The organism is Arthrobacter sp. HS15c (genome assembly GCF_040812005.1).
In the GTDB taxonomy this organism is placed as follows: domain Bacteria; phylum Actinomycetota; class Actinomycetes; order Actinomycetales; family Micrococcaceae; genus Arthrobacter.
On the sequence record NZ_JBFOHM010000016.1, the window covers coordinates 1 to 56,925 of the forward strand.

The 56,925-nt window shown below is 66.8% G+C and carries 51 protein-coding genes and 1 pseudogene (1 of these 52 only partly in view); 26 read left to right on the top strand and 26 right to left on the bottom strand.

The features are described from left to right. Positions 1-277: 277 nt before the first annotated feature. Positions 278-955 carry a Crp/Fnr family transcriptional regulator gene (locus ABV518_RS21825; protein WP_131135058.1) on the bottom strand — a complete coding sequence of 226 codons (678 nt, stop codon included), beginning with the start codon at positions 953-955 and terminating at the stop codon, positions 278-280. 276 nt (positions 956-1,231) lie between these two features. Between ABV518_RS21825 and ABV518_RS21830 the strand changes: the two genes are divergently transcribed. Then, a complete protein-coding gene (locus ABV518_RS21830) occupies positions 1,232-2,416 on the top strand; it encodes a MarP family serine protease (protein ID WP_367771590.1) in 1,185 nt (394 codons plus the stop codon). A 49-nt stretch (positions 2,417-2,465) separates the two neighbouring features. On the opposite strand, the gene ABV518_RS21835 is transcribed toward ABV518_RS21830, so the two are convergent. The 8 genes and pseudogenes from ABV518_RS21835 to ABV518_RS21870 all read right to left on the bottom strand — a co-directional run bounded on the left by ABV518_RS21835 (position 2,466) and on the right by ABV518_RS21870 (position 11,443). After that, entirely contained in the window at positions 2,466-3,530 is a 1,065-nt protein-coding gene (locus ABV518_RS21835; protein ID WP_367771593.1) for a DUF2332 domain-containing protein, read from the bottom strand. A 2-nt stretch (positions 3,531-3,532) separates the two neighbouring features. Beyond that, positions 3,533-3,991, bottom strand: a complete 459-nt coding sequence (gene aroQ / locus ABV518_RS21840; protein ID WP_131135061.1) for a type II 3-dehydroquinate dehydratase — start codon at positions 3,989-3,991, stop codon at positions 3,533-3,535. Between the two features lie 470 nt (positions 3,992-4,461). Then, positions 4,462-4,680, bottom strand: a pseudogene (locus tag ABV518_RS21845) (LacI family DNA-binding transcriptional regulator); the annotation flags it as partial. Positions 4,681-4,699: 19 nt separating this feature from the next. Further along, positions 4,700-5,713, bottom strand: coding sequence for a UDP-glucose 4-epimerase GalE (galE, locus tag ABV518_RS21850; protein ID WP_367771597.1), 1,014 nt, complete (start codon positions 5,711-5,713; stop codon positions 4,700-4,702). A gap of 87 nt (positions 5,714-5,800) precedes the next feature. Continuing rightward, complete coding sequence (locus ABV518_RS21855; RefSeq protein WP_367771600.1) at positions 5,801-7,984, bottom strand: alpha-galactosidase; 2,184 nt, start codon at positions 7,982-7,984, stop codon at positions 5,801-5,803. A 139-nt stretch (positions 7,985-8,123) separates the two neighbouring features. Beyond that, positions 8,124-9,467 carry a sugar ABC transporter substrate-binding protein gene (locus tag ABV518_RS21860; protein ID WP_367771603.1) on the bottom strand — a complete coding sequence of 448 codons (1,344 nt, stop codon included), beginning with the start codon at positions 9,465-9,467 and terminating at the stop codon, positions 8,124-8,126. A 50-nt stretch (positions 9,468-9,517) separates the two neighbouring features. Further along, a complete protein-coding gene (locus ABV518_RS21865; RefSeq protein ID WP_367771607.1) occupies positions 9,518-10,465 on the bottom strand; it encodes a carbohydrate ABC transporter permease in 948 nt (315 codons plus the stop codon). A 12-nt stretch (positions 10,466-10,477) separates the two neighbouring features. Further along, the gene (locus tag ABV518_RS21870) at positions 10,478-11,443 is read right to left on the bottom strand and encodes a carbohydrate ABC transporter permease (protein ID WP_367771727.1); all 966 of its coding nucleotides are present in this window, start codon (positions 11,441-11,443) and stop codon (positions 10,478-10,480) included. 213 nt (positions 11,444-11,656) lie between these two features. Here ABV518_RS21870 and ABV518_RS21875 point away from each other — a divergent pair, with 213 nt between their 5' ends. Both ABV518_RS21875 and ABV518_RS21880 read left to right on the top strand, forming a co-directional pair. After that, entirely contained in the window at positions 11,657-12,859 is a 1,203-nt protein-coding gene (locus tag ABV518_RS21875) for a Gfo/Idh/MocA family protein (RefSeq protein ID WP_367771609.1), read from the top strand. 14 nt (positions 12,860-12,873) lie between these two features. Next, a complete protein-coding gene (locus ABV518_RS21880) occupies positions 12,874-13,893 on the top strand; it encodes a LacI family DNA-binding transcriptional regulator (protein ID WP_367771611.1) in 1,020 nt (339 codons plus the stop codon). On the opposite strand, the gene ABV518_RS21885 is transcribed toward ABV518_RS21880, so the two are convergent. The 5 genes from ABV518_RS21885 to acs all read right to left on the bottom strand — a co-directional run bounded on the left by ABV518_RS21885 (position 13,890) and on the right by acs (position 20,281). Further along, on the bottom strand, positions 13,890-14,678 hold the full coding sequence (locus ABV518_RS21885; protein WP_367771614.1) for a DeoR/GlpR family DNA-binding transcription regulator: 789 nt from the start codon (positions 14,676-14,678) through the stop codon (positions 13,890-13,892). The two genes, ABV518_RS21880 and ABV518_RS21885, sit on opposite strands and share 4 nt — an antisense overlap. Before the next feature lie 57 nt (positions 14,679-14,735). Beyond that, on the bottom strand, positions 14,736-15,650 hold the full coding sequence (locus ABV518_RS21890; protein WP_367771617.1) for a carbohydrate ABC transporter permease: 915 nt from the start codon (positions 15,648-15,650) through the stop codon (positions 14,736-14,738). Then, on the bottom strand, positions 15,647-16,618 hold the full coding sequence (locus ABV518_RS21895; RefSeq protein WP_367771620.1) for a carbohydrate ABC transporter permease: 972 nt from the start codon (positions 16,616-16,618) through the stop codon (positions 15,647-15,649). Before ABV518_RS21895 ends, ABV518_RS21890 begins: the two co-directional genes overlap by 4 nt. A gap of 132 nt (positions 16,619-16,750) precedes the next feature. Beyond that, positions 16,751-18,061: an ABC transporter substrate-binding protein gene (locus ABV518_RS21900; protein WP_367771622.1), complete on the bottom strand. Its 1,311-nt coding sequence runs from the start codon at positions 18,059-18,061 to the stop codon at positions 16,751-16,753. A 207-nt stretch (positions 18,062-18,268) separates the two neighbouring features. Continuing rightward, positions 18,269-20,281 (bottom strand): acetate--CoA ligase, encoded by a 2,013-nt coding sequence (gene acs, locus ABV518_RS21905; RefSeq protein WP_367771730.1) that lies wholly within the window; start codon positions 20,279-20,281, stop codon positions 18,269-18,271. A gap of 419 nt (positions 20,282-20,700) precedes the next feature. Between acs and ABV518_RS21910 the strand changes: the two genes are divergently transcribed. The 3 genes from ABV518_RS21910 to ABV518_RS21920 all read left to right on the top strand — a co-directional run bounded on the left by ABV518_RS21910 (position 20,701) and on the right by ABV518_RS21920 (position 23,674). After that, positions 20,701-22,101 (top strand): hypothetical protein, encoded by a 1,401-nt coding sequence (locus ABV518_RS21910; protein WP_367771625.1) that lies wholly within the window; start codon positions 20,701-20,703, stop codon positions 22,099-22,101. A 128-nt stretch (positions 22,102-22,229) separates the two neighbouring features. Beyond that, positions 22,230-23,000: an endonuclease III gene (nth, locus tag ABV518_RS21915; RefSeq protein ID WP_367771732.1), complete on the top strand. Its 771-nt coding sequence runs from the start codon at positions 22,230-22,232 to the stop codon at positions 22,998-23,000. Then, positions 22,997-23,674: a CoA pyrophosphatase gene (locus ABV518_RS21920; RefSeq protein ID WP_367771627.1), complete on the top strand. Its 678-nt coding sequence runs from the start codon at positions 22,997-22,999 to the stop codon at positions 23,672-23,674. Before nth ends, ABV518_RS21920 begins: the two co-directional genes overlap by 4 nt. A gap of 41 nt (positions 23,675-23,715) precedes the next feature. On the opposite strand, the gene ABV518_RS21925 is transcribed toward ABV518_RS21920, so the two are convergent. Both ABV518_RS21925 and ABV518_RS21930 read right to left on the bottom strand, forming a co-directional pair. Next, positions 23,716-23,910 (bottom strand): YegP family protein, encoded by a 195-nt coding sequence (locus tag ABV518_RS21925; RefSeq protein WP_367771629.1) that lies wholly within the window; start codon positions 23,908-23,910, stop codon positions 23,716-23,718. A 191-nt stretch (positions 23,911-24,101) separates the two neighbouring features. Beyond that, on the bottom strand, positions 24,102-25,820 hold the full coding sequence (locus ABV518_RS21930) for a bifunctional 3'-5' exonuclease/DNA polymerase (protein WP_367771632.1): 1,719 nt from the start codon (positions 25,818-25,820) through the stop codon (positions 24,102-24,104). A gap of 186 nt (positions 25,821-26,006) precedes the next feature. Between ABV518_RS21930 and ssd the strand changes: the two genes are divergently transcribed. The 7 genes from ssd (at position 26,007) to ABV518_RS21965 (ending at position 31,470) form a co-directional block, all read left to right on the top strand. Continuing rightward, positions 26,007-27,209, top strand: coding sequence for a septum site-determining protein Ssd (gene ssd / locus ABV518_RS21935; protein ID WP_367771635.1), 1,203 nt, complete (start codon positions 26,007-26,009; stop codon positions 27,207-27,209). A gap of 71 nt (positions 27,210-27,280) precedes the next feature. After that, positions 27,281-28,474, top strand: a complete 1,194-nt coding sequence (locus tag ABV518_RS21940; RefSeq protein WP_367771734.1) for a TadA family conjugal transfer-associated ATPase — start codon at positions 27,281-27,283, stop codon at positions 28,472-28,474. Further along, complete coding sequence (locus tag ABV518_RS21945) at positions 28,471-29,331, top strand: type II secretion system F family protein (RefSeq protein WP_367771637.1); 861 nt, start codon at positions 28,471-28,473, stop codon at positions 29,329-29,331. The genes ABV518_RS21940 and ABV518_RS21945 overlap by 4 nt, the downstream gene beginning before the upstream one ends. Next, positions 29,328-29,939, top strand: coding sequence for a type II secretion system F family protein (locus ABV518_RS21950; protein ID WP_367771639.1), 612 nt, complete (start codon positions 29,328-29,330; stop codon positions 29,937-29,939). The genes ABV518_RS21945 and ABV518_RS21950 overlap by 4 nt, the downstream gene beginning before the upstream one ends. 291 nt (positions 29,940-30,230) lie before the next feature. Next, the gene (locus ABV518_RS21955) at positions 30,231-30,566 is read left to right on the top strand and encodes a DUF4244 domain-containing protein (RefSeq protein WP_367771642.1); all 336 of its coding nucleotides are present in this window, start codon (positions 30,231-30,233) and stop codon (positions 30,564-30,566) included. Positions 30,567-30,652: 86 nt separating this feature from the next. Next, positions 30,653-31,114 carry a TadE family type IV pilus minor pilin gene (locus ABV518_RS21960; protein WP_367771645.1) on the top strand — a complete coding sequence of 154 codons (462 nt, stop codon included), beginning with the start codon at positions 30,653-30,655 and terminating at the stop codon, positions 31,112-31,114. After that, positions 31,111-31,470, top strand: a complete 360-nt coding sequence (locus tag ABV518_RS21965; RefSeq protein WP_367771648.1) for an Rv3654c family TadE-like protein — start codon at positions 31,111-31,113, stop codon at positions 31,468-31,470. The genes ABV518_RS21960 and ABV518_RS21965 overlap by 4 nt, the downstream gene beginning before the upstream one ends. A 74-nt stretch (positions 31,471-31,544) precedes the next feature. Here the strand turns inward: ABV518_RS21965 and ABV518_RS21970 are convergent, their stop codons facing one another. Together ABV518_RS21970 and ABV518_RS21975 are read right to left on the bottom strand one after the other, a co-directional pair. Then, positions 31,545-33,908 carry a DEAD/DEAH box helicase gene (locus ABV518_RS21970; protein ID WP_367771652.1) on the bottom strand — a complete coding sequence of 788 codons (2,364 nt, stop codon included), beginning with the start codon at positions 33,906-33,908 and terminating at the stop codon, positions 31,545-31,547. A gap of 27 nt (positions 33,909-33,935) precedes the next feature. Beyond that, on the bottom strand, positions 33,936-34,628 hold the full coding sequence (locus ABV518_RS21975) for a GNAT family N-acetyltransferase (RefSeq protein ID WP_367771656.1): 693 nt from the start codon (positions 34,626-34,628) through the stop codon (positions 33,936-33,938). A 95-nt stretch (positions 34,629-34,723) separates the two neighbouring features. On the opposite strand from ABV518_RS21975, the gene ABV518_RS21980 reads away from it, so the two are divergent. Next, positions 34,724-35,191, top strand: coding sequence for a hypothetical protein (locus tag ABV518_RS21980; protein ID WP_367771659.1), 468 nt, complete (start codon positions 34,724-34,726; stop codon positions 35,189-35,191). A 45-nt stretch (positions 35,192-35,236) separates the two neighbouring features. After that, complete coding sequence (locus ABV518_RS21985) at positions 35,237-36,130, top strand: rhodanese-related sulfurtransferase (protein ID WP_367771662.1); 894 nt, start codon at positions 35,237-35,239, stop codon at positions 36,128-36,130. 54 nt (positions 36,131-36,184) lie between these two features. Here ABV518_RS21985 and ABV518_RS21990 read toward each other — a convergent pair whose 3' ends face one another. The 3 genes from ABV518_RS21990 to ABV518_RS22000 all read right to left on the bottom strand — a co-directional run bounded on the left by ABV518_RS21990 (position 36,185) and on the right by ABV518_RS22000 (position 38,478). Then, entirely contained in the window at positions 36,185-36,700 is a 516-nt protein-coding gene (locus ABV518_RS21990; protein ID WP_367771666.1) for a hypothetical protein, read from the bottom strand. Between the two features lie 150 nt (positions 36,701-36,850). Continuing rightward, positions 36,851-37,288, bottom strand: coding sequence for a hypothetical protein (locus ABV518_RS21995; RefSeq protein ID WP_367771669.1), 438 nt, complete (start codon positions 37,286-37,288; stop codon positions 36,851-36,853). A gap of 32 nt (positions 37,289-37,320) precedes the next feature. Next, the gene (locus tag ABV518_RS22000; protein ID WP_367771671.1) at positions 37,321-38,478 is read right to left on the bottom strand and encodes a hypothetical protein; all 1,158 of its coding nucleotides are present in this window, start codon (positions 38,476-38,478) and stop codon (positions 37,321-37,323) included. A 255-nt stretch (positions 38,479-38,733) separates the two neighbouring features. Here ABV518_RS22000 and ABV518_RS22005 point away from each other — a divergent pair, with 255 nt between their 5' ends. The 7 genes from ABV518_RS22005 (at position 38,734) to proC (ending at position 47,479) form a co-directional block, all read left to right on the top strand. After that, complete coding sequence (locus tag ABV518_RS22005; protein ID WP_367771673.1) at positions 38,734-39,513, top strand: MerR family transcriptional regulator; 780 nt, start codon at positions 38,734-38,736, stop codon at positions 39,511-39,513. A 38-nt stretch (positions 39,514-39,551) separates the two neighbouring features. Beyond that, positions 39,552-41,228, top strand: a complete 1,677-nt coding sequence (locus ABV518_RS22010; protein ID WP_367771675.1) for a methyltransferase — start codon at positions 39,552-39,554, stop codon at positions 41,226-41,228. Positions 41,229-41,276: 48 nt separating this feature from the next. After that, positions 41,277-41,915, top strand: coding sequence for an ArsR/SmtB family transcription factor (locus tag ABV518_RS22015; protein ID WP_367771677.1), 639 nt, complete (start codon positions 41,277-41,279; stop codon positions 41,913-41,915). Between the two features lie 131 nt (positions 41,916-42,046). Next, positions 42,047-44,776: a type I DNA topoisomerase gene (topA, locus tag ABV518_RS22020; RefSeq protein WP_367771680.1), complete on the top strand. Its 2,730-nt coding sequence runs from the start codon at positions 42,047-42,049 to the stop codon at positions 44,774-44,776. Positions 44,777-44,822: 46 nt separating this feature from the next. Next, the gene (locus tag ABV518_RS22025; RefSeq protein WP_367771683.1) at positions 44,823-45,275 is read left to right on the top strand and encodes an SseB family protein; all 453 of its coding nucleotides are present in this window, start codon (positions 44,823-44,825) and stop codon (positions 45,273-45,275) included. Between the two features lie 53 nt (positions 45,276-45,328). After that, positions 45,329-46,345, top strand: a complete 1,017-nt coding sequence (locus ABV518_RS22030; protein WP_367771686.1) for a Ppx/GppA phosphatase family protein — start codon at positions 45,329-45,331, stop codon at positions 46,343-46,345. A gap of 300 nt (positions 46,346-46,645) precedes the next feature. Next, complete coding sequence (gene proC / locus ABV518_RS22035; protein ID WP_367771690.1) at positions 46,646-47,479, top strand: pyrroline-5-carboxylate reductase; 834 nt, start codon at positions 46,646-46,648, stop codon at positions 47,477-47,479. Positions 47,480-47,492: 13 nt separating this feature from the next. Here proC and ABV518_RS22040 read toward each other — a convergent pair whose 3' ends face one another. After that, a complete protein-coding gene (locus ABV518_RS22040; protein WP_131135094.1) occupies positions 47,493-48,179 on the bottom strand; it encodes a TrkA family potassium uptake protein in 687 nt (228 codons plus the stop codon). Next, entirely contained in the window at positions 48,172-49,605 is a 1,434-nt protein-coding gene (locus ABV518_RS22045; protein ID WP_131135095.1) for a TrkH family potassium uptake protein, read from the bottom strand. The genes ABV518_RS22040 and ABV518_RS22045 overlap by 8 nt, the downstream gene beginning before the upstream one ends. Positions 49,606-49,710: 105 nt before the next feature. On the opposite strand from ABV518_RS22045, the gene ABV518_RS22050 reads away from it, so the two are divergent. Further along, on the top strand, positions 49,711-50,922 hold the full coding sequence (locus ABV518_RS22050; protein WP_367771695.1) for an acetoin utilization protein AcuC: 1,212 nt from the start codon (positions 49,711-49,713) through the stop codon (positions 50,920-50,922). A gap of 13 nt (positions 50,923-50,935) precedes the next feature. Here ABV518_RS22050 and ABV518_RS22055 read toward each other — a convergent pair whose 3' ends face one another. Further along, the gene (locus ABV518_RS22055; RefSeq protein ID WP_367771698.1) at positions 50,936-51,439 is read right to left on the bottom strand and encodes a hypothetical protein; all 504 of its coding nucleotides are present in this window, start codon (positions 51,437-51,439) and stop codon (positions 50,936-50,938) included. 154 nt (positions 51,440-51,593) lie between these two features. Here ABV518_RS22055 and ABV518_RS22060 point away from each other — a divergent pair, with 154 nt between their 5' ends. After that, positions 51,594-52,139 carry an ArsR/SmtB family transcription factor gene (locus tag ABV518_RS22060; RefSeq protein ID WP_367771701.1) on the top strand — a complete coding sequence of 182 codons (546 nt, stop codon included), beginning with the start codon at positions 51,594-51,596 and terminating at the stop codon, positions 52,137-52,139. Between the two features lie 66 nt (positions 52,140-52,205). On the opposite strand, the gene ABV518_RS22065 is transcribed toward ABV518_RS22060, so the two are convergent. After that, the gene (locus tag ABV518_RS22065; RefSeq protein ID WP_367771705.1) at positions 52,206-53,546 is read right to left on the bottom strand and encodes an alpha-hydroxy-acid oxidizing protein; all 1,341 of its coding nucleotides are present in this window, start codon (positions 53,544-53,546) and stop codon (positions 52,206-52,208) included. 114 nt (positions 53,547-53,660) lie between these two features. Here ABV518_RS22065 and ABV518_RS22070 point away from each other — a divergent pair, with 114 nt between their 5' ends. Next, positions 53,661-54,353 carry a FadR/GntR family transcriptional regulator gene (locus ABV518_RS22070; protein WP_367771708.1) on the top strand — a complete coding sequence of 231 codons (693 nt, stop codon included), beginning with the start codon at positions 53,661-53,663 and terminating at the stop codon, positions 54,351-54,353. A gap of 9 nt (positions 54,354-54,362) precedes the next feature. Here the strand turns inward: ABV518_RS22070 and ABV518_RS22075 are convergent, their stop codons facing one another. Beyond that, positions 54,363-55,397 carry a LacI family DNA-binding transcriptional regulator gene (locus ABV518_RS22075; protein WP_367771711.1) on the bottom strand — a complete coding sequence of 345 codons (1,035 nt, stop codon included), beginning with the start codon at positions 55,395-55,397 and terminating at the stop codon, positions 54,363-54,365. Between the two features lie 342 nt (positions 55,398-55,739). Between ABV518_RS22075 and ABV518_RS22080 the strand changes: the two genes are divergently transcribed. Next, positions 55,740-56,925, top strand: the 5' portion of a protein-coding gene (locus tag ABV518_RS22080; RefSeq protein WP_367771714.1) for a Gfo/Idh/MocA family protein. It continues 263 nt past the right edge of the window; the window shows 1,186 of its 1,449 coding nt (coding positions 1-1,186); it begins with the start codon at positions 55,740-55,742; the stop codon falls past the right edge of the window.

The window sequence follows — 56,925 nt, forward strand, 5'->3', positions numbered from 1 at the left end:
ATCATCGCCCTCGCCCGACGCCGCTGCGACACCCTTTTCGCCATGCTCCGCGATGGCAGCCTCTACCACCCCAAAAAACCCCAAACCCCTTGACGAACAACATAGGGACACTCTCACTTTCTGCAGGTTTTTGGGCAATGCTCTCTCACTTTCCTTAAGAAAGTGAGAGAGCGTGTGTGGAAAAGCTGCAGAATGTGAGAGAGCGTTTGCAGGTGGTTAACGCAGAAGGCCGGACCGATTCTTCGGGCCGGCCTACTGCTTGCTTCTAAAATGCGGTCTAGCGGGAGCGCTGGCGGAGGCGCTGCATGTCCAGGATCACCACGGCGCGGGCTTCGAGACGGAGCCAGCCACGCTGGACGAACTCGGCCAGGGCCTTGTTGACGGTCTCGCGGGAGGCGCCCACCAGCTGTGCCAGTTCTTCCTGGGTGAGCTCGTGTGCCACCAGGACACCGTCCGTGGCCGGGCGGCCGAAGCGGTCTGCCAGGTCCAGGAGCGCTTTGGCCACGCGGCCGGGGACGTCCGAGAACACGAGGTCCGAGAGGGAATCGTTGGTCCGGCGCAGGCGGCGCGCCAGGGCCTGCAGCAGCTGGGCCGAAACCTCGGGGCGGGTGCGGAGCAGAGTGTTGAGGCTCTCGTTCTTCAGCCCGGCCAGACGGGTTTCGGAGACGGCCGTGGCAGTTGCCGTACGCGGGCTCGGGTCGAAGAGGGCCATTTCGCCGAAGAGCTCGCCCGGGCCGAGGATGGCCAGGAGGGATTCCCTGCCGTCCGGGGACGTGCGTCCCAGCTTCACCTTGCCGGAGACGATGAAGTAGAGCTGGTCACCCTGGTCGCCCTCGCGGAAAACCGAAGCCCCGCGGGAAAGGTCCACCTCGGTCAGCTCGTCCGTCAGCAGACGGAATGCCTCGTCGTCGAGCGTGGCGAAAAGGGGTGCTCGGCGCAGTACCTCGATGTCCATAAAATCTCCTGAATAAAAAGTGTCGGCTGTGGCGCTTGTGCCATTGTTTCAGAATTTTCAAGGTTCTGTGACGTACTTGGCAGCTGAAACACCCTGAAGCACCCGCTCGAAAGCCCGTTTGGGCCGTGCAGGGCAACCTTGGAAGCATTCCTCCGGACCGTGTCCGGACAGTGCTCCACCAAGTGCGGGTCCGGAATCCGAGGCCGTGGAGGCCCCACAGAATAATGTCAGCCGGCGCCATTAGAATTGGGTTTCAACTGTTTATAAGGAGCCTTGGTGTTTGGCTTGACTGTTCTGGACCTGGTACTGATCCTTGTCCTGCTGTCGTACCTGGGCTATGGCCTGCGTAACGGGTTCCTGGTGACACTGGGCGGAATTGCCGGTTTCGCTGCCGGCGCCGTGGCCGCCTTTTTTGCGGTGCCCTTCGTCAGCGGCTTCGTAGATGATTCGGGCTGGAGGCTGACCGCCATTGTGGCGGCCGCCGTCGTCCTGATGGCTGTGGGGCACGGGGCCGGCACCATGATCGGCCGCAAAATCCGCGGCGCCGTGCGGATCAGGCCGCTGCGCGCCGTGGACCGGCTGGTGGGCGGTGCAGTGAACGTCGCGGTCTCAGCGCTGGTCATGTCCATGCTCGCCTTCAGCGTCAGTTCCCTCGGTGTCCCGCTGGTGTCCCAGCAGTTGGCCGAATCGAGGGTGATCCGGTTCATCGACGGGCTGACGCCCACGCCGGTGAAGGCCACCATGGCCCAGCTGCGTTCCACGGTGATCGGCAACGGCATCCCCACCCTCCTGGAAGGCCTCGACCAGGGGCAGCCGGTGGCGGTTCCCAACGCCAGCACTGACACGCCTGCCCTGAACCGCGCCGCCGAATCAGTGCTGAAAATCGCCGGCACCGCCTTTGAATGCGGCCAGAACCAGACCGGAACAGGCTTCGTCGTGTCACCCGGCCGGGTTGTGACGAATGCCCACGTTGTGGCGGGCGTGTCGCAGCCTGTTGTGGAGGTTCCAGGCGGCAGCGCCATGCCGGGACGCGTGGTCTACTTTGACACCCGGCACGACCTCGCCGTCCTGGCCGTGGACGGACTGCCCGCCGAACCGCTTGCCCTGAGCCCTGACCTGCCCAACGGCAGCCCGGCTGCTTTCGCCGGCTATCCGCACGGCGGTCCGTTCCAGTCCAAACCGGCCACCGTGCAGGACATCACCACCGTCCTGGTTCCCGACATCTACGGAAACAGCCCGGCGCCCGAGGAGATCTACCGCCTCGCCGGCGACATCCAGCCCGGCAACTCGGGCGGGCCGCTGCTGACCACCGACGGCCTGGTGGCCGGTGTGATCTTTGCCAAGGCAACATCTGACGCCGAACTGGGCTTCGCCATCACCATGGACGACCTCAGCCCGGTCGCATCCCAGGCGCCGGGGCTCAGCGCGCCCGTATCGTCCGGGCAGTGCATCCAGAAGTAGCCAGGCGACCGGACGAAGCCCCGGCCCGTTTTGGCCTGCGGCCGCTGGCTCACAGCCATTCGAGGCTTTGGCCGTGGGGTCCGGTGATGGCCACAGGGGTGCCGTTGTGCGTGAGCAGGAACCTGCCCATGATCCGCTGCGGGTCCACTTCCGGGACCACGCTTGAGCCGTCCTCCTGGTAGATGACCATGTGCCCCTCGTTGCTGAGCCAATGGACGCCCCTGGCAGCTGCGAGCTGCAGCATGGTCTGCCGGAATTCGGCACGGCCACTGGCCGTCAGGTAGCCCATCACGGCGCTGTGAAACACTACCAGCGCAGTGTCAGCCGGTGCCCGGGCAGCAAGGTCCAGGAGATGCTTGTTCAGGTCCCCGGCCACCAGCAGCGGCGGATCCTGCCGGGCAATGGCCACGGCCTGCCGGAGCCGCGCACTCCGGAACTCCTGCTCCGGCCACACGAGCGCTTCCAGCCACGCGACGTCCTCGGGATCAGCCACGTCCAGCGGGTTCAGGTCGATCCCCGCCCGCCACACCACCGGCGGTAGCGCCGCCGGCACCGGCACTGAACCGCTGATGGCGCACTTCAGCACCGGGGCCGCGGCGGCCCCGTCCGGACCGGGAGACAGCCTCGTGACGGTTGTGCCGTCGTCGTACTCGTAGCCGTACCGGTCCGGGTACAGCACCAGGCCCGCCGAGGCACCCACCTCCAGCAGCGCCAGCGGCTTGCCCTCGGCCACGGAGATGGCCGCCAGCGAGGGCAGCAGCGTGGCGCAGCGGCCGGCCTCGTTGGTCTGCGTGGACCGGGAGAGGACAATCCTGCTGACGTCGTCCCAGCGGGCCTCAAGGAAGTTGCGGAACTGCGCATAAGGACCCGGCTGCGCGCCGAGGAACCGCGCGGCGGCCAGCAGAAGGTTGGGTTGGCGCTTATGGTGCGGCCACCGGTCAATGCGGGCGATCAGCTGGGGGTCTCCCGCGATGCCGAGCGTCCACTCGGCGTAGCAGGGCGACGAGCCGGGCGCTTCCACGCTGCCAAAGTGCCGGTACCACACGGCAGTGCGGGACTCAGCCGGGGGAGCCGCCCCCTCAGGTGCGGGCTGCGGGTCCTGCCCGGCCGCCATGGCTACAGCGCTTCGGCCAGGTAGTCGATGGCGAGCTTGTAGCCGAACACTCCGGCGCCCACGATCACCGCGGCGCAGACAGGTGACAGGAAGGAATGGTGCCGGAATTCCTCGCGCTGGTGCACGTTGGTGATGTGGACCTCGACGGCGGGCAGCTGCACCGCTGCCAGGGCGTCGCGCAGGGCAACAGAGGTGTGGGTGAAGGCGCCGGCGTTCAGCACAATTCCGACGGCGGTGCCGCGGGCTGCGTGGATGGCGTCCAGGAGCACACCCTCATGGTTGGACTGGACACATTCCACGGTGAAGCCGTGGGCCTCGGCAGCGGTGGCGGCCAGCTGCTCGACGTCGGCGAGGGTGGACGTGCCATATTTCTCCGGCTCGCGGGTCCCCAGCAGGTTAAGGTTGGGGCCGTTCATTACGAGGATCGTGCCGCGTCCGGCAGCGGTGGTGGCTTCAGTCATGGATGCAAATCTAGCGCCTGGGAGGGCGCGGTGGCGCATTCTTACGGAACGGGGATGCCGCTCCCGGCCAGGTATTCGACGGCAAGTTTGTAGCCAAGATTGCCCGCGCCCGAGATCACAACGTTACAGGCGGAAGAATGCTCCAGGCAGGGGCTCATGCCACGACGGATTTCAACCGACGGAACCATCGTGGAAGCCAGGGCATCGTGGAGTCCTACGGCGGCCGGGCGTTCGAGTCCGTCGGAGGTGACGATGATTCCGGCTGCCGAGGCTGCGGCCGCCCGGACAGCCCCGACCGTTCCGGCGTTGTCGCAGGTTTCGAGGGACACGCTGAACCCATGTGTCCACGCAACAGACTGGACGAGTTGTTCGATATCGGACGCTGAATTGCCTGTCTGCTCGGGCTGGCCGGCCGCCGGCCCCAGGACAACGAGGATTGTCCCGCGCGGGACATTTGCCTCCTGGCTGCCCCGTCCCCGGGCCAGCTCCGATGCCGCGGCGGAGGCAACATAGCCGAGACTGTTGGCAGCGGACATGACTTTCTGCCGGGTGGCAGCGGAGACTCGCGGAAGCCCACGCAGGGCACGGGAGACTGTGGCTGTCGAGACATTTGCGGCGGCCGCTACTTCCCTGATCCCCGCGGTGTGAAGTGACCTTACCGCTTGGCTGCCGTGGTCGGGACGGGACATGAGCGGCTCCGTCCCAGACCTAGGAGTTGTAGCCATTCGGGTTGTTCTTTTGCCAGCGCCAGTGGTCTTCGCACATCTGGTCGACGGTTTTGGTGGTGGACCAGCTGAGGTCGGCCAGGGCGGAGGTGGCGTCGGCCCAGAAGGCGGGCAGGTCCCCGGCGCGGCGGCCGGTGATCTCGTAGGGGATGGGCTGGCCTACGGCTTTTTCGAAGGAGCGCAGGACTTCCAGGACGGAGGAGCCTTTGCCGGAGCCGAGGTTCCAGCGGAACACTCCGGTGCGGTCGGCGACGTGGTTCAGGGCTGCGACGTGGCCTTCGGCGAGGTCCACGACGTGGATGTAGTCGCGCAGGCAGGTGCCGTCCGGGGTGTCGTAGTCGCCGCCGAAGACCATGAGCTTTTCGCGGCGCCCGACGGCGACCTGCGCGATGAAGGGGACGAGGTTGTTGGGGATGCCCTGGGGGTCCTCGCCGATGCGGCCGGAGGGGTGTGCGCCGACGGGGTTGAAGTAGCGGAGAACGGCGATGTGCCAGCGCGGGTCGGCGTCGCCGAGGTCGGAGAGGATGTCCTCGATCTGTTCCTTGGTCCGGCCGTAGGGGTTGTTGGCGCCGATTTCCATCTTCTCCACATATGGGATGGGGTTGTGCTCGCCGTAGACGGTGGCGGAGGAGCTGAAGACGAGGGAGCGGACGTTGTGCCGGTCCATGACCCGGATGAGGTGCAGTGTGCCCACGAGGTTGTTGTAGTAGTACTTCAGCGGTTCGCGGACCGATTCCCCGACCGCCTTGAGGCCGGCGAAGTGGATGACGGCGTCGATCCCGCTGTTGGCGAACACCCCGTCCACTGCGGCCTCGTCCACCAGGTCCACGTAGTGGAACTCCACGGCCTTGCCGCTCATTTCGGCAACCCGCCACAGGGATTCCTCGCCGGAATTGACCAGGTTGTCGATCACCACCACGTCATGGCCGGCTTCCTGCAGGGACAGAACAGTGTGGGAGCCGATGTACCCGGTGCCACCAGTGACCAGAATTCGCATGGATGTCCTTTTATCTTGAGCGGAGGGCGGCCCGGCCGTTCCCCCGCTGCGGAGAGCGGGGGAACGGCAGGGCAGGCCTTCCAGTTGCTACTGGGCGGTCAACCTCAGCACGATGGCGTGTTCCGGGTTGAGGATGGGCATCGCCAATCCCACTTCGGCAAGGAAACGGCCGCCGGCAACGGCGCCGTCCGCGAGCCAGGCCGGGGGACGGACCTGCGTAAACGTGTGCGCGTAATCGGGGTCGCCGGGTGCCGGGAAGATGGCCTCCACCCGGTAGGTCCGGTCCGGTTCCAGCCCGGGGATGGTGATCCGGCCGGGCTGTTCAGCGAACGCGGTGCGCGTGCTGACCAGGGCGAACAGTGCCGCCGTTGTGCCCTCAGCAGTGCCTGCGGGGGCCACCACGCCGTGCAGCATCAGGGAGCCGTCGGCAACGTCCGCACGCACCATCCGCCCGGAGTGGATGAGGTTCCGGTGTTCCTTGTAGAGACCGATGAAGCGCTTGAGCTGCTCCCGTTCGGCGCCTTGGACTTCGCGGACGTCCCATTCCATGCCGAAGTGGCCGAACAGTGCTGTGATGGCTCGGAACGACAGGTCGTGCGTGCGGGCGGTGGTGTGCGAGGTCGTGGGGCCGATGTGTCCGCCGACCAGTTCCGGCGGGACCACCAGCCCGGTCCAGCGCTGGATGGTCTGCCGCTCCAGGGCATCGTTGCAGTCCGAGGCCCAGATCCGGTCGGTCCGTTCCAGAATGCCCAGGTCCACGCGGGCGCCGCCGGAGGAGCAGCTTTCAATCTCGACGCCGGGGTGGGCCTTCTTGAGCTCGTCAAAGAGTCGGTAGGCGGCCAGGGTTTGCTCGTGCACCGAGGAGCGGCCGGCGTGGCCGTGCTCGACAAGGTCGCGGTTCTGGTCCCACTTGAGGTAGCTGATGTTGTTCCCTCGCAGGAGTGCGTCCACGCGGTCGAAAATGTACTGCCATGCTTCGGGGTTTACGAGGTCGATCACGTGCTGGTTGCGCCACTCGATGGGCAGGCGGCCCCCGTCCTTGTGGGAGAGGGAAGCTGGACCCACGATCCATTCGGGGTGGGCGCGGGCGATGTCGGAGTCCAGATTGACCATTTCCGGTTCCACCCAGAGGCCGAATTCCATTCCGCGGGAGGTGACGGCGTCGATCAGGGGCGTGAGCCCGTTGGGCCACAGTGATTCGTCGACGTACCAGTCGCCGAGTCCGGCGTTGTCGTCGCGGCGGCCGCGGAACCAGCCGTCGTCGAGCACAAAACGCTCGACGCCGAGCTCGGCGGCGGAGTCAGACAGTTCGATCAGGGTGGGCAGGTTGTGGTCGAAGTAGACCGCTTCCCAGGTGTTGAGGACCACGGGACGGGGCTTGCCGCCGCCGGACGAGGGGAGAACGTGGTGGGGCCGGGACCGGAACCAGCTGTAGAACGCTTCGCTGATGCCGTCCAGGCCGCGGTCCGAGTATGCGGCGAACAGCGCAGGGGTGGTGTAGCTGGCGCCCGGGGCGAGGATCACTTCGGCCGGGCCGAGGAGCTCCGAGCCGCCGATCATGGTGCGGCCGTCGCCGATGCTGTCCGCGAACTGTTCGTGGTTGCCGCTCCAGGCCAGGTGGGTGGCCCAGACTTTGCCGTGGCGGTTGCCGAAGCCGGCGGTGCCGGCGGCAAACAGGAGTGAGGAGTCGTGTCCGGTGCGGCCGTGCCGGCCGGAGCGGACCCAGGTGCCCTGCTGGATGGGGCGGCGCTGCGGGTGCCGTTCGCGGCACCAGCGCCCGGTCAGGTCCAGGAGTTCGACGGCGTCCGGCGCCACCGGGAGGACGGTCGCCAGTTCGTCGAGCTGGTAGGAGGTGCTGCCGTCGTTGGTGACGGTGTGCCGGAGCTCCAGCAGGCCGCCGTCGTGCAGTGTCAGGGTGGAGGTGACGGTCAGGCCGGCGTCGGGATCGGCCTGGACGATAACCGCGGAATTGCCCTCGGCGCTGGCTGTGACGACGCGGAGGCGGGCTGAGAAATCAAGGCCGGAGACGCCGTCGGCGATGCGGTGGCCGCGGAGGGCGGGACGGCCACGCCAGCTGGACGAAGCCTGCGGCAGGAGGCCTGCGGGGACGGTGGCATCGATGGCGGAGTGCGGGATCGGTTCGCCCAGGATGGCGAGGTCCGGCAGGGGGACGCCGCCTAAATCGGTGCCCCAATGGATAATCTCGGCCTCCCCGCTGTTGAAGCTGATCACCAGGCTGGTGCCGGCGGTACGGAGGTGGAGCGGATCCATAGGTATGTCTCTTTCAGTCATCATGTTGGTGGGTGTTGGAGTGTGGGTGCCCGGATGCCGCCGTCGCGAGGAGGGAACGGCGGCATCCGGAGCGGGTGACTGCGGCCACACCCGCAGTCACGTTTTGGCTGGAACAGGCCTACTTGAAGAGGGCGTTGACCTGTTCGTTGGCCTCGGTCAGGGAGCTGGCAGGCTTCTTCCCGGAGAGGACTGCGTCCATGGCGGGCTTCATGATGCCCTCGACCTTCGCAGCCTTGTCCGCGATCGGCAGGAGGAAGGTCGTGTCGTCCTTGACGTGGGTAGTGAAGGCGCTGACGTCGACGCCCTTGGCCTCAAACGCCTTGGCGGCGAGCTCGGAAGAGGTGGTGATGGCCGGGAACACGACTGCCTTTGATGCAACTACGTCCTGGCATTTGGCCGAGGCCAGGTATTCCACCCATTTGACGGAAGCTGCCGGGTTCTTGGTGCCGGCCCAGATGGAGTCTGCCAGGCCGTTGAACATGGACGCGCGCTTGCCGTCCGGTCCCTTGGGCGTGGGGGCTATGCCTGTTTCCACTCCCTTGTAGCTGGTGTACTGGCCGATCATCCAGGAGCCGTTGGTGTTGATGGCGGCCTTGCCGGCACCGAAGTTATCCGTCACGCTGGCGCCCACCGTGGTTTCGAGCTTGGGCATGTAGCCCTTGTCCACGAGTCCGGTCCACCAGGCGATGGTTTCCTGGAATTTGGGATCGTCGTAATTGAATTCCTTGCCCCACGGGTTCTTATCCGTGTGGGTCCAGCCCATGGTGGCGGACAGGAAGCTCCACTGCGTCTGGCCCGTGCCTGCGCCGGAGTTTTCCAGGCCCAGGCCGTAAACGGCGACGTTGTTCTTGTCGAAGCCTGCCTCGTCGCCGCGTACACCGTTCTTGTCAACGGTCAGGTGCGCGATGGCCTTCTCGTAGCTGCCGCCGTCCTTCGGATTCCAGTCCAGGCCCTTGAGCTGCTCTTCGGTGTAGCCGGCATCAGCCACGAGTTTTTTGTTGTAGAACATCGCGACGGTGTCCCAGTCCTTGGGCATGCCGTAACGCTTGCCATCTTCGGTGACCCACAGATCGCTCAGTCCCTTGTTGTAGATGTCCAGGTCGAGCTTGTCGTTCTTGACGGCGTCGTCGAGGGCGAGGAGCTGCTTCTTGGAGGCGAACTCGGGGTACTTGGCCAGGTGGTCGGTGAAGACGTCCGGGGCGGTTCCGGCGACGAAGCCGTTGGTGAGGGTGGTCCAGTAGTCGTCCCAGCCGCGCTGGGTGATCTTGACCTTGATGTCCGGGTTGGCCTTGGTGAAGTCGTCAGCGCACTGCTGGTAGGCCGGGAGCTGGTTTGAGTCCCAGAGCCAGTAATTGATTTCCCCCTTGGCCTCTGTGGACGTGGTGGTGCTCCCGCCGCCGCAGGCGGAAAGTGACAGGGCGATGGCGGCGGCGACAGCTGCGGCGCCGATGGTTTTCTTCATGGTGGACCTTTCGAGGGTGTTGCAGGGGAGGGGTGAAGCAGTGCGGGAAATCATTTGATGCCGGAGAAGCCGATGGAGTTCACGACTCTTTTGCCGAAGGCGATGAAGAGCAGCAGGACGGGCAGGGCGGCGATCAGGGTTGCGGCCATTAGGCCGGACCAGTCGGGGGCGCCTTGGGGGGACTGGGATCTGAAGACGCCCAGGCCGACGGTGAGGACGCGGACGGATTCGTCCTGGCCGACGAGCAGTGGCCAGAAGTATTCGTTCCAGGTCCCGATGAAGGTCAGCAAGGCCAGGGTGGCCATGGGGGCTGCGGCGTTGGGGAGCACAATCTTGAAGTAGATGCGGAACTTGCTGGCGCCGTCGAGCATGGCCGCTTCCTCGACTTCCCGGGACATGGAGAGGAAGAACTGGCGCAGGAAGAAGATCGCGAAGGGTGTCATGAACAGGAAGGGCAGGATGATGCCCGCGTAGGTGTTCAGGAGGCCGAGGTTCTTGATCATCAGGAAGTTGGGCAAGGCGGTGAAGATCGGCGGGACCATCATGGTGGCCAGGAAGAGGGCGAACACTTTCTCCCGGCCCGGCCAGCGCAGGCGGGAGAAGGCATAGGCGGCCATGGAGCTGAAGAACACCTGTCCAACGGTGATCAGGGTGGAGACGATGATGGAGCTGCGAAGGTACATCCAGAAGTTGATGGCCGCGCCGGATCCGCCTTCGGCGAGGGCTTCTTCGGGGGTTTGCAGGCCCAGGACGCGTTTGAAGGCGCCCCAGCTGAAGTCGGCCGGCAGGAGGTTCCCGGCGTTCGCGGCGAGGGAGTGGTTGCTGGACAGGGCGGTGCGGAGCATCCACAGGAACGGGGCAACGGTCACGACGAGCGCGATGGCCACGAGGGTCCAGGCTCCGGCGCGGCGCCAGTTGAACGGTTTGCGGGCCTTGGTGATGGTGGCGGTGCGGGCCGGGGCGGGAGCGCCGTGGCGGGACGGGGTCGTAGTAGTCATGGCGGGGGGTCCTTAGTCCAGATCCGATTCGTTGCCCTTGAGGAACTTCATTTGGATGAAGGCGACCAGGGCGAGGATGACGAAGAGAATGACGGACAGTGCGGAGGCGTACCCGAAGTCCGACTCGGTGAAGGCTTTTTGGTAGATGTACATCTGGATGACGCGGGAGGCGTTGATGGGGCCGCCGGCGGTGGTGACGGCCACGGTGTCAAAGACCTGGAAGGACCCGATGACGGTGACCACCAGGACCAGGACCAGGACCGGGCGCAGCAGCGGCATGGTGATGGACCAGAACGTCCGGGACGGGGAGGCCCCGTCCAGGGAGGCGACCTCGTAGACGTGGCTGGGAATCGACTGCAGGCCGGCGAAGATCAGCAGGGCGGTGTAGCCCATGTGGCGCCAGACGTTCACGAACGCGATGGTGGGAATCGCCCATTGCTCGGAGCCGAAGAACGCGATCCGTGGCCCGCCGAGCCAGGAGATGATTTCGTTGACGATGCCCAGCTGATAGTCGAGCATCCAGAACCACAGCAGCGCAACGATCACGTTCGCCACCAGGAACGGCAACAGCAGCGCGCCGCGGATGAATGTTGATTTCGCGACCCGGTGCATCAGCAGCGCCAGGCCAAGGGCAATGACGGTCTGGAAGCCGATGTTCAGCGCCACGTACTGGAGGGTCACGCTCATGGCGTTCCAGAACAGTTCATCCGCGAAAATCGCTGTGTAGTTCTTGATCCCGATCCAGGTGGGATCACCGAGGATGCTGTACTCGGTGAAGCTGAGGTACACGCCCCGGATCGTGGGGATCAGGAAGAACGCCACGAACCCGATCATCGCCGGGAAGATGAAGACCATCGCGATCCTCATGTCCCCCATGCGGTGCGTGATGCTCTTCTTCCTGGTGCTTCCGGTCTTTCCTGCTTGAGAGCCGGCCGCCCGGTCTGCCGGGTCCCGTTGCTGCTTGGTAAGGGTGGTCATCATCGACCCTTTCCTGACTGTGATGTGGATAACAACTGATGAGAAATCTACACGAGTAGATTGAGGGTGGCAAGTGTTATTTTTCGTGCCGCAATTCAAGGAATTTATCCACTCACTGGGCTATTGACTCGAGTAGATTCGAGTGGAACACTGGGAATCTGGCGGACAGCGCTTGCCCGGCGCCCGTCCACAGCACCTACGGAAAGAGGGACAATGACGTTTTCAATCGGCGTAGTAGGAGTCGGCCAGTTCGGCGGCCAGTTCGCGCACCTGTTCAACCTCCACCCCGGCGTCAGCGACGTCTATGTGGTGGATGAGCTTCCGGAACGGGCAGGCGAGGCGGTGGACCGCTACCACCTGGCGGGGTCGAAGGCGAGCTTCGAGGACCTCCTGGCTTCCGACGTCGACGCCGTAGCCATCTTCACCCAGCGCTGGACGCACGGTCCGCTGGTGGAGCAGGCGCTCCTGGCCGGAAAGCACGTCTACTCAGCTGTCCCCATGGCCATCTCCGAAGAAGAAATCGCCCGGATCATCGATGCCGTCCGTGAAACAGGACTGGTCTACATGATGGGGGAGACCAGCTACTACAACCCCGCCACCGTCTATGCGCGCAAGCAGCACGCGGCCGGCAGCTTCGGGCGGATCTTCTACTCCGAAGGCGACTACGTCCACGACATGGACCTGGGCTTTTACGACGCTTACCAGTACAGCGGCGGTGATCGCTGGAAGGAAACCGCCAGCTACCCGCCCATGCTGTACCCCACGCACGCGATCGGCGGAGTGTTGGGTGCCGTCCCGGCCCATGCTGTCAGCGTCAGCTGCGTCGGAGTCAAGGATGACCGCCATGATGGCGTCTTTGACAAGGAGGTCAGCATGTTCGGCAACGACTTCTCCAACGCCACGGCCCTCTTTGAACTCAACGACGGCGGCGTCATGCGCACCAACGAGATGCGCCGCGTGGGCTATCCGTCCCACATCCGGGAGTCGCGGTTCCGGTTCTTCGGCACGGAGGCCAGCTTTGAACAGCTCGCCAAGGTGACGGTCTGGCAGGACAAGGAGAACGTCCACGACATTTCCGAGCAGTTCGAGGCCCGGCCCAGCATGTCCCTGGACGACCCTTCCCTGGCCAACGTTGCCCCGGAGCTGAGGGATGCCTTCGTTTCCGGGCTCTCGCCGGTGCACGACGCCGACCGGCTGCCGGAGGAGTTCCGCGGCGCACCAAACGGCCACGAGGGAAGCCACCACTTCCTGGTGGACGACTTCGTTACCGCCGTGAACAGCGGAACGCTGCCGCCGGTCAACGCCTGGGTTGCAGCCAGGTTCACGCTGCCGGGCATCGTGGCGCACGAGTCTGCCCTCCGCGGCGGGGAGCGGCTGCCCATCCGCGACTTTGGCGACGCCCCGGGGAACCAATAGCTAGCATGTACACCATGACGACTCCAGCAGTGCAGGCCCCGCGCGGCCCGGTAACCCGCAAGGACGTTGCCCGGTACGCGGGCGTGAGCACCGCCGTCGTCAGCTACGTGGTCAACGGCGGGCCCAAGAAAGTGGCACCCGCCACGGAAGCGAAAGTGCAGGACGCGATCCGTCGGCTGGGGTACCGTCCAAACGCTGCCGCGCGGGCCCTGAAGCTGGGATCCAGCGAAACAATTGGGCTGGTCATCCCTGACAACAGCAACCCTTTCTTCTCGCTGCTGGCACATGCAGTGGAAGATGCTGCCGCCGAACTGGGCTATGCCATGCTGCTTACCAACTCGGATGGAAACCTCGCCAAGGAACTCCGGCACGTCCGCAACCTTGCGGCACGCCAGGTGGACGGCGTCATACTGTCCAGTGTCTTGATGGAACCGAGCCTGGCTGACCTTGAATCGGCGGACATACCTGTTGTTCTCCTGAACCACAGCGCCGATGCGCCCGGATTCAACAGCGTGGGCGTGGATCTGGTGGCGGGCGCAAAATCAGCCGTTGAACACTTGATTGGCCACGGACACACCAGTATCGCCCTCACCATGGGTACAAACACCGGCAACTCTTATGACGGCCGTGAAGAGGGCTGGCTGCAAGCCCTGGCCGCTGCGGGCCTGTCCGAAGGCCCCATTGTCCGTACCGCCTTCACCCGGGAAGGCGGCTACGCCGCAGGGAAACGGCTCCTGGCCTCCGCGAGCCGTCCGACAGCCATCTTTGCCACCTCTGACCTGCAGGCTGTCGGTATCCTCCGGGCACTCCACGAGGCGGGACTGTCGATCCCCAATGACATTGCCCTGGCGTCGTTCGACGGTTCAGCTGAAGCTGAGTACAGCTGGCCACCCCTCACCACAGTGAAACAACCGGCAAGGGCAATGGCAGACGCCGCTGTCAGCGCCCTTATAGGCGCCCATCGCGGCCGCGAATCGGAACACCTCGTCTTTCCTGCCGAGTTGCAGATCCGGCAGTCCTGCGGCTGCTCCTAGGCTGTAGCGAGCCGAAGCCTGCCAACCCTTTCCTCCAGGACACGCCGCGCCTCAGGTCCGAGCCCGGCATCACTGATGACCTCGTCCACTTCATCCAGCGACGCTATGGAACTGATGCCCAGCACTCCCCATTTGGTGTGGTCCGCCAGCACCACAGTCTTCCGCGCTGCGGCCACAAAAGCCCGGTTCGTTTCGGCTTCCAGCAGGTTGGGCGTGGTGAAGCCGGCGACGGCCTCCATGCCGTGAACGCCAAGGAAAAGCACGTCCAGGTGCAGCTGCTTCAGCGCGTTTGTAGCGATGGGGCCAACCAGGGCGTCCGACGGCGTGCGCTGTCCGCCGATCAGGATCACGGTGGGGCTGTAGCGGGCCGGGCCCGTTGCCGCTGCGTGGTGGAACACGTCAGCGATGCGCACCGAGTTGGTAACCACCGTAATTCGGGGGCCATTGACCAGTTCCTTGGCAAGCGCCCACGTTGTGGTACCGGCACTCAATCCCACCGCCATCCCTTCCTGGACCAGTGCGGCCGCTTCAACTGCAATGGCACGCTTCTCCGCTGTCAGCTGCGTGGATTTCAGCTCAAAGCCGGGCTCGTGGGTGCTGGCATCGCCGGGGAGCTTGGCGCCGCCATGGATGCGCTCCAGTTTGCCGCCTTCCTCCAGAAGTTCGATATCCCGGCGGACCGTCATCAGCGAAACCCCCAGTTGTTGGGCGAGGTCTGAGACGCGGACAACCCGTTCGCGCTGGACGGCGTCCACGATCACCTGGTGGCGTGCTGCGGGGAGCATTTAGTTCCTTTCGTGCCGCGGCCGGGCATGGGGTAGACCGTCATCTTCCATGATGGTCTACCCTTTGCTGGAACCAAGAGTCAGCCCCGCAACAAACTGCCGTTGCAGGAGCAGGTAGATCACCAGCGTGGGAATGACAGTAATGACTGCGCCGGCGGCCAGGAGGTTGTAATTGCTCAGGAATTCGCCCTGCAGGTTGTTGATGGCCGTGGTGATCGGAAGCCGGTTGCCGCTCTGGATGAAGATGAGGGGCCAGAAGTAGTCGTTGTAGATGAAGATGACCTGGAGCGTGCCGAGCGCGGCGAACGCCGGCCGGCACAGTGGCATGATGATCTCCCGGTACTGCCGCCAGATGCCGGCCCCGTCCACCAGGGCGGCCTCGGTCAGGTCGGCGGAGAGCGCCTTCATGTAGTTGGACAGCACGAAGGTGCAGAAACCCATCTGGAAGGCGGTATTGACCGCTATGACAATGATGTAGGTGTTCAGCATGTTTCCGGAATCGCTGAACGAGTACGGCACTTCGAAGTGCTTTGCCATCTCGAACAGCGGTGCGGCGAGGACCTGCGGTGGAAGCAGGTTGCCGGCTGTGAACATGATGAGCAGCGTGATGTTGAACTTCCAGCTCACCCGGCTGACGGCGAAGGCCATGAGGGAGGCAAGGAACAAGGTCAGCAGCACAGCCGGGACGGTGATGATGACCGAGTTCCAGAAGTACGTGGAAAACCCGCCCTGGGTCCAGGCCTGGGCGAAGTTGTCGAAGTTGAAGTCGCCGGCAAGGCTGAAATAGCCGTACTGGTTCGTCGAGGCCACCGGACGGAGGGCGGTGAAAAGCGACCAACCCAGCGGGATCAGCCACATCACCGCCATGACGGCCAGGAAGATATGGGTCCCGTAGTGGCGCTTGGGCCTGCTGCCGGACCGGGGAGCCGCTGCGGCGGGGGTGCGGCCAGTGCGGGCTGTGGTGGTGCTCATGCTTTGTTCTCCTTGCCGAAAGTGCGGCTGAGGTAGAAGACAATGGGAACAAGGGAGATGACCAGCAGCACCACTGCCAGTGCTGAGCCGACGCCGATCACCTGGCCTTCACCCACGAGGTTCTGGATCACCAGGGCGCTGAGCATTTCCAGGCCATTGGTTCCGCGGTTGATGACGTACACCACGTCAAAAGCGCGCAGCGATTCGATGATGGTGATCACCACGATGACGATATTGATGGGGCGCATGGCCGGGAACACCACGCGGAAGAAGGTCTGCACGGCGTTGGCTCCGTCGATGGCGGCGGCTTCCTTGAGGGTCGGGTCCACGCCCTTCAGTCCGGCCAGGTACAGGAGCATAACGTAGCCGGCATGCCGCCACGTCGCTGCGATCAGGGCGGCCCAGATGTTCACGGAGGAGTCCCCGAACCAGTCGACGGCCTGCGGCGTCCCGGCGGTGCCCAGGAGGAAGTTCAGGAGGCCGTTGTCGCGCTGGTAAAAGAGCTGCCAGATGATGCCGATCAGGGCCAGCGACAACATCACGGGGGCGAAGAAGATGCTCTGGTAAATCCTGCTGCCCCTGATGTTCTGGTCCAGTAGCACGGCGAGCAGCAGGCCCAGCGGTGTGGCGATCAGGGCCAGGAACAGGAGCCAGAGGAGGTTGTGCTGCACCGCCGGCCAAAAGGGCGGGTAGTCCTGGGTGATGTATTGGTAGTTCGCAGTGCCGGCGGGGCGTATGTCGGCCAGGTCCAGGCCGTTCCACCGGGTGAAGCTGAGCCCCACGGACATCAGCGTCGGCAGCCACACCAGCGTCAGTTCGATCAGGGTGGGGATCCCCACCATCAGGGACAGGACCGTCTTGTCCCGTCCGGACAGGCGGCGGACCCGCCCGCCTTTTACCCTGCGGATACGGCCGCCGCCGGGTTCCCGCGCTTCCGGCGGTATCAGTTTTTGTGCGGTGCTGCTCATGGAAGTCTTCCCTCTGTTGGTGGGGACGCTGGAAGGGAACGACGGCGGCGGGAGCCTGCGCCGCCGCCGTCGTTCCGTTCCGGCTGGGCGCCTTGGAAACGGCGCTGACAGGGCTGGAAGTGCTGCCCTGAATTACTGCGCGGCGTAAAGCGACTTGGCCTGGGCCTCAAGGTTTTTGACGTCCATTTTGCCGTCCTTGATGAAGCTCTGCAGGGCCGGGATCATCACGTTGTTGGCCATGGCCGGCAGGGCGTCGCGGTCGAAGAACTGGCTGATGTACTTTGCGTCCGCGATGGTGTCCGCGCACTTCTTGTTGAGCGGGCTGAACTTGGACGTGTCCGTGCCCTTGGCGGTGGCGATGTTGGACGCATCCACGGCGGCGTAGGCGTCCTGGGCATCGGCGGTGCCGAGGAACGCCATGAAGTCGCGGGCCGCCTTGTTCTCCCCGCCCTTTTTGGACAGCAGGAGGCCGTCGATGGGGGCTTCGACGGCGTCGCGGCCTTCCATGGCGATCTCCGGAAAGGCGAAGAAATCGATGTCCGCCAGCACCGCAGGGTCGGTGAATTGCTGGGTGACGAAGGAACCCAGCAGGTACATGCCGGTCTTCTTGGCTTCCAGCGCCTTGGCGGCGTCCTGCCAGGTCTGGCCGAGGGCTGCCGGATCCTGGAAGGGAAGGAGCGCCGCCCAGGTGTCAAAGACCGCGCTGACTTTTTGCTGGTCCCAGGATTCCTTGTGTGCGCACAGGTCCACATGGAACTGGTAGCCGTTGAGCCGCATGTTGATGTAGTCGAAGGTGCCCATGGCCGGCCAGCCGTCCTTGTCGGCGAAGCCGATGGGAATGATGCCGTCGGCCTGCATCTTCGTGGCGAGGGCCTTGAGGGCGTCAAAGGTTTCCGGTACCTCGTACCCCTTTTCGGCCCAGAGGCTCTTCCGGTAGAAGAACCCCCACGGGTAGTTGTAGTTGGGTACGAAGTACATCTTGCCGTCCGGTCCGGTGGAGGCCTTCTTCAGCGCATCGGAGTAGTTGCCACCGATGGTTTCCCAGACATCATCGATGGGCGCGAGGAGCCCTTTGCCTGCGTAGTACTGCATGCGGTAACCGGCGAACCAAGTGAACGTATCGTCCGGAGAGCCCTGCAGGTAGGAATTGATCTTGTTCTGGAAATCATTGTGGGGCACCACGTTGGTGGTGACTTTCTTGCCGGACTTGGCCGTGAAGGCGTCGGTGACGGCCTGGTAGGCCCGCTTGGGGACGTCGTCGGAGGACCCGGAACCGAACGTGAGGCCGGGGGAGTCCGAACCCGTGGCGGACGGCGCGCTTCCGCCCGTACAGGCTGCGAGGAAGGGGATGCCGGCCAGGCCTGCCGCGCCGACGCCGACGGTCTTGAGGATGCTCCGCCTGCTGGGAAAAGCAGTTGCAGACGCATCAAACTGTGAAGCCATGTTCTCTCCCTTGAAAAATAGCCGCATGTGAGGTGCCTCACATTCTCTGACTATAAACTTTCAAAACGGAACATGGAAGAACGTCAAATAACATTCTTGGTGTCGATTTTTTTGAATCGTCCCAAACGAGGAGGGGCCCCGGTCTTCCCGTGGGGTTGGGAAAACCGGGGCCACTCCTCAACGTCGGACTGGCGCCAGGGACCGCTGTTACTTTCTGAGCGAGGCCGCGATCTGGGCCATGACCGTGTTGTCGGCCAGGGTGGTGGCGTCGCCTACTTCGCGGCCTTCTGCGACGTCCTTGAGGAGGCGGCGCATGATCTTCCCGGACCGGGTCTTGGGCAGTTCGGGGACCACAAGGATGGTTTTGGGTTTGGCAATCGGGCCGATTTCCTTGCCGACGTGGTTGCGGAGGTCGGCGATGATCTGGTCGCCGGAGTCCACGGCGTCACCGCGGAGGATGACGAACGCGACGACGGACTGGCCGGTGGTTTCGTCCGCGGCGCCGACGACGGCGGCTTCGGCCACTGAGGGGTGGGAGACCAGGGCGGATTCGATCTCGGTGGTGGAGAGCCGGTGCCCGGAGACGTTCATGACGTCGTCCACGCGGCCCAGGAGCCAGATGTCGCCGTCCTCGTCCTTTTTGGCGCCGTCGCCGGCGAAGTACATGGCTTCGAAGCGGGACCAGTAGGTGTCCTTGAAGCGTTCCGGGTCGCCCCAGATGCCGCGGAGCATGGCGGGCCAGGGTTCGCGGATCACGAGGAAGCCGCCGTGCCCGTTGGGCACGGATTCGCCGAGTTCGTCGACGACGTCCACGGCGATGCCGGGCAGCGGGACCTGGGCGGAGCCGGGCTTGGTGGCGGTGACGCCGGGCAGCGGGGCGATCATCTGCGCACCGGTTTCGGTCTGCCACCAGGTGTCCACGATGGGCGCCTTGTTCCCGCCAATGACGTCCCGGTACCACATCCAGGCTTCGGGGTTGATGGATTCGCCCACCGAACCGAGGACCCGCAGGGAGGTGAGGTCGTACTTGTCCGGGATGTCCCGGCCCCACTTCATGAACGTCCGGATCGCCGTGGGCGCGGTGTACAGGATGCTCACCTTGTACTTTTCGATGATCTCCCACCAGCGGCCCTGGTGCGGGGAGTCCGGGGTGCCTTCGTACATGACCTGGGTGGCGCCGTTGATGAGCGGGGCGTAGGCGACGTAGGAGTGGCCGGTGACCCAGCCGACGTCGGCCGTGCACCAGTACACGTCCGTCTCGGGGTGCAGGTCGAACACGGCCTTGTGGGTGTAGGCGCCCTGCGTGAGGTAGCCGCCGGTGGTGTGCAGGATGCCCTTGGGCTTGCCCGTGGTTCCGGAGGTGTAAAGGATGAACAGCGGGTGCTCGGAGTCATGCCCGACGGCGGTGTGCTGGGTGGATGCCACACCGACAGTGTCGTCCCACCACTGGTCCCGGCCCTCGTGCCAGTCCACGTCCTGGCCGTTGCGCTTGACCACCACAACGTTTTGGACCGTGTGCCCGCCTTCGCGGGACAGGGCGTCGTCGACGGCGGTCTTCAGGGCGCTGGGCTTCCCGCGCCGGTAGGTGCCGTCGGCGGTGACCACCAGCTTGGCTTCGGCGTCGTCGATCCGGGAGCGCAGGGCGTCCGCGGAGAACCCGCCGAACACCACCGAGTGCACCGCGCCGATGCGGGCGCAGGCCAGCAAGGTGATGACGGCTTCGGGGATCATGGGCAGGTAGACGGCCACACGGTCGCCCTTGGCGACGCCGAGGGACTCGAAGGCGTTCGCTGCCTTCTTCACCTCTTCGGTGAGCTGGGCGTAGGTGTAGGTGCGGGTGTCGCCGGGTTCACCTTCGAAGTAGATGGCCACCCGGTCCCCGAGCCCGTTCTCGACGTGCCGGTCCAGGGCGTTGTAGGCGGCGTTGACCTCCCCGCCGACGAACCATTTCGCGAACGGCGGGTTGGACCAGTCCAGCGCCTGGGTGAAGTCCTTGGACCAGGTGAGCAGTTCACGGGCCTGACGGGCCCAGAACGCGGGACGGTCCGCATCTGCCTCTGCGTAATCGGCTGCGCTGATAACGGCGTCGGCAGCGAACTCCGGGGTCGGCGCAAACTTGCGGTTCTCGTGCAGCAGGTTTTCGAAGGCGTCGCCCTGCGCCTCGCCCTGCACGGAAGCTGCGGGAGCGGTGGCGGTGGAGCCGGGAGTGTCCTGGGACATGGTGAACCTCATCATTCATCGATCTTTGTTGCGCGGCGTGTACCGTTACCGGGCCGTGCTCCGCCGCTTTTGCGCGGCATTGGGCAGCGGCCGATCACGGACAATCCGCAAAGAGCTGTTCCGAAATCAAGACTAATGCTTGAGCGGGCGGCTGTGTGCGCCCTGTCACAGAGGCGCCCGCGAACGGCGTTTATTAAGCGGTGAATGGTTTTGCGGGCCAGTCCCAGACGCCACGCAGGCACCCCCTCGGCTAGTGATAGCCAATGCTGTTGACTAGGCTGAGATTGAATTGTGACTTTCGACGGAGCCGTCCGGCAGGGTAACCGCGTTGCGTGCGACCCGGCCGGATGGGGCTTCCAGACGGCACGCATTTTGGGACTGGAAAGTCTTTCGGTGCCGCCACGCTAAGGAGAAACAGAATGAACCAGCAAAGCTTCGGCCAGAATTCCGGCCGTGCAACAGCGGCCGGACCTGATGGCCCGTCCGGGAGCAGCGCGGGGACAGGCCAGCCGGCGCCGGAAACAGGCCAGCCGGGCTCCCGCCACCAGGCCGTCCTGGGGCACTTCACCGTGCGCGACCTCGCCGTGTTCGCCGCCACCCTCATTCTTTTCGTTACCTCCCTGCTGCCGGTCTTCCTGACCCGCTTCAATCTCTGGAATGCAGGCAACCTGTTCTTCCTGGGCCTGGGAATCGTCCTGCCGCTCATCGTCAGCGCACTGTTCGCAGCCCGCAGGCTCGCGCCCGCCACGAAGGTCCGGATCGGATCACTGTCCATCGACCAGTTTGCGTCCGTAGTGGCGTCCTTCGCGCTGGCCTTCTTCTTCATTTCCGTGGCCGGCGACTACCACCCTGCGCTCCTTGCAGGGCTGATCGGCTCCATTGTGCTGTTCGCGGCCACCGTACTGGGCCGGTTCATTCCCTACTTCGCCAGCGACTTCGAGGGCCGCGCGGAGACCCCCGCCCATGTGGTGGCCCGTGAGTCTGCTGTTCCGCTGCCGAAGCCGCACACGCCCAAGGCCCCGAAGGAACCCAAGCCCGGCACGGCCGGCCCGGCAGTTGCCGGTGCGCATGACGCCGTCGTGACCGGCTCCGCTGCCGGGGCGGCAGGTGTCGCCGCAGGCTCGGCCGCTGCCGCCGGTTCCGGTGCCTCCGCCAGCTTCCAGCCGGCCGGGTCGACGCCGGGAATGTCGCCTTTTGCGCCTTCCCCGCAGTCTTCGGAAGAAGCGAAGCCCGCTCCTGCGCCGCAGGCCGCAGAGCCCACGCCTTCCCGGGCGCCCCAGCCCGTGCAGGACGCACAGCCGGCCGGTGTGGCGCACGCGGCACCTTCCGCACAGCCCGCCCAGTCAGCCCCGGCTGAGGCGGCCGTGTCATCGGCGCCGGAAGTGTCCGAATGGCCCGCCGAGGGTGACTTTGGGCCGCCAACCCAGGCAGCCGACGTCGTGCCTCCCGCCGCGGCGGCCGCGGCCGGCGAAACCCGGATGGCCGAGTCCCCGGCGGCCACGCAGGCCCGCCAGGCGTCCGAGCCCATCGCCGCCACCGCCGTCCACCAGCAGGTGAGGCGGGAAGAACCCATCGGGGCCACTGTGGATCCCGCCAGCCGTCCGGAGGAATCGGACGAGCAGACGGTCCACGAGGCCTTCTGGTTCGCCGTCGCCCAGCACCGGACCGCCGTTGACCCCCGGACTGGTGCCCCCGCCTTCGTCATTGAACCGGGCGGCTGGGTCCTGGCCCTCGAGGACCGTGGCCACGAATTCCTGGTCCAGCACACAGACGGCCGCGTGGGTGTGCTGCGCGACCTGAGCAACATCGAGCGCGGCTAGCCGGGCCGGTGGCCACGTCACGTACTCCGAGGGCGGGTGCGGCCCCGGCTGCCGGAGCAGCCGCACCTGCGGGAGCCACATCCCGGGCATCGGCAGCCGCGCCCGGTCCCAGGGTTTCCTCCGAGTCCCTGCTGGCACTGAAGCGGCGTGCGAGGCGCATCAACAAGGCCCTCGCGGAGAAGTACCCGTATGCCCATGCCGAGCTCGATTTCCGGAGCCCGTTTGAGCTGCTGGTTGCCACCGTCCTGTCCGCGCAGACCACTGACGTCACCGTCAACCAGATCACGCCCCTGCTGTTCGCGCGGTACCCTGACGCCCGTGCGATGGCCGAGGCCGACCCGGCTGCGATGGAAGAAATTATCAAACCAACCGGGTTCTTCCGGGCCAAAACCCGGAGCCTCATCGCCTTGGGCACGCGGCTGGTGGACGAATACAACGGTGTCGTGCCAGGCAGGCTTGAGGACCTGGTGACCCTGCCTGGCGTGGGCCGCAAAACGGCGAACGTGGTGCTGGGCAACGCCTTCGGCGTCCCCGGGATCACAGTGGACACGCATTTCGGGCGGCTGGCGCGCCGCTTCGGCTGGACCCTGTCCGAGGATCCCGTGCAGATCGAGTTCGACGTCGCCGAGCTCTTCGAGCCACGCGACTGGACCATGCTCTCGCACCGGGTGGTGTTCCACGGGCGGCGGGTCTGCCATTCGCGGAAGCCTGCCTGCGGGGCCTGCCCGGTGGCAAACTGGTGCCCCAGCTACGGCCTGGGCGAGACTGATCCTGCCAAGGCCGCCAAACTGCTGAAATACGAGCTGGCTCCCGGCAGCGAACCGCTCCTCGCCCAGTTGCTGGCCGAGACGCACCGCGCCGCGGAAATCCGGATGGAATCACAGAAGCGGGTTCCGTGAGCGCCCGTCAGGACCTGCTCGACCTCGTGCAGAGGACAGAATCCGGAAACGCTCCCGAGCCCGATGCCCTCTGGGCAGCGCTGACCGTGGACGAGAGCATCGCCCGCCGGGCCGCCGTGCTGATGCTCTTCGGTGTCCTGGATACTGTTCCTGCCTCATCCGGCAAGCCGCTCGCCCCCGCAGACCTTGACGTCCTGCTGCTGGAGCGTGCGCACACGCTGGAGTCGCACCCCGGCCAGGTCGCCTTTCCGGGTGGCAGCATCGATCCCGGCGAAACACCTGTGGAGGCGGCGCTGCGTGAAGCGGAGGAAGAAACCGGGCTCGACTCCCGCGGAGTCGAAGTGCTGGGCACGCTCCAGGAACTCGGGCTGGCCCGCAGCAACTTCCTGGTGACGCCTGTGCTGGGCTGGTGGGCCTCGCCGTCGCCGGTGCGGGTGGTGGACTATGGCGAATCCGCGCAGGTTTTCCGGATACCGGTCCGCGACCTGCTGGACCCGGACAACCGGGTCATGTCCACCGTCAGCCGGGGCGGGCGGACGTTCAACAGCCCTGCCTTTACCGTCAACGGGGTGGTGGTCTGGGGCTTCACGGGCATTGTGCTCACCGGGCTCTTTGAACAGCTCGGCTGGGCCGTGCCCTGGGACCGGTCCCGCCTGCACACCATCAGTATCTAACCGCAGTCCACGCGGGCGTGTGGCCGCCGGCGGTCCCGCCCTTAGACCTGTGCCTGCTGCCGGAGATCCACCACGATTCCGGTGGCCGCATTTTCGCGTACGGCCTTGATGCCCTCGAGCAACGCACCGACGTGCTTGAAATTGGGCGAAACCGCCACGATGTTGCCGTCCGCGTCGGTGAGCCGGAGCCTGTAGGCCTCGTCACCCACGCGGTGTATTTCGAACCTGCCCGCCATGTGCCGGACCTCCCCTGGGTATGCATCTTTGCATGTAATGCTTGACCCGCTTCTTGAGTCAGTTAATTGACTGTAACGCCGCTCACAAGGGGGCTGCCAGCTACTCCCGGGTAGGTTACTTCGTGGGGCGCGCCGTGACGGTCCACCGGCGTGTGACTGGAGAAGACGCAGTCGGATCGATAGTGTGCCCGCTATTTGGCGTTGTCGTACGAGTCCACCACGGCCACGCTGACGGGGAATTCCACCGGGATCCGGCCGAACAGCAGCTCCTTGGCCGCGCTGGCCGCATCTTCGATCGCCGCGATGCACGCGTCAACCTGCGGGTCCGGCGCGTGGACCATCACCTCGTCGTGGAGGAAGAACACCAGCTCCGCACGGTGGGATCCTTCCGCGCGCGTGGCCCGCAGCCGCCGTCGTAATTCCGCGAGCCAGCACGCTGCCCAGTCCGCCGCCGACCCCTGCACCACGAAGTTCCGCGTGAATCGGCCACGGGAGCGGGCGATTGATTCAGCGCGGCGCTGCTCCTCGGCGGTGGTGGACTGCTGGCTCTGGTACCACTGCCTTGACGGCGGTGGGCTGCTGCGGCCAAGCCTGGTGGTGACGGTGCCGCCGGCCTCGCCGTCGCGTGCGGCCTGCTCCACAAAGCCCACGGCGCGCGGGTAGGTCTTGGCCAGCTGCGGCATTAGCCTGCCGGATTCGCCGGTGGTGGCACCGTAGATGGCGCCGAGGAGTGCCACCTTGGCTTTGGCACGGTCGCCGCCGAAGCCCTGGGCGGCGATGCCGGCGTACAGGTCCTTGTCCCGCGCAGCTTCGGCCATTTTGGCGTCCTGTGCCAGCGCCACCAGGACGCGGGGCTCCAGCTGGGAGGCGTCCGCGACGATGAGCTTGTAGCCGGGATCGGCGTGCACCGCGCCCCGGATCTGGCGCGGAATCTGCAGCGCCCCGCCGCCGCGCGATGCCCACCGGCCCGAGACGACGCCGCCCACCACGTACTCCGGGCGGAACCGTCCGTTGTCCACCCACGCGTCCAGCCACGCCCAGCCGTTGGCCGTGTGCAGGCGGGAGAGTTTTTTGTAGGCGAGGAGCGGTTCGATGGCGGGATGGCTGGACTCCTTCAGCTCCCACTGCCGGGTGGTCTTCACCTCGATGCCGTTGCGGTGCAGGGCGCGCATCAGTTCCTGCGGTGAATCCGGGTTCAGGCCCGGTGAGCTAAGCAGGGCCCGCAGTTCGGTGTTCAGGGCTTCGAGCTTTGCCGGACGGTGGCCGGAGGGCGGGCGCGGTCCCAGGTAGTCGGCGAGGATTTCCTCGTGCAGGTCCTCCCGCCACGGGACCCCGGCGTGCTGCATTTCGGCGGCGATCATGGCGGCCGCCGATTCGGCGGCGAGGAGGAGCTGGAGGCGTTTGGGGCGGTTCTCTCCGGGGTTCGCCGCCGCGAGGGCTGCCTGTTGTGCGGCGTATTCGGCGCGAAGTTGCTCGGGTGTGTAGCGGGGCGCTGCCCCGTGGCCCGGATCCTCGAAGAGTGCGCCCTGCTCGGCAGGCGGTGCGGGCGGCTGGAGGGAGCGCGGCGGCTGAAGATCCTCATCCAGTGTGATCTTGTCGGCAGTCCGCGCGTAGTCGGTGTGGGCCGTGAACTCGGAACAGGCCAGGATATTGCCGCACAGGCTCAGGTCATAGCAGCGGTCCAGTTCCACGCCGGACGCCAGCAGCGACGGGTACCAGTCCTGGGTGCGGTGCCAGATCCAGCGCGGCGGCGGGCCGCCGTTCGGCCGGCTTTCCAGGCTACGTACGACGGCGGCAAGCTCGCCCGTGCTGACCACGCGCGGTTCCGGGGTGTTGGGGTGGGGATCTCCCGCCTGGGTGAGTTCCTGGAGAGCTGCGCCCTGGGGGTGGGCGGCGAGCAGCAGGTACATACGACAATTCTGCCCTGTCGCCGGGGTGGGCTTGCACTGGTGGGCTGGGGCGGGCCGGGGTCGGGGCTGCACGGGGCTGCGTCGTGTTGTCCTCCACACGCATTGTCATCCTGCTATCGCCCGCCTTTGTCCACATAGGACTGATCAGGGCTTACGGCTGCGCCCGCGGCGGGTCAGTGTTGCCCTATGAGCAGGCACCAGCAAGCACCGTCACCGTCAGGCCCGGCCAGCGCTTCCATGCCCGCGCGGCGCGCGTCACCGGGGGAGCGGGCCGCATACGCGGGCGAACCGGCCCACGCCCGCGGCCCCGATCCGGGCGCGTGGCTGCCGGAGGAAGCTGCCGAGGTGCTGCTGGTTACCGGGTCCGGCTTCCTGCAGGGTGAGGTGGAACGTATCGTCGCTGCCGCGGGCGGCAGACTGCGTGCGGTGGCCGACGCCGTGGAAGCCGCAAGGTACTGGGACTCTTCCTCCGCCGTGCTTGTGGGCAGCGATATCCGTGAACTGCCGCCCCGGCGCCGCGCTCCTGCCGTGCTGGTGGGCCTGAACGGGGAGGGTGACAGCCTCTGGCACCTGGCGGCCGCTCTCGGAGCGGAGCGGGTAGCCGTGCTGCCCGATGCTGCGGCCTGGCTGGCCGAATACCTCAGCCGGTCACGCTCGCCCCAGGCCGGCGGCCTGGTGCTGGGCGTCACCGGCGGATGCGGCGGTGCGGGAGCCACCACCGCCGCCATCTGGATCGCCCAGGCGGCTGCCGGGATGGGCGTTCGGGTGCTGCTGGTGGACGGTGATCCGTGGGGCGGCGGCCTGGAGCTGGCGCTGGCCGCCGAGGAACTCCCCGGCCTCCGCTGGCCGGACCTGGCCGAGGCCAGCGGAAGCATCGATCCTGACCAGCTCTCGGATTCCCTGCCGATTACCGGTGGCTTTTCCTTCCTGTCCTGGCCCGGGAGCCGGGACCGTCCCGCGCCCGTGGATGCGGCAGCGGCCGGAGGCGTCCTTGATGCGGCACGGCGTGGCTACGAGCTGGTTGTGGTGGACATCGGGCGTGGCGCCGAGCCCCTGCACACCTTTGCCTGGGACTGCGACCGGATCCTGGTGGTGGTCCCTGCCCAGCTGAAGGCAGCGGTGGCCTCGGCCCGGCTGCTTCAGGAGCTCCCGCCCGTGGAGGCCGCTTTGCTGGTCCGGGGAAAGCCCGGTGCAGCACTCGACAGTGCCCTGATCGCCGATGCCGTAGGGCTTCCGGTCCACGGCCGGGTGCCCGACCTGCGCGGCGTAACAGGTGCTTCGGAGAGCGGACGCCTTCTTGAGCTGGGGAAACGCCGGAGCGTGCGGCACTTTGCTGCTTCTGTCCTGGACCTGCTCGACGGCGATCTGGACGCAGGAGAACTGCCGTGAGTGCCAGGATTCCCCTCACCCCGGTATCCCCATCCTCACCGGAAGGCGCCCGCCGCCGCCAGGCGCGTGTCCTGGATTCCCGGTCTGCCGACTCCCGGAGCCTGGACTCACGGCTGCTGGAATCGGTCCGCGAATCGGTGATGGCCGAGGCCGGACCCGTCACGGCGTCGCGGGTGGCAGCAGCCGTCCAGGCCACCGGGAAGATGCTCGGAACAGCTGGCTCGCTCGCCGCCGTCGAACGGATCAGCGCCGAGCTCAACGGCCTCGGGCCGCTTCAGGAGCTCACCCGGGATCCGGCGGTGACGGACATCTTCGTCAACGCACCCGACTCCGTCTGGCTGGACCGGGGAAACGGGCTCGAACGCTCGGCTGTCTCCTTCTCCAGCGAAACCCAGGTCCGGGCGCTGGCGTCCCGGCTTGTCGCAGCCGGGGGGAGGCGCCTGGACGACGGCTCGCCCTGCGTGGACGTCAGGCTCGACGGCGGCTACCGCATCCATGCCGTCCTCCCGCCGATTTCCACGGCAGGCACCCTCCTGAGTGTCCGCATCCGGCGGGAGCAGGTTTTCACCATGGATGAGCTGCGAGCCGGTGGGATGTTCGGCGAGCGTGTCCAGGACGTCCTGGAACGCGTGGTCGGTCACCGGCTGAGTTTCCTCATCAGCGGTGCCACGGGATCAGGGAAAACCACCCTGCTGTCCACGATGCTCAGCCTGTGCTCCCCGCGTGAGCGCATGGTCCTGATCGAAGACGCTTCCGAACTGAACCCCGTCCACCCGCACGTTGTGTCCCTGGAGTCGCGGCATGGAAACCTCGAAGGCGGTGGCGAAGTGGACCTGGGCGAATTGGTCCGCCAGGCGCTGCGGATGCGGCCCGACAGGCTGGTAGTGGGCGAGTGCCGCGGCGCCGAGGTGCGGGAACTGCTGACCGCCATGAACACCGGCCACACCGGAGGCGGCGGAACCATCCATGCGAACACGGCCACGGCCGTTCCCGCCCGCCTGACAGCACTGGGAGCGCTGGCCGGACTGGGGCAGGAAGCGGTACGGCTGCAGGCCGCCAGTGCCCTGGACGTTGTCATCCACGTGGACAGGCCGCCCCGCGGGCGCCGGGTTGCGTGCATTGGTGTGATGGAGGAAGGCCAGGGTGGCTTGGCCGTCGTCCCCGCCCTGGAGATACGACGGGACCTGCTGACCCCGGGTCCGGCCTGGGGCCAGCTGGCCGACCGGCTGGGCCTCGATGACCGCCTGACCGGAACAGCCGCGTGACTGCGCTCCTGGCCGGCTGCCTGTTCCTGGCCGTCTGGCTTTTCCTGCGTCCAGCCCGGGCTGCGGCCGTCCGGTTCCGCTATGCCGTTGGCAGCACTGCGGGCGTTGGGGCTGAGTCCGGAGGAGGCCTGTCAGGCGCATTCGGACGGGGAAGGTCCGATGGCGGAATGTCCGTGGGGCACGGTGCGCTTGCGGGGCTCCTGCGGCGGAGAAGCGGCAGCCCCGGCAACATCCCCATGACCCTGGTCGTTCAGCAGTTGGCGGCCCTGCTGAAGGGCGGCAGGACCCCCGCACGGCTCTGGGACGAATTGTGGTTCCTGTACTCCCAACGGCCGGAAGCTGCCCGGAACAACGGCACCCCTGCCGGCCCGACCTCCGGGGCACGCCTGAGCCTCGGCTCTGTGGCGGTGCTCGGTGCGGCCCGGGCTGCCGCCTTCCGCGGCGCGCCGGTGTCGGACGCCATCAGGAGCGCGGCCCCGGCGGCCTTTCGGCAAACGGGCGGTCAGGAGCGTCGGATCTGGTCCCAGCTGGCTGCATGCTTTGACATTGCGGAGGCCAGCGGCTGCCCGCTCGCTGATGTGCTGACTCGGTTAGCCGCCCAGCTGGAAGTGGAGGACGACGCCGAAGCGGCCCGGGAGACTGCCCTCGCCGGTCCGCGGGCCACCGTCAGCCTGCTGACGTGGCTTCCACTGATGGGACTTGGGCTGGGCATCGCTTTGGGCGTGGATCCGTTGGCCATCCTGGTCGGGACCCCGCTTGGACTGGCGTCCCTCGGGGCCGGCGCCGTCCTCACCGTCGCTGGCCGGATCTGGTCGGCCCGGCTGGTCCACGGGGCCGCCGGGGCAGGGGTGCCATGACCTCCCAGCTGCCTGCCGCCGTCGTGCTGGGATGTCTGGCCGCGGCCGCGGTCCTTGCTTTCGCCGGGCCGGGACGGGTGGGGCGGCGGCTGAAGAGCCTGCATCGTGGCCTGGGAACAGGTTCGCGGCCTGATCGGGCGCCGGCTGAACGGCAGGATGAATGGCCTGGAAGTCTAGACGGCCTGCGGGACACCGCGATGATGCTGGAACTGGTGGCCGCCATGCTGGACGCCGGGTCCGGCATCGGGCGTTCACTCGAGCTCGTCGCAGCCACGGCTTCCCCGGGGTACCGCCGGTCACTCCGGCCAGTTGTCGCCGCCCTGGCCATCGGGGCCGACTGGGAGACTGCTTGGCGCAGCTCCGAAGTCCGTCTGCCGGAAATACTGGAAATGCGCGACGCCCTGGGCTTCGCCGCCCTGACCGGGGCCCCTTCGTCTGCCATCCTGTACGCCCAGGCGGCCAGGATCCGCCGTGAGAGGTTCCGGGCTGCCGAGAAGCGCGCGGCGTCCCTCGGCGTGAAACTGGTGATTCCCTTGGGGCTGTGTTCGCTTCCGGCCTTCATCTGCCTTGGCGTGGTTCCCGTGCTGCTTGCGCTGGTGCCCTCCTGACGGCATGCTCTCCTGACTGCATCGCCTCCGGCCCCTGTGTCCTCCTGACCCAGGTATCCTCTGAACCGCGATTCCTCCTGCCCGAGTGCCTTGCTGCCGGGGGCATCGCTCCGGACCAGTGGCGGGCTCCGAGCTTTTGGTCGCATGCCGGTCTGTTCCTCCACAACTCCTCCACATGGCGGCGCGCCACGCGCTTATCCACTTAGGACAACAGGTCCCTTACCGGCGCCGGGCCGGCCCGGAAGAGTCGGAGGTGCCGGCAACCGGGCCGGACCGCTGAAAGGAAAAACCATGTTGATGAACCAAAGCACCGCCGTCGCCGCCACGGAACACCGGGCTTCAGCCGCCGGGGCCGCAGCCGAAGAAGTGCGCGCAGCGCAGCAGCGAGGTGGCACCGCAGGTGCGGACAGCAACGTTGTGGAGCTGTACCCGGCCGCCAGCGGACGCGGGCAACGCCGCGGCCGCATGCGGCGCCTCGGATCGGAAGCCGGAATGGCCACCGCCGAATACGCCATCGCCACGCTCGCAGCCGTGGGATTCGCGGGGCTGCTGGTATTCATCCTGCGCAGTGACGAGGTGCGCGGCTTCCTCCTGAACCTGATCCGCACGGCGCTGGCGCTGCCATGACCCGGGTGCGGCCAAGGCTCCGGCCCGATCGCCGGGCTGGTTGCTGCCAGCGCGGCCGGCCCGGGCCGGGGAGCGCCCGCGGAGCCGTGACTGCGGAGTTCGCGGTGGCGCTTCCGGCCGTGCTGCTGCTTCTCGCGCTGCTGCTGGCGGGTGCGGCTGCTGGAGCCACCCAGCTCCGGCTCGAAGAGGCAGCACTCGCCAGCGCCAGGGCACTCGCCCGGGGTGAAGGCCCGGCCACGGCCGAAGCGATCGTGGGCAGGCTGGCCGGGGCCTCCGCCACCGCGGCCATCGCCGCCGACGGCGAATGGGTCAGCGTCACCGTGGCAGACAGGGTGGCGGGGCCCCTCGGGGCAACGGTGCCGTGGATCCTGACTGCCAGAGCCTCCACCCGCAACGAAGCCGCGCGCGCCCAGGGCCGGATTGCCGCAAGCACGACTGCCCTATACACGTCTGCGTCAAGCACGTCTGCTCTAAGCGCGACTCCCCACGGCGCCGCGGCCCCTCAACCGGCGTGGACGAGGCACCCGACCACGGCGTCTGCGGCATGAGCGGCGGTCTCCTGGACCACGGGGAGCGCGGATCCGGAACTGTCCTGGCCGCCGGACTGGCACTGGTGGTGATCATGGCCATGTCACTGGTGCTGTTGCTGGCCCAGTCGGCCGTGATGGCCAGCAGGGCGGCGGCAGCAGCGGATCTGGCGGCACTCGCCGCGGCGGACGCCCTCCGCGGCCTGACCGTGGGGGAGCCGTGCGCAGTGGCCGCGGACGTTGCCGGCCAGCACGCCGCCAGAGTAGTCAGCTGCACCGCTGGCGCGGACCAGACCATCGAGGTCAGCACCGAGCTCGTAGCCAGGACAGTACTGGGAACAGCCACCGGCCGTGCCAGGGCTGGTCCGCCGCCGTAGCGCGCAACGACTGGGACACCGGCACTGAAGTGCTCCGGATCTGGCGTCCTCGATCTGGAGCGCCCGCGGCTGGGCTACAAGGCGACGGGAGATGCCTCGCTGGCGTCCTTGAGCAGGACATCGATGAGGGTGATCGCAGCCGCCTTGTCCAGCGGATTGTTCTTGTTCCCGCATTTGGGGGACTGGACGCAGGACGGACAGCCGGCTTCGCATTCGCAGGCCTCGATGGCGTCCCGGGTGGCTGAGAGCCACACCTTGGCCTTATCGAAGCCGCGCTCGGCGAAGCCCGCGCCGCCAGGGTGTCCGTCATACACAAAGATGGTGGGCACCCCGGTGTCGGCGTGGATGGCGGTCGACACACCGCCAATGTCCCAGCGGTCGCTGGAGGCCACCAGCGGCAGGAGCCCGATCGCGGCGTGTTCGGCCGCGTGGAGGGCGCCGGGAAACTGCGCCTCAATGAGCCCCGCACCCGTGAGGGAACGGTTCTCCACCACGAACCAGACGGCCTTGGTGAACAGGTCCCGGGCACCCAGCTCCAGCGGCTCCTCACCCAGGATCTCATTGGAGATCAGGGCCTTGCGCTGAAAGGAGACCACCTGCGTTGTCACCTTCACATCACCGAAGTGCACGGCGACATCGCCCCATTGCGCCGTGCGCAGCGTCTCCAGAACTTCGATCTGGGTCACGTCACGGGCAGTGGTGTAGTACTCCGGATTCGCCCGCCGCACAACCACGCAGTGTTCGTCCTCGTTCAGGTCTTCCACCACATAGCTGTCACCCTGGTGGACGTAGACGGCTCCGGTATGGGCCTGGTAGTGCGTCTGCGGGGAGTCCATGGTCCCCAGCAGCGAGCCGGTATCGGCGTCAACAATGCTGACCGGACCGCCGCCGTCGGCTCGGAGGTTCACCATGGCGGCGGCGCTTTGCGAGTGCGTCCAGAACCACCCTGCGGGGCGGCGCCGGAGGTAGCCCTGGGCCACCAGTTGCCCCAGCAGCTTCTCGGCCGTGCTGCCGAAGAGGCCGAGCTCGGACACACCGAGCGGAAGCTCCGCGGCCGCAGCGCACAGATGCGGCCCCAGCACGTACGGATTGGAGGGATCAAAAACGGTGGCCTCTACGGAGACATCAAAAATTGCCTCAGGGTGGTTCACCAGATAGGTGTCCAAAGGGTCATCGCTGGCCACAAACGCGGCGATGGCGTCCTGGCCTGCCCGGCCCGCCCGTCCGATCTGCTGGAAAAGGGAGGCCCTGGTACCGGGCCAGCCGGCCACCAGCACCGCATCAAGGCCGGAAATGTCGATTCCTAGCTCCAGCGCCGAGGTGCTCGATACCCCCAGGAGCTCGCCGGACCGGAGGGCCTTCTCCAAGGCACGGCGTTCTTCCGGCAGGTAACCGGAGCGGTAGGCCGCCACCCGTTGCGGCAGGCTGGGGTCCACCTCATCCAGCAGGCGCTTCGTGATCGACGAGATGGTCTCCGCGCCGCGCCGGGACTTGATGAACGCGATGGTCCGGATCCGTGCGGAAACCAGGTTCGCCAGCAGGCCAGCGGTTTCCGCCACGGCAGTCCGCCGCTCCTTGGCGCCGTTCTCACCCTTAAGTTCGGTCAGTGCGGGTTCCCAGAAGGCCACGGTGGTGGCGCCGTGCGGGGAGCAGTCCTCGGAAACGGCCCGAACGGGGGCGCCGATCAGCCGTCCGAAGGACGTGCCGGGCTCGGACGCGGTGGCGGAGGCGGCAATAAACACAGGCTCCGGCCGGGACGTTCCCGCACCGTAATAGGCGCAGATGCGGCGCAGCCTCCGCATCAGGTTGGCCACATGGGAGCCGAAGACGCCCCGGTAGCTGTGGGCTTCGTCCACAATGACGTACCGCAGCCGCCGGAAGAAGCTTGCCCACCAGGCGTGGTTGGGCAGGATCCCGAAGTGGAGCATGTCCGGGTTGGCGAGAATGACGTTGGCGTGGTCGCGGATCCAGCGGCGGGAAGCGGGGTCGGTGTCGCCGTCGTACGTTTCAGCCCTGACCGTGGGCAGCTTCAAAGCGCGGATGGCAGCCAACTGGTCTGCGGCCAGGGCCTTTGTGGGGGACAGATAAAGCGTCACGGCGCCGTCGTCGTGGATTTTCCCGGGCTCGGACAGGACGCGGAGCTCGGAACGGTGGATGGCGTCCAGCGCCGGCAATTGGTACGCCAAAGACTTTCCGGACGCTGTACCGGTGGCGATGACAACGTTTTCGCCGCTGTGGGCGAGGTCGGAGGCCTCAATCTGGTGCCGGTACGGTTCATGGATGCCCAGCGAGCCGTAGGCTGCCACCAGGTCAGGGTGCGCCCAGTCCGGCCAGGCCGCATGGACAGCCTTCCGGGCGGGAATCGTGCGGACATGACGGAGCTGTTCCGGGTCCGGGCCGCGGCCCAGCAGGGGAATCAGGGAGTCATGGGGGGTCACCCCCACATTCTGTCACTCGGGGAAAAATCACCCCACGGAAAGGTCTGCGCCTTCCCCGGACGTGGACAGCATCAGTACGCGGCAAACAGTGGACCAGCCCAGATGGGAATACAGCTTCTGTCCGTCGATGGAAGCCAGCAGCAGGCCGTTCTCCACATCGGGTCCGATGGCCTGCGCGGCCAGGGCCTTCATGATGAAGCTGCCCAGGCCTCGGCGCTGGAACGTCGGTTGGACCACAATCTTGTCGAATATCGCAGTCTCGCCCACCACAAAAACCCTGCCGCTCGCCGCCACCGTGTCACCCGACCGGACCACCGCGTGGTGGACGCCGTCGAGTTCCGAGGTGACCAGGTTGAGGTCGTCGTCGGAGAGCCACGGATCCTCCGTATCTTGCGTGGCCATGTCGACAATCATCATGGCCTGTGATGCTGATGTGACATTCAGGCCATGCTTTTCGGCCAGGTTTGTGTAGCGCGCCACGTCGTTGGTCAGGACAGTCAGGATCCTCGCCGGAGCCTCGGCAGTCTTGGCCACCAGACCCGCAAACTCTTCGTCTGAAGGATCGTGGGCGAAGTATTCCCAGTCCCCGGTGGTGTCTTTCCGCAGGGCCGCGGGGAACCGCCCTTCGGTGGCAGTCTGGTAGCCGCGGCAGCCGGCCCAGCCGGCCACCCAGACTTCAAGAAGGTGTGTGATGTCTCCAACCAAGGCGTCCGGACTCATGTGATGAGAGTATTCCAGCGCTGTCACTAGCAACAGGGGGTGCGGTACCCCGATGTGACTTGCTTACGCAATTGTGATCCGGCAAGACTGGCCGAATGCCCGCCGCAAAGGACCACCCTGCCCCGTACAAGCTGCCGCTCTCCTTGCTTGTCTGCGTCGCCGCGACGGTGGCGGCGGTCGGCAGCGCCCGATACTGGGAAGCGGCCACTGGCCTCAGCTACTGGGCCTGGCTGGCCTGCGGGATCGTGCCGCTGGTGGCTGGCGCCCTGATCCACCGGAGAACGAAGCAGCCGCTGGTGTTCCTGGGATCCCGCGCGGAACCGGACGGTGTGCGGCGGCCCGGGCTCGGCGGACTGCTCTCCGCGCTGGTCCTCTTCCTGCTGCCGCGGCTTGCGGGAGACGGCGCCGCCGTGCTCGCCGCAGGCAGTGGCGCGCACGCCATGGTGGTCGCCGCCACCGCAACTGTGGCGACCTTCGCCGCCGTCGTCCTCGGCTACCGGGCTGCCGAAACCGCGCTGAACAGGCGCGACGCCGCCCTGGCCGCGAGGCAGGCCGGCCCCTAAGCCGCGGGACCGGCCCGGCGCGGTGAAGCCAGTACCCTTAAATACGTGGCTTTGAACCGAATTGTGCTCTTTTACGGCTTTACCCCGCTCGCTGATCCGGACGCTGTGCGGCTCTGGCAGCGTGCCCTCTGCGAGAAGCTCGGGCTGACCGGACGCATCCTCATCTCCAAGGACGGCATCAACGCCACCGTGGGCGGCGAGATCGGCGCGGTCAAGCAGTATGTGAAGACCACCCGCGAATACAAAGGCTTCCACGGCATCGACGTGAAGTGGTCCGACGGCGGCGCTGACGATTTCCCCCGCCTCAGCGTTAAGGTCCGGGACGAGATCGTCTCCTTCGGCGCGCCCGGAGAGCTCAAGGTCGACGCCGACGGCGTGGTGGGCGGCGGCACGCACCTCCAGCCGGAGGAACTGCACGAACTCGTCGAAGCCAGGAAGCAGGCCGGCGAAGACGTGGTGTTCTTCGACGGCCGCAACGCGTTTGAGGCCCAGATCGGCAAGTTCAAGGACGCGATCGTCCCTGACGTGGCCACCACCCACGACTTCATCAAGGAACTCGACTCCGGCAAGTACGACGCCCTCAAAGACAAGCCCGTGGTCACCTACTGCACCGGCGGCATCCGCTGCGAGGTGCTCTCCAGCCTGATGGTGAACCGCGGATTCAAGGAGGTCTACCAGCTCGACGGCGGCATCGTCCGCTACGGCGAAACCTTCAAGGACCAGGGCCTCTGGGAAGGCTCGCTCTACGTCTTCGACAAGCGCATGCACCTGGAGTTCAGCGAGGACGCCAAAACCATCGGTGAATGCGTCCGCTGCGCCGCCCCCACGAGCAAATTCGAGAACTGCTCCAACCTGAGCTGCCGCACACTGACGCTGTACTGCGCCGACTGTGCCTCCAGCCCGGAGACGCTCCGCTGCCCCGAAGGCTGCACCGCCTGAAACCCTGCACCGCCTGAAACCCTGCACCGCCTGAAACCCTGCACCGCCTAAGACTCAGAGCAGGGTGAGCCGATACGCATAATTGGCCAGCGACCTGGGTTCAACCCGGATGCTCAGCGCCGACTCCTTGGACAGGTAGATCACGGTCTCCCGGGTGGACCCGCAGCGCAGGCTGAGATCCACCAAAGTGGACGCGTCGTCGCGGACGGTGAAAGTGACCCTTCGCTGGCTCCGGCACACCAATGCCAGGGCGTACGTTCCCACCGCCAGCCCAGCCGCCACGTCGGATTTGATCTCGCCTTCGGCGAGGATGCCGGAGCCGGTGTGCACCACCTGGCGCGCGGTGAACGGCAGTTCCTCCTCCACCCAGCCTTCCAGTTCGGCCTCGGTGACAGGTTCGTTGCGGAGCAGGTCACTGGGGAAGGACTGGTCGGTGAAGGCGGGCGCTGGTACGGACTCCGGCGGCCGCCAGCCTTCCTCATAGGTGTATTCACAGCCTGCGAGCGACCCGGCTGCCACCAGGCCCGCTGTTGCCCACAGCACGACGGCGGCCCTCGTCCGGGTGCGCACGGAGGACTTCCGGGGCCGTGGGGGACCCGGAACAGGTACCGCATCTCGGCGCGGCTGCGCCCCCGGCATCGCGGGCATACTCTGACTCTAGGCCCGCCCCAGCCCGTAAGCCATATGCCTGGACCTGCTCATCATCATCGCCGACCCAAACTAGCCGGCGGACACCAGCTGGTAGGCGTAAATCAGTGGGGCGTCGACGCTGGAGGCGCTGATCTCGACAGGCCCCGGATTCTGCAGGGTGATCTTCACGGACTCTTTCGTCCCGTAGCAGGCGGCCCCGAGGTCGGCCAGTTCCTTGCCTCCGGAGCGCACGGCGAGGAAGGCCTTGCCGCCTCCCTCGCAGACCAGAGTCAGCGTGTAGCTGCCCGCCGGAACATTCTCCGTGCGGTCCACGGGCTGGGCGTTGAGGATCTTGCCGGCGTCCTCGGCCACGATGCCGCTTGCCGACGGCAGCGCGGTGGCCTTCCATGAGGGCACGTCCGCGTTTTCCACCGAAAGCTGCTGGGCGCAGCCGGAAACACCCAGCAGGACAGCGGCAGCGGCCGCCACGGAAAGGGCGCGCGGAAACGAACGGGGAATAGCAACCATGCCTCCAACTTACCCGGCGGACGGGGCCGTCTTCACCCCGCGATCAGCTCCTGAACGTCACCCCGGTGCAGCGCCAGGTACACCCTGTCCCGCAGCGCGTTCGCCTCCCGGTCGGTCAGCGTCCGGTCCAGCGGCTGCAGCACCAGCCGCAGCAAAACGTTCACCTGTCCGGCACGCATCCGGAGGCGTTCGACGGCGGCCGGCGGCAGCTCCGCCGTCGTGGTCACCGAGAAGACCTCCAACGCCGCCAGGACGTCGGCGTCCGGCCCGAGGACGGTGCGGGCGATGTCGCCCAGGAGTTCGACGTCGGCATCGTCACCGGAATCCAGCACCAGGGAAAGGTCCCGCCGGGTTTCCGGCATGGCGGAGACGGGACGGTACGGCGCAAGGTCCAGCAGCTGCGCCTGGACCTCCGGACGCCCTGAACGCAGCAGCCGGATGTCCGTGATGCCTTTCCGCAGCATCAGCGCACGGTCCAGCCCCATGCCCAGGGCAAGGCCCGCCCAGCGCCTCGGGTCCAAGCCTGAACCGCGCAGGACCGGTGCCGCCACAAGCCCGCACTCGGCCAGCTCCAGCCACTCGCGGCGCCCATCCGGCAGCGTCACGAGCACGTCCAGCTGCCGGCCCGCCGCGGTGTAGCTGTGCCGCGCCGGCGTGGCCCGCCACTCCACGTCCGGGTACTCCGACGCGGGGAGCACCGCCTCCACCACCGCCGCCATCATGGTGTCCAGGTCAGCAGGCCCCAGCAGCCCCCGCGCCTTCAGCCGCCAGAGATCCACCTGGTGCGGGGCGCCCACATGCGTGCGGTCGATCGCATCGCGGCGGTACACGAGGCCCGGGAGCACGTGCAGTTCGTCGTAGTGGCCCAGCTCGCCGCGGAGCGAGTCCAGCAGCGCCGGGATGCCTGCGGACGTGTGGCTGCGGAGCATTACGGTGGGGCTCACGTGGCGGGAATAGCGCGAGTCCCGTGTGACGTCGTCGGGCGAATAGCCAAGCCTGTCGTAGTTGTCGGCGGTGGCCACCAGCGGGTTGAGCCGGTGTGTCCGGGACGGCACGCCCCAGAGGCGCTCCAGCGCGCCCACGACGTCGGCGAGGAGCAGCTGCATGGCATGCGGGCCGGTGCCGGGATCGGACAGGTCGCGCAGGGAAAGGGCGTCGTTGAGCTGGGTCAGGGAAAGGTAAGTCTTCATGGTTGGGGTCCTTTTGGTGCATCAGGGGCGGGGGAGGGAGATCACCCTCAGCCGCTGCGCCGGACGGACCCCGGCAGCGTCAGGCGCGCGATGGGAAGCCCGTGCGGCCGGTAAACGGCCGAGGGCTGATAAATCGCTGCTGCGTGTGCATGCGTCCATGATACGCCGGGCCCCCGGCAGGCTCTTGACCTTGACGCTACGTCAACATCTACCGTGGAGGTATCAGCTACGGAAGGCCCACGGAAGGAGGTCACGATGGACTGGTCCATCCAGGACATAGCCCGCATCGCCGGCACCACCAGCAGGACCCTGCGCCACTACGACGACATCGGCCTGCTCAAGCCCAGCCGCACCGGCCACAACGGCTACCGGTACTACAACCAGGCCGCACTGGTGCAGCTCCAGCGCATCCTGCTCCTGCGCGGACTGGGGCTGGGCCTGCCGGTGATCAGCCAGGTACTCGACGACGAAGCGGACGCCGCCACGGCGCTCACCGGGCACCTCGAATGGCTGAAGCAGGAACAGGACAGGCTGGCGCGGCAGATCGCGTCGGTCACGCAAACCATCGAAGCAGTGAAAGGAGGTGGCGAAATCATGGCAGAAGACATGTTCAACGGTTTCGACCACACGCAGTACAAGGACGAAGTGGAGGAACGCTGGGGCAAGGACGCCTACGCCAAGGGGGACTCGTGGTGGCGCGGCATGGGCACCGACGAGAAGGCCGCATGGAAGCAGCGCTCGCAGCAGCTGGGCGAGGACTGGATCGCCGCCGCCACGGCCGGCATCGCGCCCGACAGCGCGGAGGCACAGGCGATCGCGAAACGGCACGTCGAATGGCTCACCGGCATCCCGGGCACTCCTGCGGCGGACGCCCGCGGCACGGGTGATGAGGGCAAGGGAGACGTCAAGGCGTACGTTACCGGCCTCGGCGAGATGTACGTGGCCGACCCCCGGTTCGCCAAAAACTATGGCGGAGCCGACGGCGCCGGTTTCGTCCGTGATGCGTTGAAGGTCTATGCGGAGCAGAACCTCTGACCGTCAGGGCCGGGGTGCCGCGCCAATAGACTTGACCGGTGACTGATTCCACCCTTTTCCTGGCCGGCAACACCCCCGACGCCCCGCGCAGCGACCTCCCCGGACTGCTGACAGCGCTCGCCGCCGACCTCCGGAAGGTGGAGTACACGCTCGACGGCGTGGCCGGGCTCCTGGGCGAGTCCGCCTACCGCGCGCTGAACCGGGACCAGGTCATCCCCGCGCTGCTGGCCATCGAGCGCGCACTCGGGGACGCGCCGCCAGGTGACGGTTCGACGGGGGCCCTCGCCGCCGTCGTACGCCTCTGGCTCCTGGCCGAACCGCAACAGCGGGAAACGCTCGACGCCGCCCTGCCGGGGATCCGCGCCGACGGCCTGCTGGAGTTGGGGCTGGTTGAGCCCGTGCCCGGCTCTGAACCGGGTGCGGCCGTCCTGCAGGCCAAGGCGGACCTGCGGCCGTACGGCTGGGACGGCACCGAAGCGGAAGATACAGTCAGCAGCGGCGGCGCCGAGCTCTGGGTGGCCAGTGACCTCGCCGCGCACCAGCAGGCCGGCGTGCTGCGGCACGACCACGTGCTGGGCATCGGGCAGGCCTCCACCACGCTGGTGCAGACCACCGTCCGGCGCCACGTCGCCAAGGCCCTGGACCTGGGCACAGGCTGCGGAATCCAGTCCTTCCATCTCCTGCACCATGCCGAGCACGTCACGGCCACGGACATCTCCGAGCGGGCGCTGGCCTTCACCCGCTTCAACCTGCTCCTGAATGCCGAGGCGCTGCACCTGGACCCGGACCGGCTGGAGGACCGGGTCAGCCTGCGGCTGGGATCGCTGCTGGATCCGGTGGCCGGGGAAGAATTTGAGCTGGTGGTGTCCAACCCGCCGTTCGTCATCACGCCCCGGACCCTCGGCGAGGACGCGTCAGGACAGTTCACCTACCGGGACGGCGGCCTGCCCGGCGACGACATCGTGGCTTCGCTGGTGGCGGCACTGCCGTCGGTCCTCGCCCCGGCCGGAACAGCCCAGCTTTTGGGCAACTGGGAAGTCACCGCGGGGACGTCGTGGTCGGAGCGGCCGCAAAGCTGGGCCGGTCCGGACGTGGACGCCTGGTTCATCCAGCGCGAGCAGGTGGGCCCGGAGCAGTACGCCGAAACCTGGCTGCAGGACGCCTCCGAATCCCGCGACCGGCAGCACTACCAAAACGCCTACGCCGCCTACCTCGCCGACTTCGCGTCAAGGAACGTGGAGGGCATCGGCTTCGGCATGATCTACCTGCGGCGTCCCGCTGCCGGCGCCCGGCCCCTCATCAGCCGGTTCGAGGAAATCACGTACCCGATCGAACAGCCCGTCGGACCCCACCTGGGCGCCGCCGTCGAACGTGCAGACTGGCTGGCGGCGAACAGTCTCGAAGACACGCACCTGCTGGTGGCGGACGACGTCACGGAGGAGCGGCACCAGCGGCCCGGGGCCGAACACCCGGGCGTGATCCTGCTGCGCCAGGGCGCCGGGCTGCGCCGCACCAACCTGCTCAGCACCGAACTCGCCGGCTTCGTCTCCGCGTGCGACGGCGACCTGACCGTGGGTCAGATCGCCGGCGCACTGGAGGCGCTGCTTGGCGGCACCTTGTCAGGGGAGGACGGGTTCGACGGCGGCACATTCCGGAGCGGGCTGCTCGCCGACGTGGCGAACCTCGTGCGCGACGGGTTCCTGCTGCCCGCCTGATATCAAACGGTTCCTTCACAGCTGGCAGTCGCTGGATACACTGAAGCCGTGAATACGGAATCCGCAGGCCGGCAGCGCCCGGAGAAGAAAGTGGAGATCACCGATCCGAAGGCGATCCGGGCGCTTGCCCATGCCGCCCGGCTGGAGGTCATCTCCGAGCTGTATTCCACCCAGATCAGCCGGACGGCCACCGAACTTGCAGCGCAGACCGGGCTGACGCCCAGCGCCATGAGCTACCACCTCCGTGCCCTGCAAAAATGGGGCATCGTGGTCCCCGCTCCGACGGCAGGCGACGCACGGGAGCGGCGCTGGAAGGCAGCCGGAACGGACTTCGCCATCAACTCAGGCGGGGAAGCTGCCAACCCGGTCGTCGACCTTGAACTGGATGCCTTCCGCCGTCGCGCCGCGGCCTACGCCAGGACCCGGGACGAGCGCCGGCGTGCGGGCGCACCCGCGGAGGCCCCCACCGCCGTCGTGCTGGCCAGCGACCTGCTGTACCTGACCCGCGAGCAGCAGGCCGAACTGAACCGGCGCCTCTTTGCATTGCTCAGCGAATACGAGCTCGACGATCCGCACCGGATCCCCGCCGGGGCCGAGCGGATGGCCGCCATGTGGTCGCTGATTCCGGACGACCGGACCGTCGCCGGAAGCGTCCCCGAAGACCCGTCCGGACCTGCGGAAACGTAGGAAACAAGGGGCTCGGGACCGCTCGCTGAGGGCGCACGTTTTCCACATGAATGCGCACGATTGTCGAAAATATGGTGAACTAGGCCAATATGGGCTCATCTGCCCGAGCAACCTTTTTCTGTAGGAGCACCGTGCCAAGCAAGGCCAAAACCGGCAAGAAACTCGTGATTGTGGAGTCTCCGGCCAAGAGCAAGACCATCGCCAAGTACCTCGGCGAGGGCTTCATCGTAGAGGCCTCCATCGGTCACATCCGCGACCTGCCGCAGCCGTCTGAGCTCCCTGCAGAACTGAAGAAGACCTCGGTGGGCAAGTTCGCCGTCGACATCGAAAACGACTTCAAGCCGTACTACGTGGTGTCCGCGGACAAGAAGAAAAAGGTGGCCGAGCTCAAGGCCCAGCTCAAAGATGCTGACGCTCTTTATCTCGCAACCGATGGGGACCGCGAGGGCGAGGCCATCGCGTGGCACCTGCTGGAAGTGCTCAAGCCCAAGGTCCCGGTGTACCGGATGACGTTCGGCGAAATCACCAAGGAAGCCATCCACCGCGCCATGGACAACCTGCGCGACGTGGACTCGGCCCTGGTGGACGCCCAGGAAACCCGCCGTGTGCTGGACCGCCTCTACGGCTACGAGATCTCCCCCGTCCTCTGGCGCAAGGTTGCCCGCGGCCTGTCCGCCGGCCGTGTGCAGTCCGTGGTCACCCGCATGGTGGTGGACCGGGAACGCGAACGCATGGCGTTCAAGGCTGCCTCCTACTGGGACCTGACCGGCCAGTTCGGCGCAGGGTCCGCCTCGTTCAAGGCGAAGCTTGCCGCCGTAGACGGCGCCAAGGTGGCCAGCGGCCGGGACTTCAACGACGACGGCGTGCTCACCGCCCGCAACGCCGTCCACCTGAACGAGGAACTCGCAACGTCCCTGGCGTCGGGTCTGCAGGACGCGGACTTCCAGGTCCGGTCCGTCGACACCAAGCCGTACACGCGCCGTCCGGCCGCTCCGTTCACCACCTCCACGCTGCAGCAGGAGGCCGGCCGCAAGCTGCGCTTCTCCTCCAAGAGCACCATGCAGATCGCCCAGCGGCTGTATGAAAACGGCTACATCACCTATATGCGTACCGACTCCTCGGCCCTGAGCGACGAGGCCGTCACGGCAGCCCGCCGGCAGGCCTCCGAGCTGTACGGCCCTGAATACATCCCGCAGTCGCCCCGCGTCTACACCAGCAAGGCGGCAAACGCGCAGGAAGCCCACGAGGCCATCCGCCCCGCCGGTGACTCCTTCCGAACGCCGGCGCAGGTGGCCAAGCAGCTCTCCGGCGACGAGTTCCGCCTGTACGAACTGATCTGGAAGCGCACCGTCGCCTCCCAGATGGGTGACGCCAAGGGCTCGACGGCGACCATCCGCCTGGGTGCCGTTGCTACAGATGGCCGCGACGCCGAATTCTCGGCCTCCGGCACCGTCATCACCTTCCCCGGCTTCCTGGCCGCCTACGAGGAAGGCAAGGACGAAAGCCGCGGCGACGACGACAGCGAAGAAGCCCGCCGCCTGCCCAACGTTGCCAAGGGCGACTCCCTCTCGGCATCCGAAATCATCGCCGTGGGCCACGAGACCTCGCCGCCGCCGCGCTTCACGGAAGCGTCCCTGACGGCCGAGCTGGAGAAGAAGGGCATCGGGCGCCCGTCGACCTATGCCTCCACCATCTCCACCATCCAGGACCGCGGGTACGTCCGGAAGCAGGGCTCAGCCCTGGTGCCCAGCTGGATCGCGTTCTCCGTGATCCGCCTGCTGGAACAGCACTTCACGGACTACGTGGACTACGAGTTCACCGCCGACATGGAAGGCGACCTGGACAAGATCGCCAACGGCGAGGCCGTGGGTTCAGCCTGGCTCAAGCACTTCTACTACGGTGAAGACTCTGATCCGGGCCTGCTGAGCATCGTCAACAACCTCGGTGAGATCGACGCCCGTGAGATCAACTCCATTCCCATCACTGACGAGATCACGCTGCGGGTGGGCAAGTTCGGCCCGTACCTGGAGAGCTCCGCCGCCACGGTGGACGCGAAGACCGGCGAAATCGTGGAAAACTCCCGCGCCAACGTCCCCGAAGACCTTGCCCCGGACGAGCTGACCGCCGCCAAGGCCATCGAGCTCATGGAGACGGCAGCGCCGGAAGAACGCGTGCTGGGTGCCGATCCGCACACCGGCCACACGGTGGTGGCGAAGAACGGCCGCTACGGCGCGTACGTCACCGAAGTCATCCCCGAGATGACCGACGAACAGCTGGCCAACCAGCCCGTCGAGTACTACAAAAACGGCAAGCCGAAGCCGCCGAAGAAGCCCGTCAAGGCCAAGCCGCGCACCGGTTCGCTCTTCGCGTCGATGACGGTGGACTCCGTCAGCCTGGACGAGGCGCTGCAGCTCATGAGCCTGCCGCGGGCTTTGGGCGAGGACGCCGAGGGCAACCTCATCACGGTGCAGAACGGCCGCTTTGGCCCGTACCTGAAAAAGGGTACCGACTCGCGCTCCATCGGGTCCGAAGAGGAAATCTTCACCATCACGCTGGAGCAGGCCCTGGAGATCTACTCCCAGCCCAAGCAGCGCGGCGCCCGGGCTGCCGTGCCGCCGCTGGCCGAGTTCGGCCCGGACCCGGTGTCGGAGAAGAACATCGTGGTGAAGGAAGGCCGCTTCGGCCCGTACATCACCGACGGCATCACCAACATCACCGTCCCGCGCGCCACGTCACTGGAGGAGCTCACCCGGGAGCAGGCAGTCGAACTGCTCGCCGAGAAGCGCGCCAAGGGTCCGGTCAAGCGCACGACGACGGCCCGCAAGGCCCCGGCGAAAAAGAAGGCCGCGGCCAAGAAGTAGCCACCGGTGGTTTGCGGTGCCGGGCACAACATGATCGAGTAGATACATGACTGAACAGCCCGGCACCGCCGATACCACGCCGCTCAACGACCTCGAAGAGAAGCTCGCCCAGGGCGGACAGCCCGACGGCAGCCCCGTGGACGTCATCCTGTCCTTCCTCAACAGCGAGGTCTACGTCGTCAGCACGGAGGGCCTTGAAGGCGAGGACTCCCAGGTGGAGCCCCTGGTGCTGGCCAACGCCGACGGCGACCCCGTCCTGGCGGTCTTCTCCCACCCCAGCCGCGTTGACGAGCAGTACCTCCAGGCGGCCCCAAACATCCTGGGGACCCAGGGCGCGGCCATCATCGCCAACATCGGCGAGGAACTGGGCATGGTCATCAACCCCGGCGCGGCCTTCGGCTTCGAGATCAACCCTGAAGGCGTGGCCAACATCAAGCGCGACTTCAAACGCGCCGACGAGCTGCCCGACGGCGCCCCCGCGGATCCCAGCGCCAACTGACATGTTCCCGCGCCGTTTGTGATCGACGTGCGGCGCGGGTGAATAATGGCAGGATGCGGCTAGGCGTCCTCGATATCGGGTCCAATACTGTCCACCTCCTTCTGGTCGACGCCCATCCCGGCGCGCGCCCTGTGCCTTTTGCTTCCCACAAGCGGCCACTCTCGCTCGTCCAGTACCTGGATGCGGACGGCAACATCTCCGATGCCGGGCAGCACGAGCTGACTGATTTTGTCCTGGAGGCCTGGGAGTTTGCGGCCAAGCACAAGGCCGAGGACCTCCTGGCGTTCTGTACGTCTGCCATCCGCGAAGCCACCAACGGTCCCGAGGTGCTGGCCCGGGTCAAGCACGAAACCACTGTGACCCTCGAGGAGCTGACGGGCAGCGAGGAGGCGTCCATGACGTTCTTCGCGGTCCGCCGCTGGTACGGCTGGGGAGCGGGACCCATCCTGAACCTGGACATCGGCGGCGGCTCCTTTGAAATGGCGTTCGGCCAGGATGAGCTCCCTGAGATGGCAACGTCCGTGCCCCTGGGTGCCAGCAGGCTGACGCGGGACTGGCTGGCGGAAGACCCGCCGTCGGCCAAAAGCGTGAAGGAGCTGCGGCGCTACATCCGCGCCACCCTCAAGCCTGCGGTCCGGCAGTTCGACGGCCTGGGTCGCGCCAACCTCGTCGCGGGAACCTCCAAGACCTTCCGGTCGCTGGCCAGGATCGCCGGTGCCGCTCCCAGCATTGCCGGCCCCTATGTGAAGCGTGAACTCAACGGGACGGACCTCGGCGTCTGGGCGCAGCGCATTTCGGCCATGAAAACCGAGGACAGGCTGCACCTGCCCGGTGTCTCCGAAGCACGCGCCAACCAGCTGCTTGCCGGCGCGCTCGTGGCGGAGGCCTCCTTGGAACTGTTCAAGTTCAAGAAGATCAGGATCTGCCCGTGGGCCCTTCGCGAGGGCCTGATCCTGCGCCGGCTGGACCAGCTGGTCTTCGCCGGCCCGCTGGACCCGGCTCCGCACGTCGCCGCGCCCCACCTCACAGCGCCTCACCTCGCCGAGACGCAGCCGGCGGCCGCACCGTAGCCAGCGCAGCGGCCAGCGGCTGCCCCGCAGCCCGACCGGCGCTTAACGCGAAAGCACCGGCATCCGCAGCAGGAAAATGGGGGAAAACCTGCTGCGGACCACCGGTGCCTCGGGCAAACATCCCCATGCTTGCCGCATCACTCGCACCCTCAATGAGGTAATAACTACGTTAGGACCCCAACTTGTGAGCGACCTGCGTCGAACATGGGAGTCCGCTGTGAATCGCTGTGCGCGAGTTCCGCCGTCGTCCGTTCACCGGCTGTTTGGGCAGCCGCGCGTTCGAACTGCCATGATGGATCCATGAGCAACCGAATCGCATTCCTTGGCTGTGGATCCATGAACGAAGCCATCCTGGGTGGCCTGATCGAGGGCGGCACCGACCCCGCCGACATCGTGGCCACCGTCCGGCGGGCCGAGCGCGCGGCCGAACTGGCGTCGCGTCACCATGGAATCACGGCCATCGCCGGCGAGGAGGAACCGGACAACAACAAACAAGCGGCGAAGGGCTCTGCCGTCGTCATCCTGGGCGTCAAACCGGTGGGCATCACCGACCTCGCCAAGGAGATCAGCGGTTCGCTGTCGCCGACGACCATTGTTGTCAGCGTCGCCGCAGCGGTGTCGATCGCCCAGCTGGAAGCGGCCCTGCCGGCCGGCCAGCCTGTCATCCGGACCATGCCCAACACGCCCGCGAAGCTGGGCCGCGGCGTCGTGTCTGTCTCTCCGGGCACCAACTGCTCACCCGAGCAGCTCCAGCTGGCCAAGGACATCCTCAAGGCGGCAGGAACAGTGGTGGAGGTGCCCGAGGACCAGGTGGACGCTCTCTCGGCCATCAGCGGCTCCGGGCCGGCCTATGCGTTCTACCTGGCGGAGGCCATGGCAGCCGCGGGCGTGGAGCTGGGCCTTGACCCTGAACTGTCCCTGCTCCTGGCCCGGGAGACCGTAGCAGGGGCAGGCTTTATGCTCGCCGAGCCCGGCGCCGACCCCTCAGCCCTGCGCAAGGCCGTCACCAGCCCCAACGGCACCACGGAACGCGCTATCGCCACGTTTGATGACCGCGGCATTCCCGGGATCATCGCCGCCGGTGCCCGGGCCGCCGCGGACCGCGCCGCGGAGATCACCAAACAGCTCAGCTAACGTCGGACAAGTTCTAGGGCCGCGCGGCGAACCGTTCCAGCAGGTCCACGTGGCCGGACACAATCAGCATGTCGCGGGCAGAAACCTTGGTCTCCGGCCGGGCATACGTGAAGTCCTCGCCCGGTGACTTCACGCCCACAATCGTGACCCCGTACTTGGACCGGACCTTGGACTCGTCCAGCGTGAAGCCCACCGTTTCGCGCGGCGGGTACATCTTCACGATGGCGAAGTCGTCGTCGAACTCGATGAAGTCCAGCATGCGCCCGGAGACCAGGTGTGCGGCGCGGACGCCGGCGTCGGCCTCGGGGTAGATCACGTGGTTGGCGCCGATCCGGGTCAGGATCTTGCCGTGCGACGGCGTGATCGCCTTGACCCACAGGTGCTCGATGCCCAGGTCCACCAGGTTCACCGTGATCAGCACCGAGGATTCAATGGATGTGCCCACGCCCACCACGGCGGAGCTGAACTCCTGCGCACCGAGCTGGCGCAGCGCGTCAATGTTGGTGGCGTCGGCTTCCACCACGTGCGTCAGGAGCGGAGCCCACTTCTGGACCAGGGTGCGGTCGCGTTCGATCGCGAGCACTTCGCGGCCCTGCTTGACCAGCTGCTCGGCGGTGGAGGAACCGAACCGGCCCAGCCCGATCACCAGGACCGGAGCGTTGTGGGCGGGCCGGTTGGGCGCGCCTGAGGAATTAGCCAATGATGGGCCTCTCTTCCGGGTAGTGGTAAAGCTGGCTGCGCTGGCGCAGGGCCAGGCCAGCTGCAAGCGTAACGGTGCCCACGCGGCCCGCGAACATCAGGGCAGTCAGGACATAAACGCCCGACGGCGGCAGCTCGGCACTGAGGTTGGTGCTCAGCCCCACGGTGGCGAAGGCTGAAATGGTTTCGAAGAGCACACGGTCCAGGGACGCGCCGCTGATCTGCAGGAGCAGGAACGCGGAGACGGAGACCAGGGTGGCCCCGGCCACGATCACCGAGATGGCCACGCGCATGGTGCCCTGCGGGATGGTCCGGCCATAGACCTTGACGTCGGCGTCGCCGCGGGCCTCGGCCACAATGGCCAGGAACATGACGGCGATGGTGGTCACCTTGATGCCGCCGGCGGTCGACGCCGAGCCGCCGCCGGCGAACATCAGCGCGTCCGTCAGCAGCATGGTGGTGGACTCCATGTGGTTCTGGTCCACGAGGTTGAAGCCGCCGGACCGGGTCATGACAGAGGCGAACAATGAGTGGGTGATCTTGTCACCCAGGTCCATGGGCCCGATGGTCCGGGCGTTGTCCCACTCCATCAGCCCCCACAGAACGGTCCCGGCGGCCAACAGGATGAAGGACACCTGGATGGTCAGCTTGGTGTGCAGGTTCCATTTCTTCCAGTTCAGCCCGTTCTGCTGCAGTACCATCACCACCGGGAAGCCCAGGCTGCCCAGGAAGACGCCGAGCATCAGCGGGATGAGGATCCACAGGTCAGTCTCGTAGGGGACGATGCCGTCCGAATGCGGGGTGAAACCGGCGTTATTGAAGGACGAAATCGAATAGAAGATGCCGTGCCAGACCGACTGCCAGAACGGCTCACCGAGCGTCATAAAGCGGGGGATCAGCGTCAGGGCAAGGACGCCCTCGATCACCACAGAGGTGGTGATGACGATCCGCAGCAGCGTGCCCACCTCGCCCAGGCGGCCGGCGTTGTTCATGGCTTCCTGGGCGATCAGCTTGCCGCGCACCCCCAGCTTCTTGCTCACCATCAGCGCCAGCAGCGAGGCGAGCGTCAGGGTTCCCAGGCCACCCACGAAGATGCCCACCAGGATGACCAGCTGGCCGAAGAAGGACCAGTGCACCGCCGTCGACACAACCGTCAGGCCTGTGACGCACACAGCGGACACCGCGGTGAACAGGGCTTGGTGCAGGGGTGTTGCCGCCCCGGTGGCTGACGAGACGGGAAGCGACAGGAGGAACGTGAAAACGAGGCAGACGGCGGCGAACGCGCTCAGGGCAAGACGGGCAGGGGAGGTGTTGGCGATGTCGTCAATGAAGTCCCGCAGCCGGGTGAAGATCCACAGGCCTTCGCGCTCCGGTGCGGCGGGGTGCCAGCTGGCCGGGTTCCGGGGCCTCGACTGGCGTTGCGTCATGGGGTGGCTTTTCCTCGGTTGAAACTGTTTCCTCCAGTAGTAAACCACTAATGCACGCGTAATGGCCGGGCTGGGCGGGCGGCGTGCTCGGGTAGCCTGTGATTGATGACATTCCTGCCCGGTCTCAGCCAGCCCGCGCCGCCAACGACGGTGGTGTGGAATTCCGCCATGACCGCGTACAACTTCGGCCCCGGCCACCCCATGGCTCCCGAACGGATGGACCTGACGGCCCGCCTGGCGCGCAGCCTGGGCCTGCTGGACCTCCCGCATGTTTCGGTGGAAGCTCCGGAGGTGGCGTCCGACGGCGAGCTTGAGACCGTGCATTCACCGGACTTCGTGGCGGCCGTGCACAGGGTCAGCGAGGACCCGGCCTCACCGGACGAATCCAAGGGGCTGGGCACCGAGGACGATCCCGCCTTCGCCGGCATGCACGAGGCCGCCGCTCGCCTGGCCGGCGGTTCGCTCCTCGCGGCAGCGGCAGTGCTGGACGGATCCGCGCTCCATGCGGTGAACTTCGGCGGCGGCATGCACCACGCGGCCCGCGACCGCGCCAGCGGCTTCTGCATCTACAACGACTCGGCCCTGGCCGTGCAAAGACTGCTCGACGGCGGCATCCGGCGCGTGGCGTACATCGACGTCGACGCCCACCACGGGGACGGGACGGAAAGCATCTTTTGGGACGACCCCCGCGTGCTGACCATCTCGCTGCACGAAAGCGGGCTGACGCTCTTCCCGGGAACCGGCTTCGCGAACGAAATCGGCGGCCCGCAGGCGGAGGGGAGCGCCGTCAACGTTGCGCTGCCCTCCGGTACGGGGGATGCCGGCTGGCTGCGTGCGTTCCATGCCGTGGTCCCGCAGCTGATCGGGGCTTTCGCACCCGAAGTGATCGTGAGCCAGCACGGCTGCGATTCGCACCGCACGGATCCCCTGACGCACCTCAACCTCAGCGTCGACGGGCAGCGCGAGGCGGCCACCGCCGTCGGGAATCTTGCCGCGCGCCACTGCGGCAACCGCTGGATCGCCACCGGAGGCGGCGGGTACAACGTGATGGACGTGGTGCCGCGGTCCTGGAGCCACCTGATCGCCATCGCCGCCGGACGCCCGGTGCCGCTGCGGACCCCCGTGCCGGAGGACTGGCGCAAGTATGTTGACGAGAAATTCGGCGCAGCAACGCCGGGGCTGATGGGCGACGACGTGGAGCTCTGGTGGCGGTCCTGGGAAGTGGGCTTCGACCCCAACGACGCCGTGGACCGCACGGTCATGGCCACCCGCAAAGCCGTTTTCCCGCTGCACGGACTGGACCCCTGGTTCGACTGAATGACCCTGCGGGTCAGGTGGTGGGCTTCTCCGTCTGGAACACCACCCCGGCCGCGCCGATGAGCCAGCCCAGCAGCGACAGGGCGAACGCGCCGATCAGGTCCGTGGACGCCGTTCCCTTAACCAGCCACAGCAGCAGGACCAGCAGCCCCACCGCGAGGTAGACCACCACGGCTGCGACGATCCGTCCGGACAGCCTGGCGGTGACCTCGGACGGATTGAAGGCCATGGCGCCGCCCGGGGCGGCCGGCCCTGCGCTCCTTCGGGCCTCCTTGTCGCGCTCGTCGCGGCGGACCTCCGCGATGGTGAACCCCAGTGCAGAGGCGGTGAGTGAACTGAGCGAGGTGGCCAGCACCCCGGCCGCTGTGACCAATGCTCCGTTCAGTGGCGGCGCCGCTGTCCTGCCGTCCGGCACCCAGAATCCGACGCGCAGCAGCACGGAGCCCCAGACCGCCACAAAAAGGCCCAGGAAGACGAACGCGATGATGTTGAACAGTTGCTGGCGCAGGAAATCCATAACCACCCACCCCTCACCTCTGAGCGGCCGCGGCCGGACAGTCCGGGCAACCGTGAAACCGTTCTAGCACCGCACGGGACGAGGGGCAATGGCGTTCGGATACGGGCCGAAATAGTTGATGCCTTTCGGCGTATATGTCGCTAGGGTGGGAGGCATGGTGACAGACGACGTATTTGCCGTCATTGCGGAAGCAACCCGGCGCGACATCCTCGTATCCTTGCGTGCCGGGGACAAGGCCGTAGGGGAGCTGGTGGAGGAGCTGGACGCGAGCCAGCCCACCATTTCCAAGCACCTTAAAGTCCTGCGTGAGGCGCAGCTGGTCAGCATGCGCGCGCAGGGCCAGAAGCGTTACTACGCGCTCAACCCCAAGCCGCTCGAGGGGATCGTCAGCTGGCTGGAAACGTTCGACGTCGGCCCGGCGGCCGCCGCCGCAAAGTCACCTGCGGCCCCAGGTACAGAAGTTGGCAGCGAACGTGCGGTGGCTACCCCGGTGCCGGGCGACGCAGCCGTGGCCGCCGTCCTGGCGCGCGACGACGCCGAGCTGAGTCCCGCCGTCGTGATTCCCGGCGGCACTGCAGCCCCGCTCAGCGACGACACCGTGCCGCAGCAGATCGGACGGACCGTGGGTCGCGCCGCCACCAAGGCCGCCGACCTGCTGGCCAACCTGCCGAACCTCCCGAAGTTCGGCCGCAAGAAGTAGCCCCTGAACGGTGGTTGAGCCTGTCGAAACCTGGATCTCGACGGGCTCGATCACCGGCGGGCGCGGCTACTTGTTGAGCAGGCGCACGTGGTCCGGGGTCAGCTCGGAGATCTTGCTGACGCCCAGCAGTGCCATGGTGCGGGCCATGTCCTTCTCCAGGATCTGGATGGCGCGGTCCACGCCGGCGCGGCCGCCGGCCATGAGGCCGTACAGGTACGCGCGGCCGATCAGCGTGAAGTCGGCGCCGAGGGCCAGGGCAGTGACGATGTCCGCGCCGCTCATGATGCCGGTGTCCAGGATGATGGCGGCGTCCGAGTTGTCCTTGGTGAAGGCTTCCTTGACGTCCGGCAGCAGGTGGAACGGGATGGGTGCGCGGTCCAGCTGGCGGCCGCCATGGTTGGAGAGCACCACGCCGTCGGCGCCGTGGTCCACCACCTTGCGGGCGTCCTCAACGGTCTGGATGCCCTTGACCACGAGCTTGCCCTTCCAGGTCTCACGCAGCCAGTCCAGGTCTTCGAACGTCAGGGTGGGGTCGAACATCGAGTTGATGAGGTCGGCCACCGTGCCCGTGTAGCGGGACAGCGAGGCGAAGGTCAGCGGCTCGTGGGTGAGGAAGTTGAACCACCAGGCGGGGCGGTAGGACGCGTCCAGCACGGTCTTGATGGTCAGGGCCGGCGGGATGGTCATGCCGTTGCGGACGTCGCGGAGGCGGGCGCCGGCGACGGCGGTGTCCACGGTCACCATCAGGGTGTCGTTGCCGGCTTTGGCGGCGCGCTCGATCAGTTCCAGCGAGCGGTCGCGGTCCGTCCACAGGTACAGCTGGAACCAATTGCGGCCGTTCGGGGCGGCGGCGGCCACGTCCTCGATCGAGGCGGTGCCCATAGTGGAGAGAGTGTAAGGGATGCCCGCGGCTTCGGCCGCCTGCGAGCCGGCGTACTCACCTTCGGACTGCATCATGCGGGTGAAGCCGGTGGGGGCGATGCCCACGGGCAGCCGGGAGGACTTGCCCAGGATGTCGGTGGTCAGGTCGATCTGGGAGACGTTGCGCAGGATGCCGGGCCGGAACTCGATGTCCAGGAAGGCTTCGCGGGCGCGCCGCAGGGTGATTTCGGCTTCGGCGGCGCCGTCGGTGTAGTCAAAGGGCGCCTGCGGGGTGCGGCGCTTGGCGATGTCGCGCAGTTCCCATATGGTGCTGGCGCGCTTGAGCCGGGCTTCCTTGCTGAACTCGGGCTTCTTGAACTGCATCAGCGGGGCAAGGTCCGAGTACTTCGGGATGCGGCGCTTCAACGCAGCCGGCACCGCCGACGAAGCAGCGGGACGCGGCGCGGACGCGGCAGTTGCCGGAACATCCGTGGTGTCCGGAGCCGGGGTGGTCTCGGGATTGTTCGGCTGGATCGTGTGGGTCATGGCTTCCTCCGTTGGTGGGCCGGACAGCTTTCGACGCGGAAACTGCTGGGCCGCGCGTGTGGTCTAACCACACTCTAGGGCATGTGGTCCAACCACATCAAGTAGGATGGCGGTATGCGTACCCACCAGCTTGTCCTGCACTGGATTGAGGGCCAGCTCTCCGAGGGCAAGCTGGCCGTGGGCGGGCGGCTGCCCGCGGAGCGGACCCTCGCCGAGCAACTGCAGGTCTCCCGCACGTCGGTGCGCGAGGCGATCCGCATCCTGGAGGCCATGGGCGTTGTCCGTGCCGGCGTCGGCTCCGGTCCGGAAGCGGGGACGGTGGTGATTTCGGATCCGACGGCGGCGCTCGGCTCGGCGCTTCGGCTCCACGTGGCCACCCAGCACCTCCCGGTGTCCGACATCGTCCAGACCCGCGTATTGCTGGAATCCTGGGCGGCGTCGCATGCCCGGCCAGATTCGCCGGAGCTCACCGGCGCCGCCCGGCTCCTGGAGGAAATGGACGCCGACGGGATGGCGGTGGATGATTTCCTCGCGCTGGACGTCCGCTTCCACCTTGCCCTGGCCGACGCCGCAGGCAATGCCGTGGTCAGTGCCATGATGGGGTCCCTGCGCGAATCCATCACCGGCTACGCTTCCCGGCTCACCGCCAACCTGCCGGACTGGGATGCCACCGCGGCGCGGCTCAGGGCGGAGCACCACGGAATCCTGGACGCCATCCGGAACGACGACGGCCAAGGCGCAGCCAAGCTCGTGGCCGCGCACATCGAGGGCTACTACCGGGAGGCCGGGCTGAGGCACTCCACGTAGTCCGGCCGCTTAGCCGTGCGCGGCCGTGCGCGGCGCCTTGGCCGGCCCGCTGCTGGCCCGGATTTCCAGCCGCGGCTGGTAGCGGCTGCCCGGGGCGTCATTCTCTTCCTTGCGGATGAGTGCGCGCATCTGGTGCCACGCCTGCTGGCCAAGCTCCGTGATGGGCACTGCCGCGGTGGTGAGGGTGGGCGTGGTGTAGCGGGCGAACGGAATGTCATCGAAGCCCGTGACGGAGATGTCGCCGGGCACGTCCACGCCCCGTTCGTGGAGCCCGCTCATCAGGCCCATGGCCACGAGGTCGTTGAACGCGAGGATGCCGGTGGCGCCGCTGTCCAGCACGGCGTCCACTGCTTCGTGCCCGGTGTCGAAGTCGGAGCCGCCTTCGAGCATGAGGACCTCCACCTGAGGGTGGGCAGCCTTGAAGGCCTCCAGGCCCTGGAGCCGGAGCCGGTTGGAGGCGCTGCGGGGCGGGCCGGCCAGGAACGCCAGGCGCGTGTGGCCCAGATCCACCAGGTGACCGGCGAGGTCCTGGACGCCCTGCCCGTAGTCCACCACGAGGCTCGGAACGTCAGCAGCCGTTGTGGTCCTGTTGATCAGCACCAGGGGATGCAGCGAAGGAACTATTTCCTCGAGTTCGGCGTCGCTCATGCGCGGAGCGCAGAGGACCAGGCCGTCGCACCGGCGGCGTGCCTCGCCTGCCAGGATGGCTTCCTCACTGGAGACTTCGAAGGAATCCGCGATCAGTACGCGGTAGCCGTCCTGCGCCGCGGCCCGGCTCAATCCGCGCAGGATGGCCTGGAACGTGGGGTTGGCCAGGTCCGGAACCACAATGCCAATCGTGTCCGTCTTGCCCAGCGCGAGGCTGCGGCCCACCGGATTGGGCTGGTACTTCAGTTCCGCTGCTGCGGCGCGGACGCGCGCCGCGATCTCCGGATCCACGGTGAAGTTTCCGTTCATCACCCGCGAAACCGTGGCATGCGAAACCCCGGCCTTGACGGCAACATCCGCGATGCCGATCCTGCCGGTTGCCGATCTCCTGACCATGGTCTGCCTTTCGTAGGTCCCTCGGGCCATTCTGCCGCCAGAGGGCCGGCGATTTCCGGCAGATGGCGGTGTCGTGAGAAAAAGCATATAACGCCCCCGGAAAGCGATTTCTATGGCCGGCGGCGCAATCCGCTCCCGGCGCGGGGACGGCGTTGCGGGCACCAACGTAGAAAACGCTTTCTCATTAGAAGGATAATGGTTGACGTGGGCGGCCTGCTCTTGGTACAAATCATATAACGCTTCTGAGAAAACGCTTTCTCGGTGATGTTCCGGAAACTACGCAATGCACCACCACGAACGGCCGCCCGCCGGCCGAGTATTGAGCCTTCGAAAGGGACCCTCATGGTCAACACAGCCGAATCGAGTTCTGCTACCGCCGCTTTCACGTCCGCTCCGCTGACCGGCACCGCAGCCGCCCCGGAGCCGGGCTCAGGCACGAAGGCGCGCATCGCCCTGATCGGCACCGGCGGCCGCTCCGAGATGTACATCCGCGCCATTTTCGGCAAGCACGCGGACACCGCGGAACTCGTGGCCTTCTCCGACGTCAACCCCGGCCGTGTGGAGTTCTACCAGAAGCTCATTCAGGAACTCGGGTCCCCGGGCCCCGTTGCCTCGTTCGACCCCGCAGACCTCACCGCCTTCATCCAGGCCAACAACATCGACCGCGTTGTGGTGACCACGCCGGACTACACCCACGCTGACTACATCGTCGAGGCACTCGAGGCGGGCGCCGACGTCGTTGTTGAAAAGCCCCTCACCATCGACGCCGACGGCTGCCGACGGATCACCAAGGCCGTGGAAGAGACCGGCCGCAACGTGGTGGTCACCTTCAACTACCGCTACTCACCGCGCAACAGCGCCCTGAAGGAAATCATCCAGAGCGGCGTGATCGGCAAGGTCACCTCGATCGACTTCAGCTGGGTCCTGGACACCGTCCACGGCGCCGACTACTTCCGCCGCTGGCACCGCGAAAAGAAGAACTCCGGCGGCCTGCTGATCCACAAGGCATCGCACCACTTCGACCTGGTCAACTGGTGGATCAACGACGTCCCCGAGCGTGTCTTCGCCTCCGGCGGCCTCAAGTTCTACGGCGACAAGAACGCCGCCGAGCGCGGCCTGGGTCCCCGTCCGGAACGTGGAACGCCCGACGCCGGTGCTCCCGCCGCCGCCGAGAAGGACCCGTTTGCGCTGGACCTCCGCGACGATGAGCGCCTCAAGGCCCTCTTCCTGGACAACGAGCACTACGACGGCTACCGCCGTGACCAGGACGTCTTCACCGGCGGCATCACCATCGAGGACAACCTGGCACTCGTGGTGGAGTACCAGGGCGGCCCGCGCCTGAGCTACTCCCTGAACGCCCACAGCCCGTGGGAAGGCTACCGCGTGTCCGTCAACGGCACCGAGGGCCGCGCCGAGCTGGAAGTGGTGGAACGCGCCGCCGTCCTGAGCAGCACCGACAAAAAGACCGTGGTTGACCCCAGCGCCACCCCGATCGAAGAGGAAGACGCCATCCGGCGCAACGGCGAAC

Bases quoted from the DNA above. Each gene is read 5' to 3' on its own strand.
- ABV518_RS21825 (WP_131135058.1), bottom strand. From the start codon at position 955: ATGGACATCGAGGTACTGCGCCGAGCACCCCTTTTCGCCACGCTCGAC.
- ABV518_RS21835 (WP_367771593.1), bottom strand. From the start codon at position 3,530: ATGGCGGCCGGGCAGGACCCGCAGCCCGCACCTGAGGGGGCGGCTCCC.
- aroQ (WP_131135061.1), bottom strand. From the start codon at position 3,991: ATGACTGAAGCCACCACCGCTGCCGGACGCGGCACGATCCTCGTAATG.
- galE (WP_367771597.1), bottom strand. From the start codon at position 5,713: ATGCGAATTCTGGTCACTGGTGGCACCGGGTACATCGGCTCCCACACT.
- ABV518_RS21855 (WP_367771600.1), bottom strand. From the start codon at position 7,984: ATGGATCCGCTCCACCTCCGTACCGCCGGCACCAGCCTGGTGATCAGC.
- ABV518_RS21860 (WP_367771603.1), bottom strand. From the start codon at position 9,467: ATGAAGAAAACCATCGGCGCCGCAGCTGTCGCCGCCGCCATCGCCCTG.
- ABV518_RS21865 (WP_367771607.1), bottom strand. From the start codon at position 10,465: ATGACTACTACGACCCCGTCCCGCCACGGCGCTCCCGCCCCGGCCCGC.
- ABV518_RS21870 (WP_367771727.1), bottom strand. From the start codon at position 11,443: ATGACCACCCTTACCAAGCAGCAACGGGACCCGGCAGACCGGGCGGCC.
- ABV518_RS21875 (WP_367771609.1), top strand. From the start codon at position 11,657: ATGACGTTTTCAATCGGCGTAGTAGGAGTCGGCCAGTTCGGCGGCCAG.
- ABV518_RS21880 (WP_367771611.1), top strand. From the start codon at position 12,874: ATGACGACTCCAGCAGTGCAGGCCCCGCGCGGCCCGGTAACCCGCAAG.
- ABV518_RS21885 (WP_367771614.1), bottom strand. From the start codon at position 14,678: ATGCTCCCCGCAGCACGCCACCAGGTGATCGTGGACGCCGTCCAGCGC.
- ABV518_RS21890 (WP_367771617.1), bottom strand. From the start codon at position 15,650: ATGAGCACCACCACAGCCCGCACTGGCCGCACCCCCGCCGCAGCGGCT.
- ABV518_RS21895 (WP_367771620.1), bottom strand. From the start codon at position 16,618: ATGAGCAGCACCGCACAAAAACTGATACCGCCGGAAGCGCGGGAACCC.
- ABV518_RS21900 (WP_367771622.1), bottom strand. From the start codon at position 18,061: ATGGCTTCACAGTTTGATGCGTCTGCAACTGCTTTTCCCAGCAGGCGG.
- acs (WP_367771730.1), bottom strand. From the start codon at position 20,281: ATGTCCCAGGACACTCCCGGCTCCACCGCCACCGCTCCCGCAGCTTCC.
- ABV518_RS21910 (WP_367771625.1), top strand. From the start codon at position 20,701: ATGAACCAGCAAAGCTTCGGCCAGAATTCCGGCCGTGCAACAGCGGCC.
- ABV518_RS21925 (WP_367771629.1), bottom strand. From the start codon at position 23,910: ATGGCGGGCAGGTTCGAAATACACCGCGTGGGTGACGAGGCCTACAGG.
- ABV518_RS21930 (WP_367771632.1), bottom strand. From the start codon at position 25,820: ATGTACCTGCTGCTCGCCGCCCACCCCCAGGGCGCAGCTCTCCAGGAA.
- ssd (WP_367771635.1), top strand. From the start codon at position 26,007: ATGAGCAGGCACCAGCAAGCACCGTCACCGTCAGGCCCGGCCAGCGCT.
- ABV518_RS21950 (WP_367771639.1), top strand. From the start codon at position 29,328: ATGACCTCCCAGCTGCCTGCCGCCGTCGTGCTGGGATGTCTGGCCGCG.
- ABV518_RS21955 (WP_367771642.1), top strand. From the start codon at position 30,231: ATGTTGATGAACCAAAGCACCGCCGTCGCCGCCACGGAACACCGGGCT.
- ABV518_RS21965 (WP_367771648.1), top strand. From the start codon at position 31,111: ATGAGCGGCGGTCTCCTGGACCACGGGGAGCGCGGATCCGGAACTGTC.
- ABV518_RS21975 (WP_367771656.1), bottom strand. From the start codon at position 34,628: ATGAGTCCGGACGCCTTGGTTGGAGACATCACACACCTTCTTGAAGTC.
- ABV518_RS21980 (WP_367771659.1), top strand. From the start codon at position 34,724: ATGCCCGCCGCAAAGGACCACCCTGCCCCGTACAAGCTGCCGCTCTCC.
- ABV518_RS21995 (WP_367771669.1), bottom strand. From the start codon at position 37,288: ATGGTTGCTATTCCCCGTTCGTTTCCGCGCGCCCTTTCCGTGGCGGCC.
- ABV518_RS22000 (WP_367771671.1), bottom strand. From the start codon at position 38,478: ATGAAGACTTACCTTTCCCTGACCCAGCTCAACGACGCCCTTTCCCTG.
- ABV518_RS22005 (WP_367771673.1), top strand. From the start codon at position 38,734: ATGGACTGGTCCATCCAGGACATAGCCCGCATCGCCGGCACCACCAGC.
- ABV518_RS22025 (WP_367771683.1), top strand. From the start codon at position 44,823: ATGACTGAACAGCCCGGCACCGCCGATACCACGCCGCTCAACGACCTC.
- ABV518_RS22030 (WP_367771686.1), top strand. From the start codon at position 45,329: ATGCGGCTAGGCGTCCTCGATATCGGGTCCAATACTGTCCACCTCCTT.
- proC (WP_367771690.1), top strand. From the start codon at position 46,646: ATGAGCAACCGAATCGCATTCCTTGGCTGTGGATCCATGAACGAAGCC.
- ABV518_RS22045 (WP_131135095.1), bottom strand. From the start codon at position 49,605: ATGACGCAACGCCAGTCGAGGCCCCGGAACCCGGCCAGCTGGCACCCC.
- ABV518_RS22050 (WP_367771695.1), top strand. From the start codon at position 49,711: ATGACATTCCTGCCCGGTCTCAGCCAGCCCGCGCCGCCAACGACGGTG.
- ABV518_RS22055 (WP_367771698.1), bottom strand. From the start codon at position 51,439: ATGGATTTCCTGCGCCAGCAACTGTTCAACATCATCGCGTTCGTCTTC.
- ABV518_RS22060 (WP_367771701.1), top strand. From the start codon at position 51,594: ATGGTGACAGACGACGTATTTGCCGTCATTGCGGAAGCAACCCGGCGC.
- ABV518_RS22065 (WP_367771705.1), bottom strand. From the start codon at position 53,546: ATGACCCACACGATCCAGCCGAACAATCCCGAGACCACCCCGGCTCCG.
- ABV518_RS22070 (WP_367771708.1), top strand. From the start codon at position 53,661: ATGCGTACCCACCAGCTTGTCCTGCACTGGATTGAGGGCCAGCTCTCC.
- ABV518_RS22075 (WP_367771711.1), bottom strand. From the start codon at position 55,397: ATGGTCAGGAGATCGGCAACCGGCAGGATCGGCATCGCGGATGTTGCC.